We start from the raw sequence: 49,173 nt of genomic DNA, 5'->3' as shown, positions 1-49,173 counted from the left end.
CGTGTCTCACAAAGCTGTACCCGGTAGCGGCGCCGCCATGAAGCTCACTTCGAAGCACCGATCAACCGGACCGCGAACTCGCTTTCAAGCTCGCCACAGCGCGATAAGCCTGCTTCGGCCGTCCCTCACGATCAAACATCAGAGGATAGTTGGTGCGCCCAACCACCGGCCAGTCGTTCTTCCAGGATTCCCCGTCTGTGGTGCCCCAGAAAGACACCCGACGAATTTTGTCCCGGTGCTTCAGGAACAGCTTGAACAGAGACTCGTAACGGGCTGCCAGTTCATCGGCGACCTTTTGTGGCAGTGCTTCGGGGAACGGATTGAGTTCCTCGGAATATTCAAACTTGGTGGATATCTCCGCGCCCATATAATCGTAAGCCTTGGGCAGCACATCCACATCCAGCTCGGTGATATGCACATCCAGCCCCGCCGCGGCAATCGCCTCGATACTCGCCTCCAGTTCCGCCAGAGCCGGATCACCCAGGTGGACATGCGCCTGCATGCCCACGCCATTCACCGGCATGCCGTTGCGGCGGAAGCTGGTAATCTGCTCCAGCGCATAGTCGCGCTTCGCCGGCAGGTGCATGCTGTAGTCGTTGTAGAGTAGCTCCGCGTTGGCATCGCCCTCCCGGGCAAGATGGAAGGCACGGATAAAGTAGTCCTCCCCCAGGGTGTTGTACCAGTGGCTCTTTCGCCATTCACCACTATCGGTAACCGCTTCGTTAACCACATCCCACGCCTGGATTTTTCCGCGATAGCGATCCGTCAGCGTGGCAATGTGGTTCTCCATGGTTTTCTGCACCTCGGTTGCGGGACGCAATCGGCCATGGTGGTCGACAAACACCGACTCCGGCATCTGCGAATGCCACACCAGGGTGTGGCCGATGGTGTACATCTGCTGGCGCTGGCCAAAGTCCACAAAGTGATCCGCTCGCTGCCAATCCCAGGTCTCCGCCTGTGGATGGATCTCCTCCCACTTCATGGCATTTTCCGCCGTGATCGCGCTGAACTCGCGGGCGACCAGCGATTCGGTCGCCGGGTTCTGGGCCAGCAGGGTGGTATTGGACAGCGCGGTACCGAGCTTGAAGTCAGCAGCGAATAGCCCCGCCAGACCGTTTGCCTGCGCAGCGCCGGATGTGGTCCCCGCCAGTAGCCGGGTGGGCACGGCACCACCGGTCACCAGGCCCAGCGCGGCTGCCGAGAGCGTCCTGCGCAGGAACTGGCGTCTTTGGCGATTCATCGCCGGGTTAACGGATTGCTTCATGGCTTCTCATCCTCTGCGTTATTGTTGTTCTGGAACCTTTTTGGGCAATATTTGACCGCCCCATGTAAAAGCGGCCTCCGGGGCAAAACGCTAGACAGCCCGGGCGCCTGTGTTATAGTCAACAAGACTATTATGAATATTCGGCGAAAGCCACTGATTCAGCAAAAGTCAGTCAAAAGAAAAATAACGGCAAAAAACAGCGCCGGCACGGAACGATCCGCAGACCGGAGCAGATCAATATAGCGGTTGATAACAATAAAAAACCGAGAGAAAACCATGCAATCTTCAGCGATCAGTATCCGCGAGAAAATCGGCTACGGCCTGGGTGATACCGCCAGCAATATCGTATTCCAGGTGGTGATCAACTTCCTGCTGGTGTTTTACACCGATGTCTTCGGGATTTCCGCTGCTGCGGCTGGCACCCTGTTACTGGTGGTGCGTATCTTCGACGGTATCACCGATCCCCTTGTCGGCGGGATGGCGGATCGCACCCGCTCGCGCTGGGGACGCTACCGGCCCTATCTGCTACTGATGGCACTGCCCTATGCGGGGCTTGCGGTACTGGCATTCACTACACCGGATCTTGGGGATAACGGCAAGCTGGTATACGCCTATATCACGTATACCCTGCTGATGACCGTCTACACCGCGATCAATATTCCCTATTCCGCCCTCGGCGGGGTGATTACCGAAGACACCACTGAACGCGCCTCCATCCAATCCTACCGCTTCGCCATGGCGATGGTGGGCGGTGCACTGGTATCTGCGCTGACACTGCCGCTGGTGAACCTGCTCGGCCAGGGGGACAAGGCATTCGGCTACCAGATGGCAATGGCGGTGATGGCAGCCATTGCGGCGCTGTGTTTCTTTATCTGCTTCTGGTCCACCCGCGAACGGGTCAAGCCCGAGGCCGAGGCACAAACAGACAATACCGGCCTGGTGAAAAATTTCGCCGGGGATTTTTTCAACCTGTTCCGCAATAGCCAGTGGGCGATTATCGCTGCGGCGACCTTTTTCCTGCTGGTACTGGTGGCCATGCGCGGTGCGGTGACGCCGTTTTACGTTACCTATTACTTCCAGTCGGAAAGCCTGGTAAGCATGTTCGTCACCCTGCCTATGCTGGCGGGTGTTGCCGGCGCAGTGAGCACCAACTTCCTGAGCAAACGTTTCTGCAAAGTGCGACTGTTCAACTGGTCCATGATCGGCGTGGTTGTCACGCATGCTGCATTGCTGCCACTGGGGCGCGACCAGGTTTACCTGGCACTGGCACTGGCCATGGCCGCAAATTTCGTGCACATGATTGCGATCCCGCTGGTGTTCTCCATGGTGCCGGATACGGTGGACTGGTTCGCCCGCAAGGGACACCCGAAGAAAATGGCCATGGCCTATTCCGGCCACCTGATGGCACTGAAACTCGGCCTCGCGTTCGGCGGTGCCAGTGCAGGCTGGCTGCTGGGATATTTTGACTATGTACCCAACGCCGAACAAAGCGAACGTACACTTACCGGCATCGTGTTGATCTTTGCCGCGGGTCCGGTCATCTGCACCCTGATCACCATGGCGATATTCCGTCGCTACCGCCTTACCAATGCCTGCATTGCCGACGGCGCGCAAACTGCGCAGGCCGCGGATTTATCCACACCCTCCCCCAAAGCCGCCCCTGCGGCTTCCAGCTGAAATTGTTTACGAAGTAAGGACGTGATGAACAATCCAATATTGAAAGGCTTCAACCCGGACCCCTCCATCGTACGCGTCGGGGACGATTACTATATCGCCACCTCCACATTTGAATGGTATCCCGGGGTACAGATTCATCACTCGAAAGACCTGGTGAACTGGCGACTGGTGAGCCGGCCACTGAATCGCGCGGCGCTGCTCGACATGCGTGGCAACCCGGATTCCTGCGGCGTTTGGGCACCCTGCCTGTCCTACTGTGACGGGCTGTTTTACCTGGTGTATACCGACGTAAAGCGCTTCAACGGTAGTTTCAAGGATGCGCACAATTACATCACGACCTGCGACACTATCGATGGCGAATGGAGTGACCCGGTTCATATAAACAGCAGCGGCTTCGACCCTTCCCTCTATCACGATGATGACGGTCGCAAGTGGTTCCTGAATATGGTGTGGGATCACCGCACCGGCAAAAACCCGTTCGGCGGTATCCTGCTGCAGGAATACGATGCGCAAGCGCAAAAGCTGGTCGGGCCGGTGACCAATATTTTCCGCGGTACCGAAGCGGGGCTTACGGAAGCCCCGCATATCTACAAGCGCAACGACTACTACTATCTGCTCACCGCGGAGGGGGGTACCGGTTACGAGCACCGTATGACGTTCGCCCGCGCGGAAAATATTCAGGGTCCCTACGAGTTGGACCCGGCCGGGTACTTTCTCACCTCTGTGGATAACCCGGACCTGGTGCTACAGCGCTCCGGCCACGGGGACATTGTGGACACGCCCCAGGGGGAAGTCTTTGCGGTGCACCTTTCCACCCGTCCATTGCCGGGAAGCAAGCGCAGTCCACTGGGGCGCGAGACGGCTATACAGCGCGCACGCTGGAGCGAGGATGGCTGGTTGCGTCTCGCCCACGGCAACAACCAGCCACGCGCCACCCTGGACGGGCCCGATCTGCCGCCGCATCCCTGGCCACAGGATCCGGCCCGGGACGATTTCGACAGCGCCAAGCTGCCCATGCATTACCAGTGGCTGCGTACGCCTTACCCGGAAAACTTCTACAGCCTCAAGGATCGCCCCGGGTATCTGCGTTTATACGGCAAGCAATCCATTGGCAACGAGTTCGAACAGGCGCTGATCGCGAGACGCCAGCAGGCATTCCGCTTTTCCGCGACCACCCGTGTGGAGTTTGCACCCGAGACGTTCCAGCAGATGGCGGGTATTACCTGTTACTACAACGGGCAGAAATTCCACTATCTGTATATTTCCCACGACGAGGAGCACGGCAAACACTTGGGGATCCTGAGTCACAGCGAAGGCGAAGTAACCAACCTGCAGTTCCCCCTCGGGCTTTACGGTTCCGGTGACGAAAAGGTGGTGCCGGTGCCGGCCAACAGGGCCCTTTGGCTGCGCGCAGAAGTGGCCTACGACAAGCTGGACTTTCTCTGGTCGGAGGATGGGGAAAACTGGCAGCCGGTGGGTACCACCCTGGACTACAGCATTGTGTCTGACGAGGCGGGGCGCGGAGAGGGGGCCAGCTTTACCGGCGCCTTTGTGGGTATGACCTGCCAGGATATTTCCGGGGCCAACTGCCCCGCCGACTTTGATTTCTTCGAGTATCTGGAGCAGTAACCAGCTCGCGGAGATCGGAGCCTGGAGATGGTTGGATTTTCAGGTAGCTAATGGTGAGTAGTCTCTCTCACAAACCTTTGGCCCGGGGCAGCTGTGCTCCGGGCTTTTTTTATTCCTTCGACGAAAACCGAACGCTTTACACCTCGAATACGAAACCCTGCTCGGTTAACTCCTTGTACACCTTGAGATCGAAACGGTACAGGTTGGCCGCGCGATAACTGACCCCGGACTGTTTCTCATCGGTGGAAACCAGCAGGTTCATTTTCATCATTTTGCGGCGGAAGTTTGGCTTGTCGAGAGTGATATTCAGTACCGCTTCGTACAAACGCTGTAATTCCAGCAAGGTGAATTTCTCCGGCAACAGGTTGAACCCGATGGGTTCGTGTCGCACCTTGTGCTTGAGCCGTGTCAGTGCGGCGCTCAATATGCGCTGGTGGTCAAAGATCAATTCCGGCGTATCCCGCACATTCACCCACTGCGCGTCCATCTCTGATTTACCAACAGACAGTGCGTGGGCATCGGAGCGCACCAGGGCAAAGAAGGCCACGGTGATGATGCGGTCCCCCGGGTGCCGCTCCAGGTCGCTGAAAGCGTGCAGTTGTTCGAGGAAGATATCCTTGACCCCGGTGCGATCCTGCAACACCCGGCTGGCCGCCTGCTCGAGCGTTTCACCCTGCTTGAGCCAGTCCCCCGGGAGCCCCCAGCGACCGCGACTCTCGCCCTCCCCGTGCTTGACGATCAGCACTTTCAGTTCGCCATCGTCGAAACCAAAAATGACATTGTCTACCGTGAGTGCGTGTTTGGGAGTATCCATAGATCCGCTTCTGGCCGAGTTTCCGGTATAAGCTGCCACCGGAGCGTTATTTTAACTGGGTAAAACTGCGGATTATTCCACAGATAGCGGTGCTTGGCAGCGCCAGCGGGACGCGGCCCCGGGGCGCGTCAGCCATGACCATCTACACTAGAATGGAAACGCCCATGCAGAAACCGACCAAATATGATGCTATGGTCACCCCTCTGTTTTAGCGATGGATCCTTTATGAAAACTCTATTCCTTACCTTTGCCAGTCTGCTGCTCACTACCCAGCTCGCGGTCGCCGATGTGGTGGGTCGCTGGCAGACGATCGACGATGAAACCGGGCAGGCCAAGTCGATTGTGGAAATCTACGAACAGGGCGGTAAATACTATGGCCGCGTTGTCGACCTGCTGATGAAGCCGGACGATACGGTGTGTGATGCCTGCCCCGGTGACAGGAAAGGCCAGAAAATCGTTGGTATGAACATCGTCACCAATATGGTGAAGAAAGGGGATATTTACGAGGGCGGCCAGATCCTGGACCCGACCAAGGGCAAGGTTTACGACTGCAAGATGTGGGAAGAAGGTGGCAACCTGAAAGTGCGCGGTTACCTGGGCTTTTTCTACCGTACCCAAACCTGGCAGCCGGTTAAATAGAGCGCTTTTACGGGCCGCCCGCATAGAAGAGCTTTGGGGCAGCCGCCCTGGTGGCCCTGTGCTCCACAACCTGTCGGCAAATGTTCCGCACAGCGCCACCAGGGCGGCTTTCGCTTCTGGCCGTTAGGTGTCTATGAGCAGCGAGGCAATTTCTGATTCGATTTTGGACTCAGTTTTTTGCCTGGCTGCTTTTTTCCGGATTGGATAAAAGGAATACCAGTGGCATTGCCGCGATGTTGATCCACATCAGCATCTGGAAATCGTTCACGTAGGCAATTTCCGCGGCCTGGCGGGTGATCTCTTCCATGACAGCACCGGGCAGCACGGAAATGGCATCCGCCGACGGCAGGCCATTCAGCATACCCGCAGGCAATTGCACCCGCTCACCCAGCTGCTGCTGGTTGATCCACAGATTACGCGTCAGTGCTGCCATCACAATCGATACCCCGATACTGCTACCGAGATTTCGCGACAGGCTGAACAGCGCGGTCGCCTCACCGCGAAAGCGCGGCGCCAGGGTGGCGTAAGAGAGGGTGGAAATCGGTACGAATACCAGTCCCAGTCCAAGCCCCTGCAGCACGCCGGTGACAATCAGGTCGTGCTGGCTCACCTGCAGATTGAACCCGGTCATTTCCCACAGGGAGTATGACACCAGGCCCATGCCGACCAGGATCAACCCGCGGGCGTCAAAACGCTGCATCAGCTTGCCCACCACCATCATGGAAATCATGGTGCCGACGCCCCGCGGCATCAGGATAAGGCCGGTGGTCACCACCGGATAGCCCTTCCACTGCTGCAGGAAGGGCGGCAACAATGCCATGGTGGCGAGCAGGATAATTCCCACAACAAAGATAAACAGCAGTCCGGAAACATAGTTGCGATCGCGGAACAGTTCCGGGGAAAGAAACGGGTTGCTGGTGGTGCGGGAATGTACCACGAACAGGTACAAACCGAGCACGGCAAGGATGGCGTACAGCTGTATTTCCAGCGCCTCGAACCACTCCACCTGCTCACCGCGGTCGAGCAGCATCTGCAGTGCACCTACCGCCAGCGCCAGCAGCCCGAAACCAAGGCTGTCGAAGCGCTGTTTGCGGGTTTCACTTTCCGGCACGCAGAAATAGATCCCGAGCATGGAGAGGATGCCAAACGGCAGGTTGATATAGAACACCCAGCGCCAGGAGTAATACTCCGTCAGCCAGCCACCCAGTGTTGGCCCCAGCACCGGGCCGATCATTACTCCCACCCCCCAGATACTCATGGCGGATGCGTGTTTTTCTTTGGGAAAGGTGTCGAGCAGCGTGGCCTGGGAAAGGGGGACCAGGGAAGCGCCGAAGACACCCTGCAGCAGCCGCCACAGGATCATTTCATTCAGGCTGCCCGCCTGGCCGCACAACATGGAGGAGATGGTGAAGCCACCTACCGACCACAGGAATACCTGCCGGCGCCCGAAGCGCTGGGCAAGGTAGCCCACCGGGGGAGTCATGATCGCAGCGGCGACGATATAGGAAGTCAGCACCCAGGTGATCTGGTCACTGCTCGCGCCCAGACTGCCCTGCATATGTGGCAGGGCCACGTTGGCGATGGTGGTATCCAACACCTGCATGATGGTGGCCAGCATGATACTGACCGTGATCATCGCCTCGCCGCCGGAAGCCCGCGCTGCCGACATCGGCGCGCCGCTGCCGGTGCCTGCCGCGCCGCTTACCCCGGTGCTCATGGCGCCAGCACAACCCGGCCGCCGCTGGCATCGGTCGCGCGGGCGGATACCAGCTTGTTGTCTTCAGAGATATCGATTTCGACTTCCGCACTCATACCGGCGCGCAGCACCGGTCGATCTTCCGCGGGTAGCAGTCGCAGGCGCACCGGCACACGCTGTACCACCTTTACCCAGTTGCCGCTCGCATTTTGCGGCGGAATCAACGCGAACTCACTGCCACTGGCGCCACTGAGGCTTTCTACCAAAGCCTGGAATTTGACACCGGGATAGGCGTCGACGGTAATTTCTGCCTGCTGGCCCGCGCGCACTTTTTCCAGCTGGGTTTCCTTGAGGTTGGCTTCCACCCACATGGCCTCGGTGCCGAGCATGCTCACCACAGACAGCCCCGCCGGAGCCATTTCTCCCACCTGTGGCGCCTCGTTGGCGATGACACCGGCAACCGGTGCAACGATGCGCGTGCGCGACAGCTGGTAACGGGCCTTGTCCAGCTGGGCCTGGGCCACCATGACATCCGCCTGCTGCTCCAGTGGCACCTGGGAATTCCCGCCCAGTTCCGCGCGCAGGCTCGCGAGTTTTTCAGAGCTGATCGCGATGCGCGCACGCGCCTGATCCAGCTTCTGGCGGGATTCGTCCAGCTGGGATTCCGATAGTGCCACCTTGCCCAGTTTTTCGTTGCGCTCCAGCTGGCGCCGGAAAAACTCCGCGTCTGTCTGCGCCTGTTGCAACTCAGCTTCCGCTTCTGCGTACTCGGCCTGACGGGCGTGCACCTGATTTTTTACCTGTGCCAGATGCGCTTCGGCTTCAGCAACCGCGAGCCGAAACGGAGTATCGTCCAGCTGTACCAGCAGGTCGCCCTTGTTCACTGCCTGATTCGCGCGCACCGCGACCTCGGCCACAATGCCGCTCACTTCCGGAGCCAGGGCGATCTTGTCCGCCTTTACATAGGCATTTTCCGTGTGCACGCTGCTGCCACCACCCCAGATGGCCCAGGCCGTCACGGCTCCGGCCACCACAAGCCCCAGGGCGAAGCCGATACGACGGGATTTCTGTTTTTGCTCTGCACTGCTTTCCACGGAATCGTTTTCCTCGATTTTGTTCTGGGCTGGCTCAGTCACTGACCACCTCCTCTCGGCTCAGGTTCTGGTGCACCCGGCCCAACAAGTTCATCAACTGCTGTTGTTCTTCGGCAGTGATTCCCGACAGGGCCTGGCTGCGAGTTTCCGCAGCGAGCCCCTGCAGGATCTCGAGCACCGGTGCCGCAGCCGCTGTCAGATAAATCCGGAAACATCGGCGGTCCTGGGGGTCCTGCCGGCGCTCCACCAAGCCCTCCGCTTCCAGCAGGTCGATCTGGCGGGTCAGCGTAATCGGCGCCACATCCATGCGTTCGGCGAGCTCCGCCTGCTTCATGCCCTCGTTTCGATTGAGAATCCACAGCACCTGCCAGCGCGCACGGGTCAGCCCGTGGGTCTTCGCGCGGCGATCAAAGTTTCGTTTTAACAGGCGTGCGGTGGTGTGCAGCTCAAAACCCAGCTGCGCCGCGATGTCGGATTTATTCATTTTTCACTTGAGAGATTGTGGGGCGCACAGGAGCTTGTCCCGGGCTAAGTGAGCTTATTGTAAGCATGCTTACTAATTTCGCAAGCGAACTGCTGACTCATCAGTTTCAGGAGTGAACCTTGATGCATAAAAAAAGCGGCCGATTGGCCGCTTTTTCATCCTGACGGGAGCGCAGGTTACTTCCTCTGAACTTCCACCTTGTCTACCTTCTGGAATCCACGCGGCAGCTTGTTGCCGCGACGGCCCCGCTCCCCCTGATAGTGCTCCAGCTCCGCGATCTTGATCTTGGTATGGCGCTTGCCGGCGTGAACGAGCAGCTGGTCGCTGCCCTCCAGCACCGCAATGCCCACCACAAATTCCTCACGGCTGGCGGCGCGGGCCGCGGGGATGTTGATGATCTTGTTGCCCTTGCCCTTGGACAGTTCCGGCAGTTCGGAAACCGGGAACACCAGCATGCGACCCTCGCTGGTTACTGCTGCGAGCAGCGCCTCATCCGGGTTTTCGATTTCTTGTGGCGGCAGCACGCGGGCATTTTTCGGCAGGCTCAGCATGGCCTTGCCCGCCTTGTTGCGCGACTGAAGATCCGCATATTTGGCGATAAAGCCGTAACCGGCATCGCTGGCCAGCAGGACTTTCTGATCGTCTGCCCCCATCAGCAGGCCTTCGAAAGTGGCCCCCGACGGCGGATTGATACGCCCGGAAAGCGGTTCGCCCTGGCCCCGCGCCGACGGCAGGGTATGCGCGGCAATGGCGTAACTGCGCCCGGTACTGTCGAGCAGTAGCGCGGGCTGGTTACTCTTGCCGCGGGCGGCGTATTTGAAGCCATCCCCCGCCTTGTAACTGAGTGAAGTCGGATCGATTTCGTGGCCCTTGGCCTGGCGAATCCAACCCTTGTCGGACAGCACCACGGTAATCGGATCCGAGGTCAGCAGGTCAGCCTCGTTGAACGCCTTGGCCTCCTCGCGCTGCACGATCGGCGAACGGCGCTCATCGCCGAACTCGTCGGCGGCCTGCAACAGTTCCTTTTTGATCAGGGTTTTCAGGCGGCGCGCGCTATCCAGGGTCTTGGTGAGGGTATCGCGTTCTTTTTCCAGTTCTGCCTGCTCGCCGCGGATCTTCATCTCCTCGAGGCGGGCCAACTGGCGCAACTTGGTATCGAGGATATATTCCGCCTGCACATCGCTGAGCTCGAAGCGACGCATCAGCTCCTGCTTTGGCTCATCGTGGGTGCGGATAATCTCGATCACTTCATCGATATTCAGGAACGCAACCAGCAAACCGGCCAACAGGTGCAGTCGCCTTTCGACCTTATCGAGGCGGAACTGCAAGCGACGGCGCGTGGTGACGGTACGGAAGCTCAGCCACTCGGTCAGGATCTTGTCCAGGGACTTCACCTGCGGGCGACCGTCGATGCCGATCATGTTCAGGTTGACCCGGTAGCTCTTCTCCAGGTCGGTGGTGGCAAACAGGTGGTTCATCACCTGATCCAGGTCCACCCGGTTGGACTTGGGCACGATCACCAGACGCGTGGGATTCTCGTGATCGGACTCATCCCGCAGGTCGGCCACCATTGGCAACTTCTTCGCCTGCATCTGTGCCGCGATCTGCTCCAGCACTTTGGAGCCGCTGGCCTGGTACGGCAGCGCGGTAATCACGATATCGCCATCTTCGCGGGTCCATACCGCGCGCATCTTCACCGAGCCCTTGCCGGTCTCGTACATCTTCTGCAGATCAGCGCGGGGAGAGATGATCTCCGCCTCGGTGGGCATGTCCGGGCCCTGGATAAACTCGCACAGCTCACTGACCGTGGCCTTGGGGTTCTCCAGCATATGCACGGTGGCATCCACCACCTCGCGCAGGTTGTGCGGGGGAATATCCGTGGCCATGCCCACCGCGATACCGGTGGTGCCATTCAGCAGGATATTGGGTACCCGAGCAGGCAGCACCGCGGGCTCATCCATGGTGCCATCGAAGTTGGCCTGCCAGTCCACGGTGCCCTGCCCCAGTTCAGACAGCAGCACTTCGGAGTACTTGCCCATACGGGATTCGGTATACCGCATGGCAGCGAACGACTTGGGATCATCCGGGGAACCCCAGTTGCCCTGGCCATCCACCAGCGGATAGCGATAGCTGAACGGCTGCGCCATCAACACCATCGCTTCGTACACCGCGCTGTCGCCGTGGGGATGGTACTTACCGATGACGTCGCCCACGGTGCGGGCGGACTTCTTGTACTTGGCCGTGTTCTTCAGGCCCAGCTCGCTCATGGCGTAGACAATGCGGCGCTGAACCGGCTTGAGGCCGTCGCCGATATTAGGCAGGGCGCGATCGAGGATTACGTACATGGAATAGTCCAGATACGCCTTCTCGGTGTACTCCGCCAGGTTCTGGCGTTCTGACGCTTCAAAGACAGAGGGCTCGGTCATACTGCGAGAGTCTCGTTATTTTGTTCGAAGAGGGGGGATTATGGCGGACACCGGCTGGTGGTTCAAAGGCCTGGGGCCCGGCACCGCTGCATTGCGCTACTCGGGGCATTCCTGATAAAAACACCTCTGCTCATCGATACCGCGCCATATACCCGCGCACAACAGCAAGGATGCCCCACGATGTCCGTCTTGTTTGCCTGCCTGCACCACCTGGCTTTCCTCGCGCTCGCGGTGACGCTTACCGTCCAGCTGGTGATACTGGGCCAGCCGCTGACACTGCAGAACGCGCGCAAATTGCAGATTGTCGACCGGATCCTGGGGCTATCGGCACTCACTCTGCTGGTAGTGGGCGTGATGCGGGTATTTTATTTTGAAAAAGGGGCCGCCTATTATTTCCACAATGTGGCCTTCCACGGCAAGCTCACCCTGTTTGCTATCGCCGCCCTCCTTTCCATTTACCCGACAATTCAATTCCTGCGCTGGAGCAAATCCCTGAAACAGGGCGAGCTGCCGCAATTGCCTCCCAAACAACTGCGCAGGCTGCGTATCTGCGTACATGCAGAGCTCACCGCCATGGCTGGCATGGCCCTGTGCGCGGCACTGATGGCCAAAGGTGTCGGCCAGTTTGGCTGAGCAAAGCACAAGCGGGCTGGTGCTGCGCGGCCTCTCCGTGGGCGAGCTGGAAGCGACCGACTTGCAAATTGCCACCGGAGAAATCGTGTGCCTGTCAGGCCCTTCGGGCTGTGGAAAAAGTCGCCTGTTGCGCGCGATCGCTGACCTGGAGCCGCACTGTGGCAGTGTCCTGCTGGGTAAACAGGCACAGGCCGATCTCCCCGCGCATCAGTGGCGAAAGGCGGTGATGATGGTACCGGCGGAAAGCCACTGGTGGTTTGAAACCGTGGGCGAGCATTTCCACCACGATCAGCAGGACGCACTGCGCGCACTGGGCATCAGCCCGCAGGCATTCGAGTGGCCGGTAGCCCGTCTGTCATCCGGGGAGAAACAGCGTCTGGCAGTACTCCGCGCTCTGCAATACAAACCCCATGCCCTTCTGCTCGACGAACCCACCGCCAACCTCGACGAAGACAGCACTATGCAGGTAGAGCAATGGCTGTGTAACCAGATCCGCGAAAGGCTATTACCCGTGTTGTGGGTAGCCCACCGTGAGGACCAGATTCAGCGGGTAGCAGACCGGCATTTTCATATTGAAGACCGACGGCTGCAGCCGAGGGAGCTGAAACCGTGAATGTCATCGACCTCAGCTGGTGGCACCTGGGGATTGCCGCCGGGCTGGTGCTGGCACTGGCGGCCTGTACCTGGCTGGCACAATTGAAAATCGGCCGCTCTCTGCTGGTTGCCGCGGCGCGCACGGCTATTCAACTGGCTTTGATCGGCCTGGTACTGGAAACCCTGTTCGCCGCAGGCAGCCTGCACTGGGTGGCGTTGATGGGTATTGTCATGCTGCTACTGGCCGGGCGCGAAGTGGTGGCCCGGCAGCGCTACCGCCTGCGCGGAGGCTGGAGCTTCGGTATCGGCACCCTCTCCATGTTTATCTCTGCATTCAGTATCACGGTACTGACGCTGGTGGTAATCATCGGGCCCGAGCCCTGGTATACCCCGCAATACGCCATTCCTCTCCTCGGCATGCTGCTCGGCAATACCATGACCGGCGTGGCGCTGGGATTGGAACGGTTGACGGAGGGCGCGCGTCGGGCCCGCGGGGAAATCGAGGGGAGGCTAATGCTGGGGGAGCACTGGAAGCAGGCCAGCGCCCAGCTGCGTCGCGATGCCATGCGCGCGGGACTGATGCCCACCATCAACGCGATGGCCGCAGCCGGCATCGTATCGCTGCCGGGGATGATGACCGGCCAGATACTCGCCGGAAGTCCTCCGGCGCTGGCCGTGAAATATCAGATTCTGATCATGTTCACCATCACCGCGGGCACCGGGTTCGGCACCTTCGCGGCGGTGGCGCTGTGTACCCGGCGACTGTTTGACTCGCGGGAAAGGCTGCGCCTCGACCGAATCGTTACAACAAGCCGGCCGCGGGGGTAAATCGCATTAAACTGGTACCGGACGGCGCACGGGGCTCTTGCCTTTAACCTGCTGATCCGAATTGAATCCCATATAGGTTTCATACGCCCGGGCCAACATATCGTCTTTCAGCGTGTTCAGGTCGTAGATGGTTTTGCACTTGTCGAAGTTGGCAAAATCCACCATCACAATATTGGGGAAAAATGCCTTCATACGCATCTTGCCGCCCCACTCCAGGCACTTGATACGCTCCTGTTCCAACTGGTGGCCAATTGACGCCTCCAGGCCGCTGCGCCAGAGCTCACTCATCTTATGTACCCCGGTGCGATTCCACAGCACATCGTCACGTTCCTTGATACTGTGGCTCAAACCGGTCGCCGTCCAATACATCATGCCCAGCACATTGGGCGACTGCATATCGTTCGAGCAGGCCATCTGCAGCATGATTTTCTGCTGTTTGGTGTAGTTTTCCTTGCGCTTGTCACGCTTGGTTTTCCAGATGTACTTGATATTGGTGCCGCCCTTGCCGAAATACTGCATCCCCGGAAAATTCGGTACGTAGGCTTTGTTGGCCCCTTTTTTGGCTTTCAGTGAACGAAAACTGAGGATGCCGTCCTGCGGGCCGGATGTGACTCCCGCCTTTTTCAGTGCGCCCTCGTTAAAAACGCAAACTACCTTGCCGGCCAGGTCTTCCAGCGTGAGTTTGCTGAATTCGACATTCTGGTGGTATTTGAAAATATTGTTGCCAAGAATGGCGATACAGGTCTCCGCGATCAACTCCCAGTTCGTGCACTTATCAAACTTGAGTATCAGGAATTCCTTGCTGGTCAGTTTATCGGTAACGAAGGTTTTCGCTTGATTCAGGATATCCACCAGAGAAATTCCGGTGGAACCATAAAACATGCCGTTGTAGACGGAAATATCGTGGGTTTTGTTGGTGATATTGCTTTTCATGGTGCGATCTTTCGCACCTTTGCCGCTGCCGTGATAAGCGTATTGTTTCGCGCCGTGCTTTCCACCTTTGGTGAGAATACGCAGGTCAAACAGTCGCACTCCGACTCGGGCCTGCTCCAGGATATTCAGGTCCTGGGTCTGCACGTTACTTTTGCCGGAGGTAATAGCCGCATCGTGGCTGCCGGCAAAAATTATCTCATGTAGGCGCCGCTGCGGCCCCAATCGATAGTAGGTAATGGCCACTTCACTCTCCCTGTTTCTAATTCCTGTATTGCCTCACCCGACACCGCCTGTTGCACAAATTTGGTGAAAAGTGACATTTAGCCCCATGGGCGACGCAATAAAGCCATAAAAGACCTGTAGGGTCACGTTCTTAATCGCGCCAACCCGGGCTGCAGGCGGAATTACCCTTCAGTATCAAAAGCAGTGACTCAAGAATTCGACAAACTGGTTCCAAAGTACCAGTTGCGGACAGGAATTTTCACAGGAAGATTTGGCGGAAAGTTGTGACAGCAGAGGTTGCTAATGTTAACTGGCACAACTCGCCGCAAGGAAGATGCCAAGCAAGTGATTAAAGGGACTTGGATAAAAAGCGACTAAAGGGGTCCGGAAGGTAGGTTCCGAACGGGCCGCAATCTTCGAAACCAAAGCGCCGATACAGGCTGACCGCTGGAGCAAAAGCCTCATTTGTCCCGGTCTCCAGGCTTACCCGTTTATAGCATCGGGATTTCGCCTCTTGCAGAATACGCTCCAGTAATCTGGCAGCGATTCCCTGCCGCAGAAAATTTTTCTCCGTGCGCATGGATTTAATTTCTCCGTGCTCGGGAGAAAGCTGCTTTAACGCACCACAGGCGACCAGCTCACCATCAACTCGCGCTCCCCAGAATGTGATCGACGAATGTTTCATCGCCGGGGTATCCAGCGCATGGATACTGTCAGGCGGTGAATAAAGGCGCATCTCGGCGAGATGCGCCTCGAGCAACTGGATAATTGCGCCATCACTCAAGTCGTCGACCTGAATTTTTACTTGCTGCACACTGCTGTCCCCTCCAGGGCGATCACACCTTATTACACTCCGGATCCCAAATGCTTTCTGAGGGTAACTCCCGTTGCTTACGCTCCACTGCCAACAGGGATGCGGGCGCGAGTGTCTCAACCATGTAGCCCTTTGGGTAGGTCCGGCAACCGTCGGGCCAGTCCGGTTCCCCGGAGCGCCCGAACACAGCCAGCCAGCGACCCCTCATTTTAAGCACAGCCGGCACGATGAAGGCCATAAACCGACCAGGCGCCTCCAGCTGTACCGCTCTGCGCGTCGACTCATCCAATAATACCGCGGACACCGGTCGCACAAACGGCCTGAGACGCCGGGGCAACCAGGATTCCACCACAGTGAAGGTCGCCGTGGAAACCACCCGGTTACTGTCGTGAAAGCGGAAATTTTCCTGCACGTATTCACCGCTAAAACGGCGCATACTCTCCAGCGAGTCGGGAATCGACTTGATTCCCATACGCTCACCCACATTGCGCCAGAATATAAACAAAGCCATTTTCTCATGCTCGCTCAGGCGTCGCCAGCCAAACCGTGCGATCCAGTCAATCGGGTCCAGCATGAAGGTGGAGAGAACAAACAGGTAATCGTCGTTGCTAATAAAGAAGTGGGCGTGGGTCTGGTTGATCCGCTGCAGTGCGGCGCGTCCCTGTGGACTATCGTAGCCATGGCGCAGTAACTGCAGCATCAACAGGCTCGTATCGTCATAGCGTTTCTGGCCATTGCGGGAAAACTCGCCGGTGCGCGCCAACAAGCCGCTGATACCTGGCGAGGCGAAGGTGCGGAACAGAGCCATTTCCAGCGCGCGATTGAAATCCCATAGAAAACCATCGCACACAATCAATCGTGCGATTTGGCAGGCATCCTCGCGCGGATTCAGCCGCAGGATATCCGCGCGAAGCTTTTTCTTTCTGATCATACCCATGGCCCATGTTGATTTTATCGAGCAGTTACGGGCAGGAGTACACACCGGTGTATTGACGGCGCGACGCTCACATTATCCCAGTGTCCATCCTGAAGTAATGTGCGAGCGTTTACCTCGTCTGAAAGAAGTATTTTCCGCTTAATGTATGCTCTTCTCATCCTTGCAGATGGCTTTTACGCACGTAATCGATCAGGCCTCCGGCAATTACCGTTGCCACCTCTTCCTCCCCCATATTGTGCGTCACTTCCAGCTCTTTACCCCCAGCCAGCTTGATCACAATCTTGCGACCGGATTGTAATTGCTGTGGGAGGTCATCGATTTCCAGCATATCGTCCTGATTCAGGCGTGCCAGGTCCGCAGGCTGCTTAAATAACAGGGGGACCACGCCGAAGTTGATCAGGTTGCGACGGTGAATACGCGCCATGGAAACAGCGATCACCGCGCGCACCCCGAGGTAACGCGGAGCAATCGCCGCGTGCTCTCGGCTGGAGCCCTGGCCATAGTTATCCCCACCGATCACAAAGCTGTCGGCATTGAGTTTTTTGGCTCGCTGGTAAAAGGTTTCATCAATGCGGGAAAAGGTATAGTGACTGATCGCGGGAATATTCGAGCGCAGTGGCAGGATATCTGTACCCGCCGGGAGAATCTCGTCGGTGGAGACATTGTCACCCGTCTTAAGAATAATCGGACCGCTGAGCACTTCCGGTAAGGGATCAAACTCGGGCAAGGGCTGGATATTAGGTCCTTTTTCCAGCTCTACGGGTATCTCATCGGTGGTATCGCGCGGCGCGAGCATCAACGGACGCATATCCTGAAGCTTTTCCGGCTCGACAAACGCCGGGTAGTCCATATCCATATCCCGAGGATCGGTGATCACGCCAGCCAGCGCGCTTGCAGTGGCGGTTTCCGGGCTACACAGGTAGACCTGATCTTCCTTGGTACCGGAACGACCGGGGAAATTCCGCGGCACCGTACGCAGGCTGATACGTCCACTGGCCGGTGCCTGCCCCATACCAATACAACCGTTGCATCCGGTCTGATGCAACCGTGCCCCTGCCTGTAACAAACGGTTGAGGTCGCCGCTGTGACTGAGTTCTTCCAGTAACTGGCGGCTGGTAGGGTTGATGTCCAGGGAGATTTCCTGGGGGACGTTTTTTCCCTCGACCATTTTCGCGGGAATTGCGAAGTCACGCAGCCCGGGATTCGCCGACGAGCCGATATAACTCTGGTAAATGGGTTTGCCCGCAACCTCACGCACGGTAACAACTTTGCCCGGACTGGACGGACAGGCGATCATCGGTTCGAGTTTGGATAGATCCAGCTGCTCGCGCTGATCGTACTGCGCGCCCTGTTCTGCCGCGAGCGCAATAAAATCCTCTTCCCGTCCCTGCTGGCGCAGAAATGCACGCAAATTTTCATCCGCGGGGAATACGCTTGCGGTCGCGCCCATCTCTTGCCCCATATTGGCGATAACGTGCCGATCCATGGCCGTAAGATTGTCGAGGCCCGGGCCATAGTACTCGAAAACCTTGTTAACCCCGCCCTTTACGTCGTAGCGACGCAACATCTCCAGAATCACATCCTTGGCGCTTACCCAGGGCGGCAACTTGCCGCTCACTTCAACCCCAATCACCTCCGGCATCACCAGGGAGAATGGCAGCCCGGCCATTGCCAGAGCTACCTGCAACCCGCCCGCGCCCATGGCAAGCATCCCCATGGCACCGCCGGCACAGGTGTGACTATCCGAGCCCAGCAGGGTTTTACCCGGAATGCCAAAACAAGCCATATGCACCGCGTGACTGATACCGTTGCCAGGCCGTGAAAACCAGATACCCCATTTGCGGCTGGCGCTGCGCAAAAAGAGATGGTCATCAGCATTCTTGAAATCCGCCTGTATCAGGTTGTGATCCACATACTGGGCAGAGAGCTCGGTTTTTACTTTCGGCAACCCCAGCGCTTCGAATTCGAGCATCACCATGGTACCGGTGGCATCCTGGCACAGCGTCTGGTCGATTTTCAGCTGAACCGCCTCGCCGGGGGTCATCTTGCCGCTGACAAGATGCTGTTCGATAAGCTGTTGGGTGAGATTTCTGGCCATGAGTTCTCTCCTGCTCTGGTATTCCATTTTGCTCACCGTTTAAGATTCTGCTCAGTTGGAAAATTCCACCCGCGGCTCATCTGTATCGGTGCCAATGTAATCGGGCGCGCACTGGATAAAGTCCTCCTGATCCAGTCCGGCCTCGATCAGGTATTTCTGTACGTTACGGCTACGACGGTTGGACAAGCGCAGCAATTCCTCACGAATGCCCCGCGGCGGTTCCTTGTAAAAGTTTTCGCGAACTTCCCCCGCACCGCGCATGGCACCAATTTCATGAGGAAACATGTTTTCCAGATCCCTGGCGGTAGACACGCCGCAAATTCCTGGTCGCGCCTTGTCGTTGTCGCGCATTTTTTCCACCATACCGTCCAGCTGGAGTTTTGCCGTCGCACTCAGGGTATCGCTGCCGGGGGCGAATTCAAGGTCGGAAAAACTGACAGCGCGGAAACGCGCCCAAGCCAGCTTGGCGAGACTGTAAAAACCTACCGGCGTAAAGTAGGCGAACAGTGCTTCGAGAATGGCACGCTGTAGTAAATCGCTGAATATAAAGCTGAAAGAGAATTGAGGATCATAGAGCTCACCGGTTACCGGCATATCGAAGCGCACGTCTCCGTCACCATCTTTCAACAGTGCCAGCGCCAGACCCAGTGGGATGATACTTTTCTTCACATTCAGGTGGTCGCTGTCACGAACCCGTCTCACCTTGATTTTCTGCAGATCCATTTTTGCCAAGGCATCGACCTGGTTGTCATCGACCTTAAGGTTCAGCTCAGCATCAAGCTGCCCCTGCAGAATTTTGTACCCGAGCAGAGAAGCCATGTAGGGCGTAGCCGGAATCAAGTTGGCGCCTTCAACATAGCCGAGTAACCCACCGTCCCAGTGGTTGTTGTCCAGCAGATCTACCTTGCCCGCCAGGTGCATTTCACTGAAACCTCCGGGCCGCGCGTTAAAGACCAGCAGCGCTGGTGGATCATCGTGATAATTACTCAAGCCGCTCAGCAGTAAATTGATGCGCCGTATGGGAAGCCTGGCCTGTTGTTCGTGGGCGCTGTCGAGCCACAAAAACTTCCCTCGGTCGACATATAGCTGTCGAACCCGGTACTTAAACCGGTTGGCTTTGCGCGCAATATCGCCCCGTTTATATTGATAGTTTTCCAGCTCTGGCGATGTACTGCGAAAGCGCTCCCAGGCACCCAGGTCTCCCTGCCGCCCGCGGGCCAGGATACTGTGCGGACGAATCAGGTCTACAGTGTCGATCTGCAAAATCTTTTCCGGCGGGAAATATTCAAACTGGCTGACGCGCAGGGCTTCAATTTCCGTATTCCACTGGTGATTGACGAATTCCTGGGCGCGCTCATCGCGCCGGAATACCCGGCTATCGGCGATTTCCATAAACAAAAGACGGATGGCCTGTTTGGCCACGCTGAGTTCGCGAATTTCCACATAAGCGCTTTCCAACAACTGGTCGCCGGCAGTATCCAGCACCAGTAAATTTTCCAGCTTCGCGAGGGTCAGGGACAACTGACGTTGCTCAAAGCCGAATCGTCCTGAGGTAAGCGCCTTCTCCAAATTGAAACAATGACGTACCCCCTTGATGTATCCTTCCGGGACACAGCTGCTCACGTTCTCCAGCTGCAGGTTTTGCGCCACCAGTTCCCGGTCGCCAAATGCCAGTACATCCGCTTCCAGCGTCGCGATATGCAGTAACTGGGATGGCAGGCCCGCAGGGAAACCCCGCTGGGTAATCCGTACGCCATCCACTTTGATATCCCTAAACTGCCGTTGAGCCCTGCCACTGCGCAGACTGCCCAGCAACACCTTGTGCTCGCTGCCCATGGAAATACGACCCACCTCGTAGCAGGGTGCGAGAGACTTTTCCCCAAGTTTGAAAGGCTCGAGACAGCCATTGAGTCCGGTGACTTCGCCCTGTTTCAGCGCCACGGCGTCAGAGGAAAATACCAGCCCGTTCACCCCCAGGTGGGTAAAGCCGACCCGCTTGCGGTCTCCCTGGCGAAATGCGAAATCCTCCAGCGCAACTTTCCCGCTGGCACGTAGCGCGTCTGTCATTGCCAGTTCCTGCCGCCCTTCCACCATCAGTTGTCGGAAGGAAAAGCACAGGGGATCCTTCACCGAGGTGGAGCTACCATCGCTGCCCGGCAGGCAACCGGAAAAATCCCGCGCCAGCAGGTCTTCCACTCTCACCCGAGCGCCCCCTGCCCAGCGCATGGATTGCCACTCGATATAGTCGAGCTGCATGATCGGAGACGCCCCCACCTGTGCCGGAGCCGGCAATAACTTCAGGTTTGCTGCCTGCAATGGCCCCAGGGAGAGGCGGTCTGCTTCATCTCCCGGTGACATTTCTCCAGCACCACCCAGGCTGACCAGATTGTCGCCGCCAAGATGCAGGCTTCCGGAAGACACACAACCCCGCCAGCGGCCACTGCCTTCTCCCCGCAACTGCGCTGCGGCAAGCCAGTCATTCAGTCCGCAACCCGTGACACTATCGACCCGCAGATCGTGCAGGTTCAGCTGTACCGGGAGGTCAGGTGGTGCAGCCTGCACCAGCCCGATCTTTGCTACCTGCAATGCACCCAACTGCAACTGGGGCGGGTCTTGCAGTCGATGGTGCAGAGACAGATTCGCTACCGAAATTCCTCCGTTTTCAGAACTGAAACGCTGACCGCGTACACAACGCGGCAACATGCGCTCCGGCTCCCCACTTTGCGGCCAGCAGGTAGCAACGGTCTGGGCCTGCAGTTGGGTGATTTTCCAGTCGGCACGGGCGCCGGGGGTGCGCGGCAGGTTGGCGTAGAGTCCCAGGCCGAGCAGCTTTTTAACCTCGATCGTGATGTCATCCTTGCCGCCGCTGAGCGCAAAGTGATCCAGCACCAGGTTGTTGAGATCCGCGCTGAATCGATCGCGACCGTAGTCCAGGGAGAAGCGATCACCGGTACGCAGTGTTTCCACCTCGATACAGCGTTTATCGCCGAAGCAGAAGTCCGCGATACCCAACGCTGCTCCAGGGAGATTCAGCCGCATGCGAACCGGCCGGGACTGCAGGCGGAAATCCGCCCGCGGCAGAAGTAACTGAGTAAGGGCCAACAGATCGTTGCCACTGGCACTTTTCACGTCGGCGGATTCCAGGCTGAGATCCGCCGCACGAAAGGCCACGCGCAAACGGCCACCGTCATTGGCGCTGGTAGGTCGCTGTCTATCCAGTTTCAGGTGCAGTGGCTGATGCTGCCGCAGATTGTGAACCGCAAAACATTCGGGACGATATTCAGGGTCAGAGCCTCCGGCTATGGCCTGCCAGGAAAGCGGCAGGCAGCCGTCCAGCGCGGTCAGTGACAGGGAGGCGAGTTCCAGTTCCGTCTGGCGCGCGACAATATTGGCGCCAATATTCTCTATGTGGCGGCTTTCCAGAGCCTGCTGCCGCGCCCGCTCGAGAGCCAACCGCTCCTCGGGCAGAAGTCCTTTTTCGCGGCCGTCGTCTGAAGCATTGCTATCACTACCTGCATGCTCTTCACCGGGGAACCAGCCGTGTTCGTCTTCACTGGCAAAGTATTCACCAGGCTTCAATTGCTGGTCGCGTATGCGGAAAAAACCGTTGCCGGTATGCAGCTGGCGCAGCATCAATCCGGTTTGCTTACTCGCATCGTCAGCCAGCTGGTCCGACAACAACAGTGACGCCAGGCTCAGCTCGCCCAGCACCATGTAGGGTGATGGCGTCAACGCAAAGACAAAGTCGCCCTTTCCTTGCAGCTGTGCCGCGCGACTACACAGGGGAGACATCCGCTGGGGCAACAGCCCCTCCGGCACACATCCGGTGAGTTTCTCGAGGTTGATATCCTCCAGCAGATAGCGCTTTTCCTGTTGCGAAAGCTCAAGACGACGCCAGTTCAGGTCCACGATCGACACCTGATGCTCGGGACCATCCCGTCCGTCGCTGAGCTTCAGTTTTTCCAACGTGAGCGGCCCACTGTCCAGCGCCCAGCCCTGTGCGGGGAGATGGTCTCGCGGCAGTTTGCGGGCAAACTGCATCGCAAAATCTTGTGGCAAATTTAATTGGTTGAGCACAACACAGTGGTCCCGCTCACCCCACAGCTGCCCCGGAATACAGCCGGATGCGCCGTCCAGAGACAGGTTTTGCAGTTGCAGGCGACGACGGTCATTGCGGTACTGCAACTTGCCGAGACGTAGCATATTGGTATTTAACGGGTCCGCCTGCTGACGATCGGTGTCCAGGTCCACCAATGTGCCCTGTCCCAGGCTCGCCTCCGCGAGGTCGACGGCAAACCCTTCCCGCCACTCAAACCGGGTGGGCTGCGGCAAACGCAGGCTGCCGGCGCGCAGACAGTAGTGATGAGCGCCGTCGACAGAGGAGACGGTTCGCAGGCGGTTGGGACACCAGGAAAAACCGCTGGCACCGGCACTCAGCCATTGCAGAGACTTGTCTTCACGCAGGAAGTCAAAGTCATTGATCGCGATTGTTTCGGCATGCCAGTTGGGATGGCGACGATTGCGATAGCGCAGCCGCACTTCCTGGCCGTCGATCCTGTGCCAGGCAATTTCCGACTGTTTGCCAAAAGAAAAGCTCGCCGGTCCCCGCAGCTGCAAACGACGTGTGGTGGCGCAGTGGCCAATGGTTTTCTGCAACCCCGGAACCGCGTCCGCCCAGCGCTGGGGTGGGCAGCCGCCAAACTTGCGGGTAGACAGTTCTGTCACGCTCAGCAGATTGTCCGGGCGGACAAACTGGATATTCCGTGTTTTCAGGCGCACCACCGCGATAGTGGGGTGTTCCTGCGCGGATTTGCGCATATCGCCTTCCCCCGGCTCCTGGGTTTTGCTGCCAACACCCGCACCCGAATCTATCTGAGGGATTTCATCCCAGGCCAACAGGTTTTCCAGCGCCAGCTCGTCGGCGCCGATGGAAAACTGCAGCGGCTCTCCAGCTTTTTCGCGGAGCCCGCTAACAAAAAAATCATCCAGGGCAAGCTCACCAAATCGCGCACAGCTGGGGGAATTCCACTGGGGCTTGTGCTGGTAACAGACCACCATATCGCGCAGGGTTGCGGCGGTCAGATCCACCCGCCAATGCCTGGGCTTCTTCTCTCCGCCTTCCTTGAGCCGCCAGCCGCCAATTTCCCACACTCGGCCGTGCTCGCTGGGCTCGGACTCGAGGTCCATATACCCGCCTTCAAGCTCCACCTGTTTGACGTGGATCTTGCCCTGCAGCAGCTTCCACCAGCTGAGCCCGAGGGTTGCCTCGCGCGCATTGAATCCGCGCTCGAATTCATTGCGGACTTCAACCCCGCGCAGGTGCGCACGCAGCCGCGGCAAGGAAATTTCCATGTGCTGAATCTGCGCCTCGAGACCGCGCTCGTGCAACCAGCGCTGTACCGCCCCGGGTAGGATCGCAGAAAGGAAGATATTCAGTGCGCCAATCAGTAACAGGAAAAATAACACCCCCCACAGCAGGCGGTGGCTCCCTCGGTATTCGGCGGACTGATTGGCGGGCGAAGTGGACATCTATACTCGGCGCACAAAGAATTTCGCGCAGCCGCTATTGTGAATTCGGAAACTGCGCGCTTCCTACAGTAAAGACCAGTGCGCTGCGGGCGGATGTCGTCGAATCCGACATCTGACTATTTTTATTCGGCGGCGCAGGGCCCAAGCCCTGTCACTCCAATAATTTCGCGCCACAACGCCCCAAACCCAGCGGCACGGCCGTGCTATTCCTCGGGACGCCATTACACTGTTTATATTTCGAACAATTCACAGACAGAAACGCGTAATTCAATCGACAACGTTAGCCCGGTTGTCACAGGCGCCATTGACGCAGCGACGGTGACGTAAATGGCCCCGCAGGCGGGTCACAGTCAGTAAACGGCGGCATGCCCTACAAAGATCTCGGTACATCGACAGGTATCGGTGAAACAGGCAGGTAACAGAACATGCGGGAACACCCACATTATCAGGACATCGTGCTGATCGGCGGCGGACACAGTCATGCGATTCTTCTGCAACTGTGGGCCAAGAACCCCCTGCCCGGGGTACGCCTGACTCTCGTTTCCCCCCAGGTACAGAGCGCCTACGCCGGAATGCTTCCCGGGATGATTGCCGGTCATTATGGCGCTAGCGATATCCATATCGACCTTCCGCGCCTCTGTCGCGCCGCCGGCGCCCGCTTTATCCAGGCATGTGCGCACCAGATCGATCCGGCAGAACGCACAGTTTCCCTGCTTGGACGACCGGACCTGGAGTTCGACCTGTTATCCCTGGATATCGGCGCCACTCCGTGCCGCAAACTTCCCGGCTCAGAGCTCGCCATACCGGTCAAACCCATCGGCCACTTCCACCGTTACTGGGAACAACTGAAGCAACAGATCCAGACTGAACACCAGCCGCTGCGTCTCGGCGTAGTGGGCGGCGGTCTCGGCGGCTGTGAACTGGCCATGGCCATATCCTCGGCCCTGGAGGAACCCGTTTACAGTGGCAGGGTAGAAATACATCTGCTGCACGCGGGTAACAAGCTGCCCGAGGATTACCCGCTACTGACCCGCAGGCTGATTGCACGGGAGCTCAACCGTCTCAATATTCACCCCCACCGCAACTGGCGGGTTGCGGAGATCACCCACAGCGGTGTGCACAGTGATGACGGGCAGTTTCTTCCCATGGACAAGATATTGCTGTGTACCGAGGCTGGCGCCCCGCCATGGTTGAGCCAATCCGGATTGGCACTGGATGGCCAGGGGTTTGTGCAGGTAGACGAATACCTGCGCGCCGAGCGACATCCATATATCTTCGCCACCGGAGACGTGGCCAGCCTGGTAAAAGCATCCGCAGCCAGTGCTAACACAAACAAATCTGCCAGTGCTGCTCTGCACCAGGGACCTACGCTTTACCACAACTTGCGCGCCACCCTGCTGGAACAACCTCTTAAGCCCTATCAAGCGCGCCGGCACTTGCTCCATCTGGTGACCTGCGGCAATCACCGAGCCCTTGCCTGTCGCGGCGGTTTTTCCATGGTCAGCAGTGCCCTGTGGCACTGGAAAGACCAGCGCGAACGCAATTTTATGCAGCGTTTCAGTACATTGCCGGTCGGTGTGCGACAACCCGCACCCTCTCTACTACGCCAACTGCTGCGACCACAACCCAGGGGGCTGGAACAGCGTAATAACATCTCGGTGGCAGGCCTACAGGGCGGTGGTACAGGCGCCCGTATCAGCAATGATATCCTCGAGCGGACACTCGCCAGACTGCCCTCGCAACCGGCTACAGGTCCTGGCCACTCTGAGCAACCCGTAACACCGCAACTGCCCGCGGGACAGTGGCTGGTACAGCGCTCACAACAGATGCGCGCCCCCGTCTCCGACCCGTGGCTGTTCGGGCGCCTGGCGGCACTGCATACGCTCACGGATGTACTCGCAGCCCAGGCCCAGCCAGTGGCGGCACAGGCGCTGGTCACCCTGCCAACCGCGGCCCCGGAGCTGGCAGTGCGCGACCTGCAACAGATTCTCGATGGGGCCGTGCGCGAACTGAACCAGCACCACTGCACGCTGAGTGGTGGGCACACCTTCGAAGGTACCGAGCTGCAATTGGGTCTTACGGTGAGTGGTGCCGCGGAGCGACAGCAATTACTGGGGAAATCGGGCATACGTGCAGGAGACTGCCTGATCCTTTCTAAGCCGATTGGCACCGGCGTGCTGCTCGCGGCCGAACGTCACGGCAAGGCCCGCGGCCGCTGGCTGCAGCAGGCCCTGGAAATGATGCTGCAAAGCAACTCTACCGCAGCGGAGATCTTCGCCGGCAATCGCGCCAGTGCCATCACCGGCATCAGTGGGTACGGGCTGCTGGGCCATTTGCTGGAAATGCTGCAGTGGCGCAGCGACCGGGTCAGCCCGCAGCGAGTGGAACCCTCCAGCGGCCAGTACCAGGCGGATCTCGGCGCCAGTCTGTTTGCCGATGCACTGCCATTATTGCCCGGCGCAACTTACTGCGCAGAGCGCGGCCTGCTCTCCAGCCTGCACCAGCACAACACCCGTACATATGCAGCGCTGCAGAACCCCACAGCGTGGCGTGCTGCCCCTCTGCTGCCGCTGCTGGTGGACCCTCAGGTCTGCGGCGGCCTGCTGGCTTCGGTGCCGGCGGAAGCCGCCGAGCGCTGTGTGGCCGCACTGCACGCTGCAGGCTGTCGCCACGCCAGCGTCATCGGATTTGTGGACGAGCTGCCGGAAGACCGGGATCAGCTCCCCTACGCCCCACAGCCAGTGCACCTGACACAAAGTGGTGACTGGAAGAAAATGGCCAATCGCTACAGTGAGCTGATTTCCTGACCTACGCTTACCGCTATCCACAAAACCCTTACGGTTGAAACCAACTGGCCGTTGCCAAACAGGCTGAGTGCGTTAGTATTGCGCGCATAGAATTAAGGGAGAGGCAATGTAGCTTTCCCGAACGCGTCTTCACAGAGACCGCCGCCCGATCAGTAATTATTTTCGACACCTGTCGACCCGGAGTCAGACCTCCGGCAGTGCACGGGCGCGCGAAGAGCACAATTTTTTAGCTCTACAGGAAATCTCTGCCATGAAGAAAATCGTAATTGTCGGCGGTGGTGCCGGCGGTCTGCAATTGGCCACCAGTCTCGGCCGTCACTTCTCTTTCAAACACTTTCATCGCCGCAATAAAACGCCCGCGGCAGAAATCACCCTGGTCGATAAAAAACGTACCCATATCTGGAAGCCGCTGCTGCACCAGGTCGCCACCGGCGCACTGGACTCCAGCCTCGACGCGTTGAATTACCAGGTCCACGCCCGCGCCAACGGCTTCCAGTTTGAGCTGGGCAGCCTGCAGGGAATTGATCGCGCAGCAAAAACCATCGAACTTGCTGAAGTGTGCAGTGAAGACGGACAACCGCTGGTACCGCCGCGCAAGCTGGAATATGACTACCTGGTATTTGCCCTCGGCAGTCAGAGCAATGACTTCAATACGCCCGGGGTGCGCGAAAACTGCCAGTTCCTGGACAGCGCCGAGCAGGCACAGAAATTCCACACCCGCCTGCTGGACCAGTTCCTGCAGCTGGAAAGCCGCGTCGCCGAGAATGTGGCCATCGCCATTGTCGGCGGCGGCGCCACTGGCGTGGAGCTGGCCGCAGAGCTGGTGGATGCGGTGCACGAGATGGGGCACTACGGGCGCATTAAAAACGGCGATCTCAAGGTCACCCTGATCGAAGCAGGTCCGCACCTGCTGCCCGCCCTTCCGGCGAGGCTCGGCAACAGCTCACAGAAGGAACTGTCCAACCTCGGTGTGCGGGTTCTCACCGGCACCCAGGTGGCCGAAGCCACCGGCACGGGATTTGTGACCCGCGACGGCGAGGAAATTCCCGCGGCTATCCGGGTGTGGGCCGCCGGCGTAAAAGCACCGGACTTCCTGCGCGACATGGATGGCCTCAGCGTCAATCGCCAGAACCAGATTGAAGTGGAAGCGTCTCTGCGCAGTAAAAGTGACCCGAATATTTTCGCCCTCGGCGACTGTGCCGGTTGCATTGACTCTGCAGAGCACAAGGTGCCGCCGCGGGCCCAGGCCGCACAACAGATGGCGAAGACCGCCCGCGAAAACCTGATCGCACTGGTAGAGAACCCCGATGCGGAGCTGCAGCCGTTTACCTACAAAGACCGCGGTTCACTGGTATCCCTGTCAAAGTTCGATGCAGTGGGCAGTTTGATGGGCGGCCTGGTCAAAGGCAGCCTGACCATCGAGGGACGTCTCGCCGGGCTCGCCTACCGCTCTCTCTACCGCATGCACCTCGCAGCCCTGCACGGCTGGCCCAAGGCCATGCTGCTGTACCTGATCGGACAGGCTAACCGCTTTGTGAAGCCGCGCCTGAAAATGCACTGAATCCGATGTGCACCTTTACCAACAAATAAAAAGAGGCCCCTGTGGGCCTCTTTTTATTTGTCGCGACGCGATGCTCGTGGCGAGATCAGTTTCCGCAGATGATATAGCCACCGCCGTAAGATATTCCGCTACAAGTGCCAGTGGACAGTGACGCCGGCGCCCCCATCTGCCGGTAGTGATCAATCAGGTAACGCAGACCATTGTCTATCTGCTGATAACTCCAGCGCTGCACCACGGGGGTGTCAGCAAGGATGTAACTGCTCCCGCTGCTCTCGGTACGCCGGCTCAGCATTTCCCCGAAATCACCATAAGTACGGCGGTCACTATGCTCTCTATCCGTGGTTCCATCGCTGAAGAAAGTGCGGTTTTGCGTGAGCAGTAATTGGCCGTAGCTGTTGTAACTGTACTCGGTAATGGAAGTTTGCTCCGGATTGCCATCGACATCACCGTCAAAACGCATCTCCTGACGCGTGCGGTTTCCGCTGGCATCGTAGCTGTAGAATATGCTCTGCCGCGATTCGACACTGCCATCCGCGTAGCGATCAGACTCCCGGGTTTCCTCAATCAGTAAGCCACGATTGTCGTAGCGCTTGCGAGTAATGAACGCACTGTCCACCACGCCATCACCCTGACCGTCCGTGCGCTGCTCTTCGCGAATCAATCTGTCGTTGCTGTCGTACTGATAGCTAGTGTCGGTACGTCGCTCAATCATGCCATCCGGTTCATCGCTGCCACCATCTAGTGTCGTGAGCGAGGAAGTTTTCAGTCCCGCGGCGGAATAACCATACTCAATACGCTGACGATAATCCGGGCGTCCATCCCCATCCATTTCGCTTTCTTCTTCGATATCACGCACCAGTCCGTCACCGGTATAGCGGGTAACAATCGACTTGGTTCGTTTAACCTGTCCAATGATTGGGTGTGGTTCCGTTTGTTCATAGGCCGACAGGGTTTGATTGCCGCCACTATCGTATTGATTGCGCCAAACCGCGCGCTCATCCAGCTCAGGGTTCCCGGTTTCGCTGGAACTCTCGATCAACAAGCCATTATTACTTTCGAAACGGTATTCACGCACATTCTGGTAGTCGACAAGATCGTCACCATCGCTATCGTTCTCGGAATGCAATCGCAGCAAGCGTCCCTCGCGGTCATAGGTATAGGCGAGCAGCTGCTTCCAGGTTTCCCCATTGCCGGGAATTTGTGTCCGGCGCACCTCCTCCGCCAACCCGAAATCGTTGTACCTGGTCTCGCTCGAGTGTTCCACACTGCCGTCGTCACCGGTATCCATGGCTTCCCGCACCGGCAGGTGTGCACTCACGGTAAGGTCCAGAGATTCGTAAAGGAAAAGCAATGGCGCCGCTAGCGGTACTTCGTAGTCGATAGCAAAGGCAGTGCGGATGGTGGTCAGCGCATTCAGGCTGCGTTGCTGCGGGAAACTAAAAAGATCAAATTCAAAATCGACCTGGTAATCCGCCAGTTCGCTATTCCAGCCGGAGAGGTCAATACCATTACTCAAATCGCGATCGCGATCCAGTGTCGCGAGTAAGATGGCCATGTTTGCCACGCGGTCCAGTGCGGTGACGCGCGCACGGTTTTCCAGTTCTGCCCGCAGTGCCTGCTCGTCGACAATAGGCTGCGATCCCGCGAGGTCAAACAGGTTCAGTTGCGGCTCGCCCCGTGCCGAACCCAATTCGATACCGCCGAGTGCAAACCGTACATTTTCTCCATCCCGATAACGGAAGACGCCATCGGCTTCGATAAACCCGGAAAAACTTGGAGTCTGATAAAAAAGGCCGCTGATTTTTGCCCCGTTAAATACGCCCTGGGTTTCCTCACCGGTACCGCCCCCGCCGGAGCTGCTGGAACCTGAATCGAGACTCCCGCCTGCATCGGAGGATCCGCCCGAGCCACAGGCGCATAGCAACAGGCAAAAAAGCACCGCAATGTACGGGCGTAATGGAGCAATAAGTCCTGTAGAAAACAGTGTGGCCACGGGTATCTCCTTGTCGTTATACAACCATCCCGATAAACAACTCATCCAGTAAACAAGTATCCCGGTTGATAATTCGAATCCCCCGGGGAATACATGCACCGCAATTATTGATAACAACCGCCCCGGGGAATGTAAAGGAAATGCATCCAGGCAATGAGCGACTCAAAGGAAAAGCTGTTTTAAAAAAGCAAAACAACGCCACTTTCGCCTACCCACTGCTCAGCCCGGATATCCCGTACAATAGCGACATTTCCCCGGCGGGAACCAGAGCAACAACAGGAACCGCACAGCGATGAATCGCTTCCATCAAACCCTCTTCGCCACAGGGCTATTGGCCGCAGCTGGTGGCGCGAACGCAGCAGGCAGGCTTTCCGAATCGGAGCGGCTGGAACAGCTGACCGTCACCGGTACCCGGGAACCGCGGCCGCGCAGCGAGCTCGCCGAATCCCTCACCAGTGTTAACCTGGATGCGTTGCTGACAATCAGCCCCATTCATCCAAGCCAGGCGTTGGCCTCGGTACCGGGTGCGCTGATCAGCCGCGGCAATGGTCAGGAGAGCCTGATCGCGATCCGCTCACCGGTACTGACCGGAGCCGGCAGCTGCGGTGCTTTTGCAATTACCGAAGAAGGAATTCCGTTGCGCGGCATCGGCTTCTGCAACGTCAATCAGCTGTTCGATGGCAACTTTGAGCAGGCGCAGCGTATCGAGGTGCTGCGCGGTCCGGGCGGTGTGCTGTACGGATCAGACGCCCAGCACGGCGTGATCAATATCCTGAGCCGGCCGCCGACAGACGGCGGGGAATCCTCGCTGGCACTGGAGGGAGGCGCCAATGATTACGCACGGGTGAGCCTCGGGCACAGCCGCGGAGACTCGCAGGGCGGCTACCGCATCAGTTTTAACGGTGCTCGCGACGGCGGCTTTAAGGAAAATTCCGGCTTTGACCAGCAGAAAATGCGACTACGTCACGACGGGCAATGGTCGGGCTGGTCCAGCCGCACTCTGCTAAGCCTGAGCAACCTGAACCAGGAGACTGCCGGCTATGTTACCGGCAAAGATGCCTTCAAAAATGCAGATCGCAAACGGGAAAACCCCAACCCGGAAGCGTTCCGCGATAGCCAGTCTGCCCGCGCCCAGGTGCGGCTGGAAAAGTCGCTTCCCGACGGCAGCTCACTGCAGATCACACCCTATGCCCGCTATACGGACATGGCGTTTCTGATGCACTTTCTGCCGGGCACCCCCCTGGAGGAAAACGGCCAGCGTGGGCTGGGGCTGCGGAGCGCTTATCGCTACGCCGCCAGTGAGACCCTGGATATGACCGGCGGTGTCGACCTCGAGTTCACCGACGCCTGGCTGCGCCAGACTCAGGACGGGGGGTTCTCGGTATTTCCCGCAGGCAAGCAGTATGACTATCGGGTTAATGCGGTACTCACCGCCGGCTTTGCGCAGGCTGAAAAGGCCATCACCGACGCAACGCGCGTAACCCTCGGCGGCCGTATTGAGCACCTGCGGTACGACTACGACAACCGCATGCGCAGCGGCGATACCACCGACAGCGGTGGCCTGTGTGTCAGCAGCTTCACCGGTGCGGTGGGCTGCCGCTACACCCGCCCCGAAGATCGCCGCGACAACTTCACCAGTGTTTCCATCAATGCCAGCCTGATACACGAGTTTTCCGCGGACCTGAACGGGTCCCTGCGTCTGGCGCACGGCTTTCGTGCGCCCCAGGCCAGCGAACTGTATCGCCTGCAGAACGGCCAGATGCGCGCAGACCTGGATCCGGAATCCATCGACAGTATCGAGCTCGGCCTGCGTCGCTGGGACGCGCCGTTTCGTTATAGCCTGACCGGCTTTTACATGGAAAAGGAGGATGTGGTGTTCCAGTCCTCCGAGCGACTGAACCTCGGCGGCGGCGGCAGTCGGCATTTCGGGTTGGAGTATGAAGTACAGTGGGCACTGTCCAATCAATGGGAGCTGGGATTCGCCGGCACCTTCGCCCGCCACCGCTACACCCACGATGTCAGCGCACCGGGCTCCGGGCTGATCGACAGCCGCGGCAACGATATCGATACTGCGCCCCACAACCTGCACAACCTGCGCCTGAACTGGCGACCGTACCAAACCACCCAGTTCACCCTGCAGTGGCAGTATACGGGCAGCTATTACACGGATATCGAAAACGTGCACCGCTACGCAGGGCACGATCTGCTACACCTGCGCTTGCGACAGTCCCTGGGAGAGGCCACCAGCCTGGGTATCCGGGTGGAGAACCTGGCCAATGTGGATTACGCCGAGCGCGCCGACTATTCCAGCCTCGGCGGTGGCGATCGCTACTTTATTGGCGAGCCCCGCAGCCTGTATGCGGATATCCGTTTCGTTTTCTAACGGCAGCACCTGCGGTACAGGTTGCCTTCAAGGGCGGACCACCACCGGGCCACCCAGATTCAGGCCCGGTGCCAACCAGGTTTCAGCCCACAACAGTTGCCAGCGCATGGGCCAGCTGAGCGCACACACGGGTCCGTCTTCGGCGAAACGATATTCCTCACAGGGCTCGTTCAGGTCAGTGACACCAATCTCGGAATACGCTGGCTCGCGATAGCGGTAGTGATCGATCAGGTAACGCAGCCCGTCCGCGATTTCCAGATACCGCCAGCGCAAACGGATGGGTGTATTGGTGGTACCGGTGAAACCCTCTCCCTCGCGGTACCAGCTCAGCAACTGTCCATGACTACCGTATTCCCGCGAGATGGTCAGCAGGCTTTGCAGGTCATCGGCGCCGTTGTACACGGCGATCTCCGTCTGTCGCAGCTGGCCGCGACTGTTGTAGCGATATTCAGTGACCTCCCGTGCCTCGGCAATGCCATCAGCATTGTTATCGAGAGTCATCTCTTCCTCGATCAGCTCGCCACTGCTGAGGTAGCGGTATTCGAAGGTGCGGCGCGTGTTTACCACGCCGTCGGCATTCACATCGTATTCCCAGATTTGCCGGCGTAATCTGCCATCGCTGAGGTAGGCATACTCGAACGTATTTTCGCGATCCACCACGCCATCGCCATTGTCATCGATACGCTGGGTTTCCCGCAGCAGGCGGTCTTTACCACCATAGCGGTAACCCACCTCGATGCGCACATCCACCACACCGTCGGCGGGAGAAAGGTCGCCATTATCCAGGGTATCCACCTGTTCCAGCAGCTGACCGTTGCTGTTGTAGCGGAAAGCAAAACGCCGGCGGCGCTCGATGCGGCCATCCGCGTTAAGGTCCGCTTCGTCCAGCCACCAGTCCAGCAGGCCATCATCGCTGAACAACCGCTCGACCCGGTAAACCGAGTCCAGTGCTCCGTCGACATCGTCGTCAAGCTCGAACACGGACACTATCCGATTGCCGCCATCGTCGTAATCAAAGCGATATACGCGGCGCTCACTTACCTGTAGCTGACCATCTTCCTCGACAACCTCTACCAGGAAACCGCGATTACTGTAAAAGCGCTCGGAGCGATAGAAAAACTCCACGTTGGCATCTTCATCGGTGTCGGTTTCACGCAGGGCCAGCACCCGACGTCCGAGTGTGTCGTACTCGTAGCTCAATCTCTCGCGCCAGCTGTCCTCATCATCCGGAACGAAGGTGAGTCGCAATTCCAGCGGCAGACCGAGGTCGTTGTACACCCAGAGCACTTCCTGCTCGACGGTATCATTGTCTCCAACATCGCGGGTCTCGCGCACCGGTACATGGACCGGTACGACAATGCCGAGCGCGTCGTAGAGATAGATTAGGGGGAACTCCAGCGGCAGCTGGTATTTGATGGAGAAGCGACTGGTTATCGCGGGCAGGGAATCGAGCCCGCGGCGGTAAGGAAAGGCGTAAAGGTCATAATCCAGGTCCAGCTGGTCGTCGGCAAGATCGGCATCCCAGTCGCTCAGATCGATACCCGTGTCCGGATCCTGATCCCGGTCGAGGATCAGCAACAGGCGCATCATGTTTGATACCTGGTCGAGGGGATCCACCCACTGGTGATTGCCCAAAGCAACACGCAGATCCACTTCACTGGTGTAAGGGCTCGCCCCCACCAGGTCGAATGGGGTCAACTGCGGCGCACCGACCGCGCTCCCCAGAACAATACCCCCCAGAGAGAATTCCACCGTTTCCCCATCGCGATAGCGAAAGGTCCCATCGCTGTCGGTGAGCCCGGAAAAACTTTCAGTGCGAAAGCGCAGCCCCTTTACGCCCCCCGCGGCAAAGACACCCGTCAATTCCGCGCCGCTGCCCTGGCTGTGCCCGGTGCCACCACTGGAGCTACTGGAACTGCTGCTTCTGCTGGTGTTGGGGTTACCGAGTGCGCGATTGTCGGAATCGCTATCGAAGTTACAGGCGGTGAGACAGCCGGTGAGAAGGAGGCAGACAAGCAGTTTCCACCCGTCATGCAGACGCGCGCTAAGGGGATCAATACCCGGGGATACAGGCCACACTGGCACAGGGGACTCCTTGTCGAACTTCAATTACGGCATTTGCCTTCGACCACAAAAAAGTATTGCCGAATAAAGCGGCGGTCGTTGACCGGATTGCGCGGTATTCCGCGGATTGACGTGAATTGAAAGACCTTGGCCCGGTGCGAGAAAAGTTGTGCGCCCCATATACAAAAAGCCCCCGACAGCTGGGACTGTCGAGGGCTTTGTAGAGATTGCTCAGACTGCCTCGGCCCGAGCAAGCCGGATCAGATTTTCCAGGTTTTTACCTTTTCCAATCCGTGCTCGGCAACCCACTGATTCAGCTGCTTGGGGTTGCGCTTTTTCTTTTCGATGGTGGCGTTGGTGTAGGGGTTGCGGTAGTGACCGGTTTCCAGTTTTGGTTCAGCCGGCTTGGCCGCAGTGGAAGCACGACGCGCAGTGCGACGCGGCGCCTCACCCTCACGCTTGAGGGCGCGGGCGACACGGGCCTTGAGACTGCGCACGTATTCCGGTGCATCTTCGTTACCCAGCTGGGAGACCAGCCAGTCAACGATCTGCTCGCCACGTGCGCCGTACAGTTCTTCTTCTTCCATTTCGTACTCGGCGGCCAGATTCACCAGCGCCTTGTCGAAGGCAATCACACCCTGCTTCTTGCGCTCGGCCTTCGCCATCTGCTCCTGCAGCTCTTCTATTTTTGCCTGGTGTTCAGCGATTTGCTGTTCGATCTGATCGTATTCCTGAAACATATATATTTGAGCCTCGATATATGTAGTGTTGCCTGAAGTGACAGTAATATTCTGGTGAGCGGCCACCAGAGGTATTAAATTTCGATTTAATTCGAGAAACCGGATATAAACCCGCAAATATTCCTATATACAGACGCGCCAGACATCATCATAAACGGGTCGGTATATATGATTTAAAAACTCTCTTATTTCCTACAAGGAAGAAGAAATAACGCACAAACCAGTGATAAACAGCATATAAAGCGGCAGTACATCATTACCCTGATCACCGGGTGATTCAGAAGCAACGGTAAGTGCCCGTTGGCAGTTGTTATCCGGATAATGGGACGCTTGGGGCAAATCCGTGAAATCCAGACAGATATATGCCGACCGTTTTCAAACAGATTGATTTTGCGACTAATATCGTCAATTCCAACATGATGGCGCCGATTACCGGCAATTCAAGTGGAGAGAGGTTGCTAATCAAACGTCCGGGAAACGAAATTGCTGTTAACCGGTCTGGTGGGATGAATCCCACGAGCGCGCCAATAATACTGTTTTGTAGTAAATCCGCCAACAAGCTTAAACTATTTTTACTTATTAGCCCGTATATTGCCTCTCAACATACATACCTCTGACCCGCACTTCCCGTGTACCTCTCCGTATCTTTCCCCCTGTAGCGCCCGCCGCTGATCTATTCTTTGGTTGGTTTCGGCCATGTTTCACCGAATCAATAAACCACTCAGGGGGAAAAGCACGTTATGACAAAAGTACGGGATATACACCATATGCCCACACTCGCGGCTCTGATGACGCCATTTCCGTACCATATCGATATCGATGCGCCCATCGAGGCCGCGGAAGCACTGATGGAAGAGCACGGGGTACACCACCTGCCGGTGACCAGAGAAGGAGATCTGGAGACCATTATCTCCCGTGGCGATATTGATCGCGCCCGCTCGCCGGGACACCGCCTGGAAGAGCAGCAGCTGTACGTACGCGATCTGTGCGCGCGGCGCCCGTATATTGCGGATATCCACGACCCGCTGGACAAGATCCTGATGGCCATGGCGGATACCGGTATCGGCTCGGTGCTGGTGATGAAGGAAGGTGAGCTCGCGGGCATCATTACCGTTACCGACGCGCTGCGCTTTTGCAGTCAGTACCTGGCAGACCTGGCGCAGCCGACGGACGATTCGGTTGCCTGATCGAGTGATTGGAGAGTCGGGCTAGAGCGGCCACACCCACAGCAGCGTAGGCACCGATACCGCGACGACCAGTATCTCCATGGGCAATCCCATGGGCCAGTAATCGCCAAATTTGAATCCACCGGGCCCCAGGATCAGGGTATTGTTCTGGTGCCCCACCGGGGTCAGGAATGCGCAGGAAGCGCCGATGGCCACGGCCATCAGGAAACTGTCCGGGTTCACTTCCAGCTGCGCCGCGGCACTCAGCGCAATGGCGCACATCACCGCCGCAGTGGCCGCGTTGTTCATAAAATCCGACAGTGTCATGGTCACCACCAGGATCAGCACCAGCGCAATCACCGGGTTGCCCCGCGCCAGATTGTCGAGCATGGACTTGGCCACCACATCCGCAGCACCGGTAGACTCCATTACGCCGGCAACAGCGATCAGCGCCCCCAGTAACACGATTACCGAACCGTCGATGGCTTCGTACATATTGCGCAGAGGCACCACCTTGAGCGCCATAAACGCCAACGCGCAGGTGGCGAAAGAGATGGCTGCAGGCAACAGACCAAAGGCCGCCCCGGCCACCGCCAGCGCCATGGCCACCAGCGCCACGTAGGCCTTTTCCTTATTTGGAATCGTGATATCCCGCTGCGCCAGCGGAACACAGCGCTGCTCGTTGGCGAAGTTGCGCAGGTTCGGCTCGGTTCCCATCATCAACAACGCATCCCCTGCCATCAGCGGTGTAGAGCGCAGGCGTTTGACCGAACGGCGCCCCTGCCGTGACAGGGCCAGCAGGTTGATTTCGTAACGACCGGCAAGGCGCAGGTTCTCAGCACTGCGGCCGATCAGGAAAGAGTCCGGCATCACGACGAGTTCGCGCAGGGTCAGGTCGGCGCGATCGCGGGCGCGTTTTTTCTCCTGCTCTTCCTGCTTATCCTCTTCCTTTTCGCCTTCTTTTTCACTTGCTTTCGATTCTTGTTCGCCCTTCTGGGCCCCCTCCTGGTCAGCATATTCCAGGGAGGCTTCCGGAGCAGCGTTGAGCTGCCCGCTGTCAACTCGGGTCAGCTCAGGCGGAATCGTCATTTCTTCGGCTTCGCCACGCTTGCGTACCCTGCCATCGCTAGCGCCTGCATTCGCCGGTGCTCTCTCCGCTTCACCACCGGCTTCCTCACCGCGCTCGCCACTGTCTTTGCGTTTGTTGTCTTTGCCGTTTTGCTTTCCGTTTTCCTTGTCGATTTCCTCCGCGGCAGGCGTCAGGCTCAGGCCCAGGTTGGAAAGTACCGCAGACAGGGATTCCGGCTCCGACTCGATCACCAGTATGTCCCCCGCCCGCACCCGCAATCCTGGCATAGCAGTAGAGACCCGCGCGTTGTTGTGCACGAGTCCGATCACCTGGGCATCCTCATCGCCGATCATTTTCACCAGCTCGGCGAGGGACTTGCCGATGGCCGCGCTCTTCTCCCCCACCAGAGCTTCAGTCAGGTAGGTACCAGTATCGAAGGATGCGGCGCCCGCCTGGGTACGCGCAGGCACCAGACGCCAGCCGATCAGGGAAACAAACAGCACCCCCACCAGCGCCACGACCAGCCCCACCGGGGTAAAGTCGAACATACCGTAACTGCCCGCCCCTGCACTGGCGCGAAAGCCGGACACAATCAGGTTCGGTGGTGTACCGATCAGAGTGGTCATGCCGCCGAGGATAGTGCCGAACGACAGCGGCATCAGCACCTTGCCCGGCGGCAGCTGGTAGCGGTCCGCGAGGTCGGTGGCCACCGGCATCAACAGCGCCATGGCACCCACGTTGTTCATAAAACCGGACATGCCCGCCCCCAGAGCGGTGAGCGCGGTAATTGCGAGGGTGATGCCGCCCCGTCGAGGCATGACTTTCTGTGCCAGCGCATCCATGGCCCCGGTATTTTGCAGCCCACGGCTCAAAATCAACACGCAGGCCACGGTTACCACCGCCGGGTGGCCAAAACCGGTAAATGCATCCTCTGGCTCGATCAAGCCGGCAAACACACAGGCCAGTAGCGACGCCAGCGCCACCATATCGTGACGCCACGGGCCCCAGATAAACAGGGCCACGGTAACGGCGAGGATCAACAGGATGACAATCTGGTCGAGGGACATGGAGTAATGGTGTTCCCGGCATCTAGCGCCCAAAGAAAATCATCGGGCCAACCACAAACATAGTGGATTTGTCGCGCAGCGCCCGAATGCCGGCACCGCGCGTTACCGGGAAATCACATGACTTGAGGGAACCTGCGCAGGCATGCCCGCAGGTCTAATTGGAAAGATGCAGCCTTTTCAGGCCAAAGCGCTTCGACAGCACTCGGTCGCGCAACCAGCGCGGCAGCCAGCGGGCAATCCACGGCAGCAGGCGGCTCTTGTTACCGATACGCAGCAGCGTCGCGGGGCGTTTGCGCAACAATTCAGCAGCGAGCTGTTTGGCCAGATCCCGCGCCAGGGTGGCATTCTGCTGGGACTCCACCGCGCGTGCCCGCACGTGGTCCTCACTCCGCTTGTACCAGGAATCCGGGGCCAGCAGGCCGCGCAGGGAAATCTCCGCATGGCGCCCGAACTCGGAGGCAATCGCCCCCGGCTGTACCGTTACCACGCGGATCCCAAAGGGCTTCAACTCCAGACGCAGTACGTCGGAAAGGGTGTGCAATGCAGATTTGGAGGCGCAATAGGCGCCGGAGAAGGGAGTCGGCATAACACCGGAAACCGAGCCGATATTGCAGATGATGCCGTGACCGCGGGATTTGAGCAGTGGCGCGCAGGCCCGCGCCAGGGCCATGGGGGCAAATACGTTCGTTCGGAACTGGGCCTCCAGAGCGCGAGTATCCAGCTCCAGCAGCGGCCCCATCTGGCCGTATCCAGCGTTGTTCACCAGGATATCCAGACGGCCATAGGCGGTTTTGATCGCGTGTACCACACGATTGATATCCGCCTGCGAGTTCACATCCAGGGACTCTGTGGCGATGCCGACATCCGCCAGTTCCTGCAGGCTCTCCGCGCGCCGCGCGGTAGCAATGACGATGGTACCGCGACTGTGCAGGGCGAGCGCCAATTCGCGACCAATACCACTGGAGCAACCGGTAATCAGCGCCACCCGGTCCGGGACAACGTAACCGCGGCCGATCTGCGCCAGGCTCTCGGCGGCGAAAGCGTGATCGGAGGGGCGAAACCGGTTGGCGGGGGGCTTGCTCACGTTACTGCTCCAATACTGCGTCCAATAAACTCGGTCCGGGGTTTATGTCAGTTTGAAGTGGGGGTTTTCGATCAGGCCGAAAACATTGCCGTACGGATCGAGGAAACTGGCCATCAGAATGCCCTCTCCCACGTCGACAATCTCTCCGTGCTGGCGTGCACCCAGGCCGTTGATACGCTCTACCTGGGAGGCGATATCCTCGACACCCCAGTAGGCCACAACCCCATCGGCGCGGCTGATCACATTGCGCGCGTCCGGATCCAACCCCAGCTCGAAACCGCCCACGTTGAAACCCACATAGCACTCGGCTTCAAAGTACGGATCGACTTCCAGCAGCGTGGTGTACCACGCCTTGGCCTCTTCCAGATTTGGCACACCGTAGATGACGCTGCGCACCCCCAAAAACTGACTCACCTCAGACCTCCTCCTGGAGATTTGTTTCCTGAGCTGTCACCGCTTTGCTCTTGTATGTTTTTTATTCGCCGGCAAGCAGATTACTGCAGTTCCTGCTCCAGCTGCTCAAGAAGGTCCAGGGGTTCTATCTCCTCGCCTTCCATATCCTGATTCCAGTTGATGCCCACCAGTAGTACATCCTCATGCATACCAGTCAGCCAGTCATCCATAAACTCTTCGAGGTCGACCGGTACTACCTGATAGTCGGCCCAGTCATCGGCAACATGCGCCTCGGCGAATTCCCGCTGGGACCAGAACGGCATGACATCAGTGTCAGCGTGACGCTCCGATTCACACAGCGCAAACCCCTCTTCCCCTTCCAGGGCCCACACGCACCCCTGCTCCACCGCTTCCGGCAAAAAGCGGTCGCAGTTTTCCTCAAAATCATCTCCGAGCGGTTCCAATTCCATACCGGCTTGCCTTAAAAGTGATTTCCGCAGTTTACGCCAGATTGGCCCGGATAAGTAGAAACTTGCGCTGATCCGCAAGCTGCCCGAGACACGCCGAGGGCACAGTATCCCGGTTAAAACACTGGTAGCGAGCCTACTGGTCACAGAGGATTGTTCTCGGGAATTGAAACAGAGGAACGGGAGGCGCGATAGGGAAGAACGGTTAACACCGCGAGATCAACGCGGCCAGTAAACGGCAGAAAAACAAAAGCCGGCATAATGCCGGCCCTTATATCGGAGCGCTGTGAGTACATCACCTTTCTCGACCCACAACATTCAGATAACTTTGAGTATAGACGTACTCACTGAACCCGCCATTCCATCAGTTGACTGTTTTGCCCTTCCCTGGCAAGCAGCGGGATCAACGTCTTGCTCGAGTACAGAATGGCGTGCATTGATTTCTTTCAGGTGACGCTTTTGTGAAGGGTTTATGACAGTGATAGCGCTTCTCGGTCACACACTTCCATACCGCGCACACTGTAGCGTAACCAGCAGCAATACCAACAAAGGCAATTTTCTCCCCAGAACCATCTGTTTCTGAAACTTCCTACTTCTGGCGCATTTTTCATTCACCCTCCCCCGGGGAGGAGGCAGTCCGGCGCAATATTCCGTCCAATGATCCTGGGGAAGCGATGTCCCCGATTTCGAGCTGAATAACAATAACCAACCAGAGAGACCTCCATGCAAGCGACGCTATCCACGCCCGCTGGCCTGCTGCTGGCCGCCAGTCTGCTATCCCACGCAATTTTTGACGCCAATCAGGCCAAGGCCTCGGACACCCCGAACCCCACCATGGTGGGAATCCCCGGCAACCTGCAAGCGGCACTGGGCTGTGCCGGCGACTGGCAGCCGGAGTGCGTCATCACGCAACTGGCATACGATGCCAGCGACGACAAATGGCAAGGTACCTTTACCGTGCCCGCTGGCAACTGGGAATACAAAGCGGCCCTGAACGGCAGCTGGGACGAGAACTACGGGGCGAATGGATACCGCAATGGCGCCAATATCGGATTACAGTTGAACGATAGCCGCGCGGTAAAGTTCTATTACGACCACGAAACCCACTGGGTCACCAGTAACGCCAACAGCGTCATTGCCACCGTGGCGGGCAATTTCCAGAGTGCCCTTGGCTGTCCGGGGAACTGGCAACCGGACTGTCTGCGCAGCTGGATGCAGGATAGCGATGGCGACGGCATCTACACCCTGCTGACGACCGACATCCCGGCGGGCAACTACGAGTTCAAAGTCGCCCTGAACGAGGGCTGGAGCGAGAGCTACGGCAACGGCGGCAACAATGTGCCGTTTACCGTTGCCGAAAACGGCGACGAGATCTATTTCGCTTTCGATGCCAACAGCAATCAGGTAATTGTCAGCACCAACGGTATTCCCCGCGGTGATCTCACTCAGGAGAAGGCCCACTGGCTGGATGCGTCCCATTTCGCGTGGAATATCAGCCCCGCCGAAGGGGATCAGGTCAGGCTCGTGTACAGCGCCGATGGCGCGCTTCAGATTACACCCGAAGGCCTAACCTCAGATCGCAGTTTTCCCTTGCAGGCAGTGAGCGGGCTTCCCGAATCGAGTCAACTGAAGTTCCCCCATCTGGCGGGACAGGCAGTATTTGCACTGGCGGATCAGGTGCCGCTCGCCGATCTGGTAACCGGCCAGCTGGCGCTCGCGCTATACGACAGCGAAGGCAACCTGAAAGATGCCACTGGCATCCAGCTCGCGGGCCTGCTGGACGATGCCTTCTACTACGATGGAAAACTCGGCGCCCAGGTAGCGGCGGACCAGATCGACTTCGCCCTCTGGGCTCCCACCGCGCACTCGGTAAAACTGCACCTGTTCACCACGGCCGATTCGGGCACCCCCGATATGGTTGTGGATATGATCCAGCAGGACGGTGCCTGGCAGACCGCTGTCGGCAAAGAGTGGGATCGCGCTTACTACCTGTATGAAGTAGAGGTGTTTTCCTATTTTTCCGACGCAATGGAAAGCAACCTGGTAACCGACCCCTATTCCCTCGGCCTGTCGATGAACAGCGGCAAGAGTCAGATCATCAACCTGGATGACCGAGACCTGCAGCCCCGAGGGTGGCAACGACTGCATAAACCCGCGCTGGAAAATCCGGAAGATATCTCCGTTTACGAGCTGCACGTGCGGGATTTCTCCATACAGGATGAAACCGTGCCCACAGCAGAGCGCGGCACTTTCAAGGCCTTCAAGCGACACAGCAGTGACGGCATGCGGCACCTGAAGAAGCTCGCCCAGGCCGGCATGACCCATATCCACCTGCTGCCCGCGTTCGACTTTGCCACGGTCAATGAGGATAGAAACCAGCAGCAGTCTCCCACCGACCTCGATGCCTTTGCCGCGGACAGCAGCGAACAGCAAGCAGCGGTCAACGCGGTGCGCGATAGCGACGGATTCAACTGGGGCTACGATCCCCTGCACTTCACCGTTCCCGAGGGCAGCTACACCACCGACGCCAATGGCCCCGCACGAATCCGCGAATTCCGCGAAATGGTACAGGGACTTTCCCGCTCCGGCCTGCGTGTGGTCATGGACGTGGTGTACAACCACACCAGCTCCTACGGCCAGTACCAGAATTCCATTCTGGATAAAATTGTTCCGGGCTATTACCACCGCCGCAACAGTGAAGGTGGTGTGGAGATGAGCAGCTGCTGCGCAAATACCGCCAGCGAGCACCGCATGATGGAGAAGCTGATGCTCGATTCCATGGCGGTGTGGGCGAAAGACTACAAGGTGGACGGATTCCGCTTCGACCTGATGGGACACCACAGCCTCGACAATATCCTGAAGACCCGCGCCATGCTCGACGCACTCACCCCGCAAAATGCCGGAGTGGATGGCAAATCAATTTACCTCTATGGCGAGGGCTGGAACTTTGGTGAAGTGGTCAACGATGCGCGCTTTGTACAGGCCCGCCAGGGCAATATGGCCGGCAGTGGCGTGGGCACTTTCAATGATCGTCTGCGCGACAGTGTGCGCGGCGGCAATCCCTTTGGCGGCTTCGAGGAACAGGGATTCGGTACCGGCCTGTTTACCGACAGCAACGGCAAGTTCTGGGGCGACGAGCGCCAGACCCTGCTGACCCTGGCCGACAAGGTGCGCGTTTCCCTCGCCGGCAACCTGAAGCAGTACAGCTTCACGGACTCTTATGGCAACACCACTACCGGCGAACAGTTGGTCTACAACGGTCAGCCCACCGGATACACCGGCGACCCGCAGGAATCCATCAACTACATTGCCGCACACGACAATGAAACGCTGTTTGATGGTATCCAGATCAAGGCCAACAGCACCGCAACCATTGAAGACCGCGCGCGCATACAGGCGTTCAGCAATTCACTGGTACTGTTCGCTCAGGGCATACCGTTTATCCACGCGGGTCAGGACTTCCTGCGTTCCAAATCCATGGACCGCGACAGTTACAATTCCGGTGACTGGTTCAATGCCATCGATTTCACGTTTGAACGGGGCAACTGGGGCAAGGGCTTGCCTATTGCGGACAAAAATGAGGACAGCTGGTGGATTATGCAACCGCTGCTAGCCAATCCGGACCTGGCGCCGCAAAAAGACCACCGCGAATTCAGCGCGGCGATCTTCCGCGAGCAGCTGGCCATCCGCAACAGCTCGCCACTATTCCGGTTGACGACAGCAGAGGAAGTGCAACAGCACGTTAGCTTCCTGAATACCGGTCCGGAACAGGTTCCCGGCTTGATTGCGATGCAACTGCAGGACTCCGCGGGCGAGATCGATCGCCGCTATGGACGTATCGTGGTGCTGTTCAATGGCGACAAAGAGACCGTTACTTTCACTAACGATACGCTTACCGGCTCTCATCTGAAGTTGCATCCGATGCAGCGCCACTCAGTAGATCACGCGTTACGTTTTGCTGACTTCGATCGAGAATCTGGAACCTTCACTCTGCCGGGCCGAACCAGCGCGGTGTTCGTGGAAAACCGGCACGCTGGTAAAAAAGAAAAACTGAAGGAAAAAATTGAAGAGACAAAACAGGAGAAGAAGGAAAAGCTACAGGGCTTTTTTGATTTCCTGAAATCTCTTTTCTAACGCTTCGAACTAAGCAGGATAGCTGAAGCGAAGGTCCTGATATCGGGACCTTCGCATTCCAGTGTTGCGCCTTAGTGGCGCTTTGGGAGTAAAGAGAGAAAGTTACTTTTCTGAACTCTCTTCATCGTCAAACAGATGTCCCAGCTTACCCTTCTTGGTAGAAAGATAATTGGTGTTGTGCGGGTTGCGTCCACTCTGGTGTGGTAGGCGTTCAGTGACCTCGACACCCAGATCTTCCAGCGCCTTTACCTTGCGCGGATTGTTCGTCATCAGGCGAATGGACTTGATACCCAGGTGATCGATCATCGGCTTCAGGATCGAGTAATCCCGCATATCCGCACCAAAACCCAAACGCTCATTGGCCTCTACCGTATCCGCCCCGCAATCCTGCAGTTTGTATGCGCGAATCTTGTTCAGCAGACCGATTCCGCGCCCCTCCTGACGCAGGTAAAACACCGCACCGCGCCCCTCCGTCGCAATCCGGTGTAACGCATACTGTAACTGCGCTCCGCAATCGCAGCGCAGAGAAAACAGCGCATCGCCCGTCAGGCACTCCGAATGAATACGGGCCAGTACCGGCGCATCGGTATCCAGATCACCCATACTCAGAACGACATGCTCCTTGCCGGTTTCCACTTCCTCGAAACCGTGCATCTCAAACATTCCCCAGGAGGTGGGAAGCTTGGAGGATTCCACATAACGAATGGTCAAACTGATACCTCGTAATCCTTCAATCGCGCGCGCGAAGCAATAACAGGCCATCCTGTTGCTGCATATCCACACGGCTCAAAAAACTGTTACCCAGCAGAGTTATCTGCGGGAAATCATTGCCCATCACCGTCGCATCCACATTGTGCACGGTTATCCCGCCAATGGTGACGCTGGAGAGCTGTAACTTGTATGCCCGCTCGATCCCACTGGCCGTAGATACCGTCATCGGCTGTGCGCGGGCCAGGTCCAGGCCGAGACTTTTCGCGGTGGGGTAATTGAACGCAATACTGGTCGCACCGGTATCCACCATCACATTCACCCGGCGGCCATTGATCCAGGCAACGGTACTGTAGTGCCCCCCGCCATCGGCACTGAGTCGGACTTCTGCCCGGTCCACCGTCGCGTAATTGGCAGCTATCGGAGCCGCCAGGGTCAACTTCTGCCGACGGCCGTCAATCTCGACAAGCGCGTGGTCGCTGGTCACGGAAACCAGTTTTACGCCCTCCGGGGAGGTTTTACCGGATTTCAGCATGTGCCGTTTGCCGTCAATCTCGAACATGGCGCTGCTGCCAAAGATCGCCTGCAGGCGCACTTCCGCGGCCACCGCCAACCCCGGCACTGTTGCCGCCAGGGCGATCAATGCAATAGCTGTTGCCAATCTTTTCATGGGCATCCTGCCTCAGAGTGTATTTATCAACAGTGCCGTGCCCTGCAATACCAGGGCGGCGTAGATACCCGCCAGTATATCGTCGAGCATGATCCCCAGACCACCGTGCACCCGGCGGTCGGCCCAGCCGATAGGCTGTGGCTTGGCGATATCAAAGATGCGGAACAGCACAAATCCATACAGCGCCCACATCCATCCCGCTGGTGCCATAAACATGGTGAGCCAGTAGCCGACAAACTCGTCCCACACAATGCCGCCGTGGTCGTGCACTCCGAGCTTTTTCGAAGCGGCACCGCACAGGTAGCAGCCGAACACGAAGGTGATCGCAATCACCGCCAGATAGGCGGCCGGTGACAGAAACTGCAGGCCATACCAGAGCGGAATGGCGGCGATGGTACCGAAAGTACCGGGGGCTTTGCGGGCCAGCCCGGAGCCGAAACCAAATGCAAGGAACAATACCGGGCTGCGGATCAGTTGTGCGAATGTGGGTGTCATGTAGATATTTTCCGCCGTTCAGAAATGCCGATAGCCGGTCGTACGGGGCTGCCACGCCTGGCCGTGTAGCTGGCAGTGAACACCCGGCTCACTGCGCATGCGACCGACAATACTAATCGGAAGCTTTAGTCGTTGTACGGCTGAAAGATGTTCGTCCGGTACGGTAAAACAGAGCTGGTAATCGTCGCCGCCGGTAAGCGCAGTTTCCAGCGCGGTCTCTGTATCCATGCTCGAGGCCAGCTCAGCGACCGGGAATTCATCCAGGTCCAGCTGCGCACCGAGTTTGCTCGCACGACAGATATGCCCGAGGTCTGCGAGCAACCCATCGGAAATATCCAGTGCGGCACTCGCGTATGGGCCTATGGCGCGCGCCACCGAAAACTGGGGCTCGGGAAAATAGAAGGCGTCCTCCGCCTGCTGCCGCTGCTCCGCACTGGCTTCCAGATCACCGAGAACGATGGGCAGCCCTGCCGCGGCGGCGCCGAGCTTGTTCGATACAAAAATATGATCGCCACTGGCGGCACCATCCCGTCGCAGCGGTCGCTCGCAGGTGCCGGTGACCTGGATGGTAATGGAGAGCGGTCCCCTGGTGGTGTCACCACCGACCAGAGTAATACCAAACCGTTGCGCGGTTTCCGCCAGGCCTCTGGCGAAAGGCTCAAGCCAATCCGCATTGCTCTCAGGGAGAGTAAGCGCAAGGGTAAACCAGAGAGGCTCTGCGTTCATGGCCGCGAGGTCGGAGAGATTGACTCTCAAGCTGCGGCTGGCAATCTGATAGGGATCGGCAGCTGCGGGAAAGTGAACGTCTGCTACCAGGGTATCGACGCTGGTGGCGAGCAATTTCCCTGCGGGAGGTATCAGAAGGGCGCAGTCGTCGCCGATGCCCAGAGCCACGCTGTTGTGCGCGGTATTTCCCCGGGCAACCGGTTGGCCCGCTGGCTGGGCACCGGCCTGAAAGTGGGAGGCAAAATACTCCCGAATCAGTTCGAACTCACCGGGCCCGGCCATAATCCAGCTCAGCCTTTATCGGCCTTTACTTCGACGCTGCGCTCTTTGGCCGCAACCTTGTCGAGGATGCCGTTGATAAATTTGAAGGCGTCGGTGGGGCCGAATTTTTTGGCCAGTGCGACGGCTTCGTTGATGACGACCTTGTAAGGTACGTCCACGCGATTTTTCATTTCGAAGGTGGACATGCGCAACAGGGCGCGAGACACGGGGTCCAGCTCTTCGACATCGCGGTCGAGATACTGGCTGTAGGTGCCTTCAATTTCGTCGAGGTTTTTTGCTACGCCGTGGAGCAGCTCGCGAAAATATGCCACGTCGGTTTTGCTCATGTCGTTGTCGGCATGAAACTCGGCCTCGATGGCATTGAGGTTGGAGCCGGCCATTTGCCACTGGTAAAGGGCCTGCATGGCATAGTGACGAGCCTTGCGGCGGGCGGATGCGGTTACGGTCATTTCAGTCGTTTCTCAAGTCAGATTTTGCCGATCAGGGAAACCATTTCGAGTGCGGTTTCGGCGGCTTCGCAGCCTTTGTTGCCGGCTTTGGTTCCGGAGCGCTCGATGGCCTGTTCGATACTGTCTACGGTGAGTACGCCGAAGGTGACGGGGATGCCGGTATTCATGGATACCTGCGCGAGACCTTTGGTGCATTCGCCGGCGACATACTCAAAGTGCGGGGTGCCACCGCGGATGACGGCGCCCAGTGCGATGATGGCGTCGAACTTTTTGCTTTCGGCAATTTTCTGCGCAGCGAGCGGGAATTCGAAGGCGCCCGGGGCGTAGTAGATGGTGATGTCTTCGTCTTTGATACCTTTGCGACGCAGGGTATCCAGGGCGCCGTCTTTGAGGCTTTCCACAACAAAGCTGTTCCAGCGGCTCACCAGCAGCGCGTATTTACCGGTGCTGCCTACGAAGTCCCCTTCGATTACTTTGATATTGCTCATGGTCATTTTCCGTTTTCTGTTGTTCCACTTCGGGCCCGGTTTGAGCTTCGATCCCGCTTCAGTGGCGGCGTGGTACTGGGTATTTGTTTTCAGAACCGCTGTGAATACATCCCTGT

Annotated in this window: 35 protein-coding genes; 11 read left to right on the top strand and 24 right to left on the bottom strand. The window is 58.1% G+C overall.

From position 1 onward, the window contains the following. Positions 1-61 precede the first annotated feature (61 nt). Entirely contained in the window at positions 62-1,264 is a 1,203-nt protein-coding gene (locus tag B4U49_RS13645; protein ID WP_239692631.1) for an endo-1,4-beta-xylanase, read from the bottom strand. Positions 1,265-1,540: 276 nt separating this feature from the next. On the opposite strand from B4U49_RS13645, the gene B4U49_RS13640 reads away from it, so the two are divergent. Further along, positions 1,541-2,941 (top strand): glycoside-pentoside-hexuronide (GPH):cation symporter, encoded by a 1,401-nt coding sequence (locus B4U49_RS13640; RefSeq protein ID WP_078085153.1) that lies wholly within the window; start codon positions 1,541-1,543, stop codon positions 2,939-2,941. Positions 2,942-2,965: 24 nt separating this feature from the next. Continuing rightward, positions 2,966-4,570: a glycoside hydrolase family 43 protein gene (locus B4U49_RS13635; protein WP_078085152.1), complete on the top strand. Its 1,605-nt coding sequence runs from the start codon at positions 2,966-2,968 to the stop codon at positions 4,568-4,570. A 136-nt stretch (positions 4,571-4,706) separates the two neighbouring features. Here the strand turns inward: B4U49_RS13635 and B4U49_RS13630 are convergent, their stop codons facing one another. Beyond that, complete coding sequence (locus tag B4U49_RS13630) at positions 4,707-5,384, bottom strand: NUDIX hydrolase (RefSeq protein ID WP_078085151.1); 678 nt, start codon at positions 5,382-5,384, stop codon at positions 4,707-4,709. A gap of 225 nt (positions 5,385-5,609) precedes the next feature. On the opposite strand from B4U49_RS13630, the gene B4U49_RS13625 reads away from it, so the two are divergent. Then, complete coding sequence (locus B4U49_RS13625) at positions 5,610-6,023, top strand: DUF2147 domain-containing protein (RefSeq protein ID WP_143735669.1); 414 nt, start codon at positions 5,610-5,612, stop codon at positions 6,021-6,023. Between the two features lie 169 nt (positions 6,024-6,192). Here the strand turns inward: B4U49_RS13625 and B4U49_RS13620 are convergent, their stop codons facing one another. The 4 genes from B4U49_RS13620 to parC form a co-directional block, all read right to left on the bottom strand. After that, complete coding sequence (locus B4U49_RS13620; protein ID WP_078085150.1) at positions 6,193-7,740, bottom strand: DHA2 family efflux MFS transporter permease subunit; 1,548 nt, start codon at positions 7,738-7,740, stop codon at positions 6,193-6,195. Continuing rightward, on the bottom strand, positions 7,737-8,855 hold the full coding sequence (locus B4U49_RS13615) for an HlyD family secretion protein (protein WP_204903046.1): 1,119 nt from the start codon (positions 8,853-8,855) through the stop codon (positions 7,737-7,739). The genes B4U49_RS13620 and B4U49_RS13615 overlap by 4 nt, the downstream gene beginning before the upstream one ends. After that, positions 8,848-9,297: a MarR family winged helix-turn-helix transcriptional regulator gene (locus B4U49_RS13610; RefSeq protein WP_078085149.1), complete on the bottom strand. Its 450-nt coding sequence runs from the start codon at positions 9,295-9,297 to the stop codon at positions 8,848-8,850. Before B4U49_RS13610 ends, B4U49_RS13615 begins: the two co-directional genes overlap by 8 nt. A 176-nt stretch (positions 9,298-9,473) precedes the next feature. Next, the gene (gene parC, locus B4U49_RS13605) at positions 9,474-11,723 is read right to left on the bottom strand and encodes a DNA topoisomerase IV subunit A (protein WP_078085148.1); all 2,250 of its coding nucleotides are present in this window, start codon (positions 11,721-11,723) and stop codon (positions 9,474-9,476) included. 180 nt (positions 11,724-11,903) lie between these two features. Here parC and B4U49_RS13600 point away from each other — a divergent pair, with 180 nt between their 5' ends. Genes B4U49_RS13600 through B4U49_RS13590 form a run of 3 tightly spaced genes read left to right on the top strand, consistent with a single transcriptional unit; the run spans position 11,904 to position 13,778 of the window. Next, complete coding sequence (locus tag B4U49_RS13600) at positions 11,904-12,356, top strand: DUF2214 family protein (protein WP_078085147.1); 453 nt, start codon at positions 11,904-11,906, stop codon at positions 12,354-12,356. Then, entirely contained in the window at positions 12,349-12,969 is a 621-nt protein-coding gene (locus B4U49_RS13595; protein ID WP_204903045.1) for an ABC transporter ATP-binding protein, read from the top strand. Before B4U49_RS13600 ends, B4U49_RS13595 begins: the two co-directional genes overlap by 8 nt. After that, complete coding sequence (locus tag B4U49_RS13590) at positions 12,966-13,778, top strand: ABC transporter permease (RefSeq protein WP_078085146.1); 813 nt, start codon at positions 12,966-12,968, stop codon at positions 13,776-13,778. Before B4U49_RS13595 ends, B4U49_RS13590 begins: the two co-directional genes overlap by 4 nt. Positions 13,779-13,784: 6 nt before the next feature. On the opposite strand, the gene B4U49_RS13585 is transcribed toward B4U49_RS13590, so the two are convergent. From B4U49_RS13585 to B4U49_RS13565, 5 genes are all read right to left on the bottom strand, one after another. Continuing rightward, complete coding sequence (locus B4U49_RS13585) at positions 13,785-14,954, bottom strand: PI-PLC domain-containing protein (RefSeq protein ID WP_078085145.1); 1,170 nt, start codon at positions 14,952-14,954, stop codon at positions 13,785-13,787. A 328-nt stretch (positions 14,955-15,282) separates the two neighbouring features. Next, the gene (locus B4U49_RS13580) at positions 15,283-15,747 is read right to left on the bottom strand and encodes a GNAT family N-acetyltransferase (protein WP_239692630.1); all 465 of its coding nucleotides are present in this window, start codon (positions 15,745-15,747) and stop codon (positions 15,283-15,285) included. Positions 15,748-15,769: 22 nt separating this feature from the next. Further along, complete coding sequence (locus B4U49_RS13575; RefSeq protein ID WP_158078625.1) at positions 15,770-16,678, bottom strand: oxygenase MpaB family protein; 909 nt, start codon at positions 16,676-16,678, stop codon at positions 15,770-15,772. 160 nt (positions 16,679-16,838) lie between these two features. Continuing rightward, on the bottom strand, positions 16,839-18,782 hold the full coding sequence (locus B4U49_RS13570) for an aconitate hydratase (protein ID WP_078085143.1): 1,944 nt from the start codon (positions 18,780-18,782) through the stop codon (positions 16,839-16,841). 51 nt (positions 18,783-18,833) lie between these two features. Further along, entirely contained in the window at positions 18,834-24,311 is a 5,478-nt protein-coding gene (locus B4U49_RS13565; RefSeq protein WP_078085142.1) for a DUF748 domain-containing protein, read from the bottom strand. A 425-nt stretch (positions 24,312-24,736) separates the two neighbouring features. Here B4U49_RS13565 and selD point away from each other — a divergent pair, with 425 nt between their 5' ends. Together selD and B4U49_RS13555 are read left to right on the top strand one after the other, a co-directional pair. Continuing rightward, positions 24,737-27,118 carry a selenide, water dikinase SelD gene (selD, locus tag B4U49_RS13560; protein WP_078085141.1) on the top strand — a complete coding sequence of 794 codons (2,382 nt, stop codon included), beginning with the start codon at positions 24,737-24,739 and terminating at the stop codon, positions 27,116-27,118. Positions 27,119-27,368: 250 nt separating this feature from the next. Continuing rightward, positions 27,369-28,679, top strand: coding sequence for an NAD(P)/FAD-dependent oxidoreductase (locus tag B4U49_RS13555; RefSeq protein ID WP_078085140.1), 1,311 nt, complete (start codon positions 27,369-27,371; stop codon positions 28,677-28,679). Between the two features lie 85 nt (positions 28,680-28,764). Here the strand turns inward: B4U49_RS13555 and B4U49_RS13550 are convergent, their stop codons facing one another. Further along, positions 28,765-30,672: a hypothetical protein gene (locus tag B4U49_RS13550; protein ID WP_078085139.1), complete on the bottom strand. Its 1,908-nt coding sequence runs from the start codon at positions 30,670-30,672 to the stop codon at positions 28,765-28,767. 292 nt (positions 30,673-30,964) lie between these two features. On the opposite strand from B4U49_RS13550, the gene B4U49_RS13545 reads away from it, so the two are divergent. Beyond that, positions 30,965-33,055: a TonB-dependent receptor gene (locus tag B4U49_RS13545; protein ID WP_078085138.1), complete on the top strand. Its 2,091-nt coding sequence runs from the start codon at positions 30,965-30,967 to the stop codon at positions 33,053-33,055. Positions 33,056-33,082: 27 nt separating this feature from the next. On the opposite strand, the gene B4U49_RS13540 is transcribed toward B4U49_RS13545, so the two are convergent. Both B4U49_RS13540 and B4U49_RS13535 read right to left on the bottom strand, forming a co-directional pair. Further along, entirely contained in the window at positions 33,083-35,140 is a 2,058-nt protein-coding gene (locus B4U49_RS13540) for an RHS repeat domain-containing protein (RefSeq protein ID WP_143735668.1), read from the bottom strand. Between the two features lie 239 nt (positions 35,141-35,379). Continuing rightward, positions 35,380-35,859, bottom strand: coding sequence for a hypothetical protein (locus B4U49_RS13535; RefSeq protein WP_078085136.1), 480 nt, complete (start codon positions 35,857-35,859; stop codon positions 35,380-35,382). Positions 35,860-36,599: 740 nt separating this feature from the next. Between B4U49_RS13535 and B4U49_RS13530 the strand changes: the two genes are divergently transcribed. Next, on the top strand, positions 36,600-37,046 hold the full coding sequence (locus B4U49_RS13530; RefSeq protein ID WP_239692629.1) for a CBS domain-containing protein: 447 nt from the start codon (positions 36,600-36,602) through the stop codon (positions 37,044-37,046). A gap of 21 nt (positions 37,047-37,067) precedes the next feature. Here B4U49_RS13530 and B4U49_RS19415 read toward each other — a convergent pair whose 3' ends face one another. From B4U49_RS19415 to B4U49_RS13510, 4 genes are all read right to left on the bottom strand, one after another. Continuing rightward, a complete protein-coding gene (locus B4U49_RS19415; protein ID WP_078085134.1) occupies positions 37,068-39,161 on the bottom strand; it encodes an SLC13 family permease in 2,094 nt (697 codons plus the stop codon). 154 nt (positions 39,162-39,315) lie between these two features. Continuing rightward, entirely contained in the window at positions 39,316-40,245 is a 930-nt protein-coding gene (locus B4U49_RS13520; RefSeq protein WP_078085133.1) for an SDR family oxidoreductase, read from the bottom strand. Between the two features lie 42 nt (positions 40,246-40,287). After that, entirely contained in the window at positions 40,288-40,659 is a 372-nt protein-coding gene (locus tag B4U49_RS13515; RefSeq protein WP_078085132.1) for a VOC family protein, read from the bottom strand. 80 nt (positions 40,660-40,739) lie between these two features. Next, positions 40,740-41,108 carry a DUF2750 domain-containing protein gene (locus tag B4U49_RS13510; protein ID WP_078085131.1) on the bottom strand — a complete coding sequence of 123 codons (369 nt, stop codon included), beginning with the start codon at positions 41,106-41,108 and terminating at the stop codon, positions 40,740-40,742. Positions 41,109-41,828: 720 nt separating this feature from the next. On the opposite strand from B4U49_RS13510, the gene pulA reads away from it, so the two are divergent. Continuing rightward, positions 41,829-45,239, top strand: a complete 3,411-nt coding sequence (gene pulA, locus B4U49_RS13505; RefSeq protein WP_239692628.1) for a pullulanase-type alpha-1,6-glucosidase — start codon at positions 41,829-41,831, stop codon at positions 45,237-45,239. Positions 45,240-45,341: 102 nt separating this feature from the next. On the opposite strand, the gene ribA is transcribed toward pulA, so the two are convergent. The 6 genes from ribA to ribH are packed head-to-tail and all read right to left on the bottom strand — an operon-like array spanning position 45,342 to position 49,057. Then, entirely contained in the window at positions 45,342-45,950 is a 609-nt protein-coding gene (gene ribA / locus B4U49_RS13500; protein WP_078085155.1) for a GTP cyclohydrolase II, read from the bottom strand. Between the two features lie 19 nt (positions 45,951-45,969). Then, positions 45,970-46,617 (bottom strand): retropepsin-like aspartic protease family protein, encoded by a 648-nt coding sequence (locus tag B4U49_RS13495; RefSeq protein ID WP_078085130.1) that lies wholly within the window; start codon positions 46,615-46,617, stop codon positions 45,970-45,972. Between the two features lie 12 nt (positions 46,618-46,629). Further along, positions 46,630-47,112: a phosphatidylglycerophosphatase A family protein gene (locus B4U49_RS13490; protein WP_078085129.1), complete on the bottom strand. Its 483-nt coding sequence runs from the start codon at positions 47,110-47,112 to the stop codon at positions 46,630-46,632. An 18-nt stretch (positions 47,113-47,130) separates the two neighbouring features. Next, positions 47,131-48,120: a thiamine-phosphate kinase gene (gene thiL / locus B4U49_RS13485; RefSeq protein WP_078085128.1), complete on the bottom strand. Its 990-nt coding sequence runs from the start codon at positions 48,118-48,120 to the stop codon at positions 47,131-47,133. A gap of 8 nt (positions 48,121-48,128) precedes the next feature. Then, entirely contained in the window at positions 48,129-48,569 is a 441-nt protein-coding gene (nusB, locus tag B4U49_RS13480) for a transcription antitermination factor NusB (RefSeq protein WP_078085127.1), read from the bottom strand. Between the two features lie 17 nt (positions 48,570-48,586). Beyond that, positions 48,587-49,057, bottom strand: coding sequence for a 6,7-dimethyl-8-ribityllumazine synthase (gene ribH, locus B4U49_RS13475; RefSeq protein ID WP_078085154.1), 471 nt, complete (start codon positions 49,055-49,057; stop codon positions 48,587-48,589). Positions 49,058-49,173 lie beyond the last annotated feature (116 nt).

Origin of the sequence: Microbulbifer mangrovi (assembly GCF_002009015.1) — a bacterium.
GTDB lineage: Bacteria > Pseudomonadota > Gammaproteobacteria > Pseudomonadales > Cellvibrionaceae > Microbulbifer > Microbulbifer mangrovi.
The sequence above is the reverse complement of the archived record's forward strand: the minus strand, read 5'-3'. Positions and strand labels throughout refer to the sequence as shown.

Excerpts from the sequence above, each read along its gene's own strand:
- B4U49_RS13645 (WP_239692631.1), bottom strand. The coding sequence starts at position 1,264 with ATGAAGCAATCCGTTAACCCGGCGATGAATCGCCAAAGACGCCAGTTC.
- B4U49_RS13640 (WP_078085153.1), top strand. The coding sequence starts at position 1,541 with ATGCAATCTTCAGCGATCAGTATCCGCGAGAAAATCGGCTACGGCCTG.
- B4U49_RS13635 (WP_078085152.1), top strand. The coding sequence starts at position 2,966 with ATGAACAATCCAATATTGAAAGGCTTCAACCCGGACCCCTCCATCGTA.
- B4U49_RS13630 (WP_078085151.1), bottom strand. The coding sequence starts at position 5,384 with ATGGATACTCCCAAACACGCACTCACGGTAGACAATGTCATTTTTGGT.
- B4U49_RS13625 (WP_143735669.1), top strand. The coding sequence starts at position 5,610 with ATGAAAACTCTATTCCTTACCTTTGCCAGTCTGCTGCTCACTACCCAG.
- B4U49_RS13620 (WP_078085150.1), bottom strand. The coding sequence starts at position 7,740 with ATGAGCACCGGGGTAAGCGGCGCGGCAGGCACCGGCAGCGGCGCGCCG.
- B4U49_RS13610 (WP_078085149.1), bottom strand. The coding sequence starts at position 9,297 with ATGAATAAATCCGACATCGCGGCGCAGCTGGGTTTTGAGCTGCACACC.
- parC (WP_078085148.1), bottom strand. The coding sequence starts at position 11,723 with ATGACCGAGCCCTCTGTCTTTGAAGCGTCAGAACGCCAGAACCTGGCG.
- B4U49_RS13600 (WP_078085147.1), top strand. The coding sequence starts at position 11,904 with ATGTCCGTCTTGTTTGCCTGCCTGCACCACCTGGCTTTCCTCGCGCTC.
- B4U49_RS13575 (WP_158078625.1), bottom strand. The coding sequence starts at position 16,678 with ATGATCAGAAAGAAAAAGCTTCGCGCGGATATCCTGCGGCTGAATCCG.
- B4U49_RS13570 (WP_078085143.1), bottom strand. The coding sequence starts at position 18,782 with ATGGCCAGAAATCTCACCCAACAGCTTATCGAACAGCATCTTGTCAGC.
- B4U49_RS13565 (WP_078085142.1), bottom strand. The coding sequence starts at position 24,311 with ATGTCCACTTCGCCCGCCAATCAGTCCGCCGAATACCGAGGGAGCCAC.
- selD (WP_078085141.1), top strand. The coding sequence starts at position 24,737 with ATGCGGGAACACCCACATTATCAGGACATCGTGCTGATCGGCGGCGGA.
- B4U49_RS13555 (WP_078085140.1), top strand. The coding sequence starts at position 27,369 with ATGAAGAAAATCGTAATTGTCGGCGGTGGTGCCGGCGGTCTGCAATTG.
- B4U49_RS13545 (WP_078085138.1), top strand. The coding sequence starts at position 30,965 with ATGAATCGCTTCCATCAAACCCTCTTCGCCACAGGGCTATTGGCCGCA.
- B4U49_RS13535 (WP_078085136.1), bottom strand. The coding sequence starts at position 35,859 with ATGTTTCAGGAATACGATCAGATCGAACAGCAAATCGCTGAACACCAG.
- B4U49_RS13530 (WP_239692629.1), top strand. The coding sequence starts at position 36,600 with ATGACAAAAGTACGGGATATACACCATATGCCCACACTCGCGGCTCTG.
- B4U49_RS19415 (WP_078085134.1), bottom strand. The coding sequence starts at position 39,161 with ATGTCCCTCGACCAGATTGTCATCCTGTTGATCCTCGCCGTTACCGTG.
- B4U49_RS13510 (WP_078085131.1), bottom strand. The coding sequence starts at position 41,108 with ATGGAATTGGAACCGCTCGGAGATGATTTTGAGGAAAACTGCGACCGC.
- pulA (WP_239692628.1), top strand. The coding sequence starts at position 41,829 with ATGCAAGCGACGCTATCCACGCCCGCTGGCCTGCTGCTGGCCGCCAGT.
- B4U49_RS13495 (WP_078085130.1), bottom strand. The coding sequence starts at position 46,617 with ATGAAAAGATTGGCAACAGCTATTGCATTGATCGCCCTGGCGGCAACA.
- B4U49_RS13490 (WP_078085129.1), bottom strand. The coding sequence starts at position 47,112 with ATGACACCCACATTCGCACAACTGATCCGCAGCCCGGTATTGTTCCTT.
- thiL (WP_078085128.1), bottom strand. The coding sequence starts at position 48,120 with ATGGCCGGGCCCGGTGAGTTCGAACTGATTCGGGAGTATTTTGCCTCC.
- nusB (WP_078085127.1), bottom strand. The coding sequence starts at position 48,569 with ATGACCGTAACCGCATCCGCCCGCCGCAAGGCTCGTCACTATGCCATG.
- ribH (WP_078085154.1), bottom strand. The coding sequence starts at position 49,057 with ATGAGCAATATCAAAGTAATCGAAGGGGACTTCGTAGGCAGCACCGGT.